Here is a 57,671-nt window from a genome sequence, read left to right on the forward strand (position 1 = left end):
GCGCAGCGGTGTTTTTCGGCAACAGGTTTGATTTGGGGAACGTGAGCCCCAGGTGAATCAGAATCGCCGCGCTCTCGGTGAGAACGCTGCCATCGGGCAATTGCAGCGTCGGGATCTGCTTGAGCGGATTGAGTTTCTCCAGCGCGTGGGTCGCCTCGGGAGAGGTTTCAACGTCGATGAAGCGGTAAGGGATTTCGCAAAGCTCCAGTGCCGCTTCTATCGCGGCAGCGCCGGAGTTCTGGTGTCCGTATAGCTGGTACATATCGCGCGCTCCTGGCGAAACGAACAGAGTCAGTAGACGAGTGAGCACGAGGCACGTTCCCGTCATCGGCCAGTCTAGTCGGTGAACAAGGGCGCGGCTGAGCCATGCTCGCGTGAGGTGCCTCGTCCTTCCTATAATTGCCGTCGATGTTCACCATCACGGCAATGAAGTTCTCATAAAAAATCCGCGGCGTAACATCAGCTCCAGCCCCAACAACTACACCCCCGGAGCACACCATCATGAAACGCCAAATCCTCCTCAGCATCGCTTTCTCGGTTTTTGCAGTTAACGCTTTCGCCGCTACCTCTGTTCACCCGGTTGTCGCCGAAGGCGGCTCGGATCGTCTGATTGAAAGTCGTGTGGCCGAAGGTGGTTCGGATCGTTTGATCGAAAACCGCGTTGCTGAGGGTGGTTCGGATCGCCTGATCGAAAGCCGCGCGGCATAAATGATTGGCTTTACCACGGTACTCAGTGAAAAACCCGGCCTCATCAGCCGGTTTTTTTTATGCCTGCGATTATCCGGAACTCATGCGGTGTCTGGGTTTGCGCCAAGATCGCAGCCTCGTTGCACTCGACAGCTCCTACAGGAGGAATGCAAAACCCTTGTAGGAGCTGTCGAGTGCAACGAGGCTCCGATCTTTTGATCTTCAACCACCCTTGGCCATGCAACGCTGATAACGCTCATCGACCCGCTTGGCAAACCACGCCGTGGTGAGTTTGCGGGTGATTTTCGGGCTTTGCAGCGCAATCCCCGGCAACACCGCGCGCGGTAATGGCCGACCTTCCGCCTCTTCGGCCAGGGCGAAAACCCGTGCATAGAGCTGGGTGTCCTCGAATTCGAAGTTTTTGCCCTCCTCCAATTGGTCCCGAATGGTCGGATTGCGCATGCCCAGTTGCTTGCCGAGCGTGCGCACCGCCAATTCCGTGGTGCCAGGCATGATCGAATCGTACCGGACCAGGTCACCATCCAGCGCCAGCGGTATGCCCGACGCGCGACTCACCGCGTTCTGAAACGCGGCATTGCGACTGGCGTACCAACCGGCATTGAAATCGGCAAAGCGATACAGCGGTTGTTTGTAGCTCACCGGATAACCGAGCAAGTGGGCGATACCGAAGTACAGGCCGCCGCGACGACTGAACACTTCATGACGGATCGAGCCTTCCACTGGGTACGGATACGCCTTCGCCTGTTGCTCGGCGAAATCGATGCTGACCTGCATCGGCCCACCGGTGTGCACCGGATTGAACCCACCGAACAGCGTCCGGCCCATGGGCACCATGCCGATGAAGTCATCGAAGATCGCGCTGAGTTCTTTTTCACTGCGCGCCGCATTGAGTCGGTCGCTGTAGCTTTTGCCGTTGGATGAACTCACCTGCAGCGCACCGCTCACCAGCAGGCCGGGAATGTGGGCTTTGTCGGCACGGCGGTCGATCTCCTCGCGGGCGATTTTGCCCAGGCCCGGTACCGGCGGGTCCACCTGAAAGGTCGACTCCTGCTCGGTGACCGCCAGTACCGAGCACAGGTTTTGGGTGGATGGATAAATATTCTGGGCAGCAAATGCTGCGTAAATATCGGTAGCCCAGCCCTGGCGATCGGTGGTTTTGGCCGGCAGCAGGCGCACGATCTCGGCCTTGACCTCGGCAGGCTTGCGCGCAGGAAGCTCTTGCGTGCGCTGAGTGCCGCAACCGGCCAGCACCAGCAGCGCGGCGACGCTCATCATCAATCGATTGGCTTGCATGTTGCTCCATCAAATCCGTTGAGCCGGGGTAACCATACGATCAATGGCCTGGCGCAGGCTATGACTCTCGCCGCCCACTGCTGTTCCCCATAGCAGCGCGGGGCCTTTTTCCGTTTGGCAGACAACCTGCCCGTCTGTCGCGGCTGAACCATACTTGAGCCACACACCGAGGAGGACAGTCTCATGAACCGTAGCGACGTTCTGATCATCGGCGCCGGCCCGACCGGGCTGGTGTTGGCGTTGTGGCTGAGCAAGCTTGGCGTGCAAGTGCGCATCATCGACAAGACGTCGGCACCCGGAACCACTTCGCGGGCGCTGGCCGTGCAGGCGCGGACGCTGGAGCTGTATCGCCAGCTCGACCTCAGCAATGCGGTGGTGCAGAACGGCCATCGTGTGGCCGCAGCGAACTTCTGGGTCAAGGGCGAACCCGTGGCGCGCTTGCCGCTGAGCCGCATCGGCGAAGGCCTGACACCCTATGCGTTTCTCGAAATCTTTCCTCAGGACGAACACGAACGGCTGCTGATAGACCGCCTCGAAACCTTTGGCATCAAAGTGGAGCGCAACACGGCGCTGGAGAGTTTCCTGGAAACCGGTGACGGCATCACCGCCTATCTGCGCTTGGCCGATGGTCAGGAGGAAACCTGCCAGGCCTGCTATCTGGCAGGTTGCGACGGTGCCCGGTCGATCGTGCGCAAGACCCTGGACACCGGATTTCCCGGCGGCACCTACCAGCACATTTTCTACGTCGCCGACGTGCAAGCCAGCGGGCCGACGTTCAATGGCGAACTGCATGTGGATCTCGATGAAGCGGATTTTCTCGCGGTGTTTCCCTTGGCCGGTGAAGGCCGCGCCCGTCTGATCGGCACCGTACGCGACGAACGTGCCGACCAGGCCGAAACCCTGCAATTTGAAGACGTCAGCAGCTGGGCCATCGAACATATGAAAGTAAAGATCGAGCAACTGAACTGGTTCTCGACCTACCGCGTGCATCATCGGGTGGCGGATCATTTTCGCACCGGGCGCGCGTTTCTATTGGGTGACGCCGCCCACGTCCACAGCCCCGCCGGTGGCCAGGGCATGAACACCGGCATTGGCGATGCCATCAACCTCGCATGGAAACTCGCGGCGGTGCTGAGTGGCGCCGCTGAGGCCAAACTCCTCGATACTTACGAAACTGAACGCATCGCCTTTGCCCGAAAACTGGTCGCCACCACCGATCGGGTGTTCAGTTTTGTCACGGCCGAAGGGCGCATGGCCGATTTGCTGCGCACGCGTCTGGCGCCGTTCGTGATTCCGAAAATGGCATCGTTTGAGGCGTCCCGCGAATTCCTGTTTCGCACGGTGTCGCAGATCACCTTGAATTATCGCGGGATGCCGCTGAGCACGGGCGTTGCCGGTCATGTTCACGGTGGCGACCGCCTGCCCTGGGCTCACGACGGAGAGGGGGACAATTTCGAATCGTTGAAGTGTTCGACCTGGCAGGTGCATGTGTATGGCGACACCAGCGACGAAATGATCGCCTGGTGCCACGAACATCATTTGCCGTTGCATGTTTTTGACTGGCGGCCGGCGTTTGAAGCGGCTGGCCTGGGGCGTAACGGGTTTTACCTGTTGCGGCCGGATACGTATGTGGCGATTGCCGATAACTCTGCCGATCCCAATGTGATCGAGCGGTACTTCCGGGACCACGGGATCAGGCCGTTTTTCGGCTCGCCCTGATTCCACACAGTTCAAATGTGGGAGCGAGCTTGCTCGCGATAGCAGTGTGTCAGTCAATTCAAGTGTCGACTGACATACCGCTATCGCGAGCAAGCTCGCTCCCACAGGGGGTTGTGGTGTTTGTCAGATCCCGGCCAGCGCCAGGTCCATCGCGAAGTAAGTGAAGATCAGATCCGCCCCGGCCCGCTTGATCGCGCCAAGACTCTCACGCACCACGCGATCCTCATCGATCGCCCCGGCCTGGGCGGCGAATTTGATCATCGCGTACTCGCCACTCACCTGATACGCCGACAGCGGCAAACGCGAGGCTTCACGGATGTCGCGGATGATGTCCAGATACGCGCCGGCCGGTTTGACCATCAGCGCGTCGGCGCCTTCCTGCTCGTCCAGCAGGGATTCGCGCACGGCTTCGCGGCGGTTCATCGGGTTCATCTGATAGCTTTTGCGGTCGCCCTTGAGCGCGCTGCCGCCGGCTTCACGGAATGGACCGTAGAGCGCCGAGGCAAACTTGGTCGAATAGGCCATGATCGCGGTCTGGTTGAAACCCGCTTCATCGAGCGCCCGGCGAATGGCCTGGACCTGCCCGTCCATCGCGGCCGACGGGGCGATCACATCGGCGCCGGCACGGGCCGCGGCCACCGCTTGTTTGCCGAGGTTGATCAGGGTCTGGTCGTTGTCGACCTCATGGTTGTGCAGCACGCCGCAATGGCCGTGGTCGGTGTATTCACAGAAGCAGGTGTCGGACATCACGATCATGTCCGGCACCGCATCCTTGGCAATGCGCGACATGCGCGACACCAGACCGTTTTCGCTCCAGGTGTCACTGCCGTTGCCGTCCAAATGGTGCGACACGCCGAACGTCATCACCGACTTGATCCCGGCCCGGGCATAACGCTCGATCTCGCCGGCCAGTTTCGACTCTGGAATACGCATCACGCCGGGCATGCTTTTGATCGGTACGAAGTCGTCGATCTCTTCCTCGACGAAAATCGGCAGCACCAGATCATTCAAGCTGAACTCGGTTTCCTGGAACAGGCTGCGCAGGCTCGCATTGCGGCGCAGACGGCGTGGACGTGCTTCGGGGAACTGACTGGACATGAGGGGTTCCTGAAAAACAGAGGACGAGACGAAAGTCGTAGGGGGCCAAAGCTTATGCCCTGCAAGGCGCAGGGCACAAACCTCAGACGCGGAATAAGCCCTTACCGGTTCGGCAATAATCACCGCGATACAAGCCTGTAGCAGCTGCCGAGCCCGCGAGCCCGCGAGGCTGCGTTCGGCCGCGAAGCGGTCGTAGTCCGGTGAACGCGATCTACTGAAAGAACACGGTTGCAGGTTTTACGACCGCTTCGCGGCCGAACGCAGCCTCGCGGGCTCGGCAGCTGCTACAGGGTTTTGCGGCAAGTTCTGCTAGAGAGTCAAGGTTCCGCTGATGCAGGTCACCACCGCGCCGCCGATCCAGATCTCGTCGCCCACTTGCTCGACCTGAATGCGTCCGGCGCGGCCCATGGTCAGGCCCTGGCTGACCACATAGGACGCCGGCGCCAGTCCTTCGCTGAGCAACCATTGGGCAATCCCGGCGTTCAGGCTTCCGGTGGCGGGGTCTTCCGGCATGCCGTCGCCGGAGATGAACGCGCGCACTTCGAATTGTGCGTCATCGCCATCGCGCTCGGGATGCCATGGCGCGATGACACCGACGGCCAGGCCAAGCATTTGCGAATGATCCGGTTGCAGGTCCAGCACCTGCTGACGATCCTCGACCATCACGGCCAACCATCCGGCACCGTTGTCGACCCACTGAGTGCGCACAATCGCGTCCGATTCCAGCCCTAGCCCCCGCCGCACCCGTTCCACCACATCCGCCTCCACCGGCCCGGTTTTGAGCAATGGCGGTGCGAGAAAGGCCAGCTCTGACCCTTGTCGACGAACCCGCACCAGCCCCACACCGCACTCCTGAATGATCTCTTCGCCCTTGGGCACGCCACCGGCCTCCAGCCACGCATGGCAGGTGCCCAGTGTCGGATGACCAGCGAACGGCAATTCGTGCAGGGTGGTGAAGATCCGCACGCGATAATCGGCGCGAGGGTCGCGCGGTTCGAGTATGAATGTGGTTTCGCTGAGATTGGTCCAGCTGGCGAACGCCGCCATGCGCTCATCGCTGAGCTCATCGGCGCCGAACACCACCGCCAACGGATTGCCCTTGAGCGCAACACGACTGAAGACATCTACTTGCTTGAAATCGAATGAGTGCATGGCCTGCCTTGGTCTTGATCAAATCGAGGCGTTTTGCTTGGGAATTTCCAGCCCGCGCATCACCGCCGGCCGCGCCAGAAAGCGCTCCAGCACCCGCGTGACGTTCGGGAAGTCGTTGATGCCCACCAGCTCGCCGGCCTCATAGAAGCCGATCAGGTTGCGCACCCAGGGGAAGGTCGCGATGTCCGCGATGGTGTAGCGCTCGCCCATGATCCAGTCGCGCCCTTCCAGGCGGTTATCGAGGACATTAAGCAGGCGTTTGCTTTCATCGACGTAGCGGTCGCGGGGACGTTTGTCCTCGTAGTCCTTGCCGGCAAATTTGTTGAAAAAACCGAGCTGGCCGAACATCGGCCCGATGCCGCCCATCTGAAACATCAGCCACTGGAGGGTCTCGTATCGCGCCGCCGATTCCTGGGCCAGCAGTTGCCCGCTCTTGTCGGCCAGGTAAATCAGAATCGCCCCGGACTCGAACAGCGCCAGGGGTTGGTCCCCCGGACCGTGGGGATCGAGGATTGCCGGGATCTTGTTGTTGGGGTTCAGCGAAAGAAATTCGGGGGACAACTGATCATGGGTGTCGAAGCCCACACGATGCGGTTCGTAGGGCAGTCCGATCTCTTCGAGCATGATCGACACCTTGACGCCGTTGGGTGTGGGCAAGGAGTAAAGCTGGATCCACTCGGGGTATTGAGCCGGCCATTTTTGGGTAATCGGGAACGCGGACAGATCGGTCATGGGAAAGGATCCACGAGAAAATTGAGAGTGACGATCATAATGTCAGCGGCCGAAGAACTGCGACCTTTTGGCGTGATTGATATCGCTGATGAACATGATCAAAAGATTGCTGCCTGCGTCTGCCCAGCTACGTGTAACGTGTCCACAAATTCGCAACATCCTGTCGATAACCTAAGCTCCAACCCGTTCAAGGTTACCGGTACATTGCTGCGCACTCGCCGGAATCGAACCAAATGAGTATCAGGGGACTCTGAGCACTACCCCTTTGAAACGAACCGGCTTAATGACATGGAAAACACCCGACGCAGGAATTTCGCGGTGTAAAGGTTTGTCAGCCTTAACCGAATGCGCTGAAGACCCCTTAACTCAATGATGAACCCTCTGAAATTCGCCAACCGCTTCAAACATCGCGCTTATCTGTTACTGCCCGCCCTGCTGGCGGCGGGCGCGTTGTTTCTGGCGCTGGACTCCCGCGAAAGCCGCGCCCAACCGGCAGACGGCACTCAGACGCTGGTGTTCCTGCGTCACGCGGAAAAACCAGAGGGTGGCCTCGGCCAGCTCAACTGCCAGGGCCTGAACCGCGCCATCGACCTGGCCACCTTGCTGCCGGAAAAATTCGGCAAGGCCAACTACGTGTTTGCCGCCAACCCGACGCGCAATGTCGAGGAAGGCGAACAGGACAATTCCTACAGTTACATCCGTCCCCTGATGACCATCAGCCCCAGCGCGATCAAGCTCGGTTTGCCGGTGAACATCAACTTCTCGGCCAACGACACCAGCGACCTCGCGGATGAGTTGCTTCAGGACAAGTATCACAACTCGGTCATCTACACCGCCTGGTCCCACGGCTATCTGCCCGAACTGATCAACAAGGTCGCTGGAGAAGCCGTCGGCAAGAAACAGACCATCGCCGATGACTGGGAATCCAACGATTACGACTCGCTGTACGTGCTCACCCTGACCTGGCACAACGGCAAGGCCAGTGTGGTGAGCCACAGCTACAAGCAAGGCCTGAATAACGGTTCGCAGACCTGTCCAACATAAATAGTGTCTGCAAGGGCCCCTTCGCGAGCAAGCCCGCTCCCACACTGAATCTTGGTAGTACACAAAAATCTGGGTTCACTGAAAATCAAATGTGGGAGCGGGCTTGCTCGCGAAGGGGCCGGCAAATACGACATTATCCTCGCTGGGAAACGCGCGCTCGCAGATACTCAAGGACCGCTGTCCGCTCCCCGGCAAACTCAATCCGCCCCCCCTTCTTCTCCCGCTGAAACGCATACATCGGGTCGTAATACTCGCGAAGCAACCCTTCGATCCAGCCCCGGTGCAAGTCCACCGCACCGCTGCTCGCCTGCTCCGCCAGCGCGTCTTCCATCAACATCAACATCCGCCGATGGCGCTCACCGCCCAGACGTTTCTGAACATTGTTCAGGCTCTCCAGCAAGCGCTCGGAAAACAGCGCGAAGCCTTCATCGCCATGCACGCCGATGAACTCCGCACACAAGTCCACCACGTAATCGCGCAAAATCCGTTCGACCCGCCCTTCCAGGCTGTCTTCCAGCCAGACCATCGGGAACTGTTGCATGCCCTGAAACAGCGGCAACGGCAGCGCACAACTGCCGATCGCGCGGCTCTCGTCTTCCAGTACAAACTGCTCGATGCCGTGGGCGCGCTTCTTCAGCACGTCCACTGCCAGGCGGTTTTCAAAATCGATGTTGGAGGGTTGGCCGGTGGCGCGTTTACCGAAGCTGGAGCCGCGATGATGGGCGTGACCTTCAAGGTCCAGCCCGTTGCGCAACTGCGTGAGCACTTCGGTTTTACCGGTGCCGGTCATGCCGCCCAGCAAGACAAAATCACACTGGGCAACCGCCTGATCGAGCGTGTCGAGCAAGAAGGTGCGCATCGCCTTGTAGCCGCCACCCACTCGTGGATAGTCGATGCCCGCCTCGTCCTTGAGCCATTGCTGGACGATCTGCGAACGCAAACCGCCGCGAAAACAATACAAATACCCATCAGGATGAGCCCGGGCAAAATCGGCCCAGGCCTGGATACGCTCGGCTTTTATCTCGCCGGACACCAACTGGTGCCCCAGCGTAATGGCCGCTTGCTGGCCGTGTTGCTTGTAACAAGTGCCGACCCGTTGCCGCTCATGGTCATTCATCAGCGGCAGGTTGATCACGCCGGGGAATGAGCCTTTGAGAAATTCGACCGGCGCACGGGCATCCATCATCGGTCGGTCGTTGAGGAAAATGTCGCGGTAATCGGTGAATTCGATGGACATCAAAACACCTCAACCGCGTTCGTCTGTCGCTCGATCAGTTCACCGATCGGCTCAAGGGTCAGGCCCAGCTCGGCGGCGACTTTGAGGAAGTGTTCGTTGCCTTCGGGGGCGACCGCAACCAGCAGACCACCGCTGGTCTGCGGATCGCAGAGCACGCGTTTGTGCATTTCCTGAAGACGCCCAAGCTTGCTGGCGTAGCTGTCGAAGTTGCGCAACGTCCCGCCCGGCACGCAGCCTTGGTCGAGGTAATACTCGACACCCGGCAGACGCGGCACACGGTCGTACTCGATACGAGCGGTCACGTTGCTGCCGTCGGCCATTTCCACCAAATGCCCCAGCAGGCCGAAACCGGTGACGTCGGTCATCGCGGTGACGCCTTCGAGTTTGCCGAAACGGCTGCCGGGTTTGTTCAGGGTGCACATCCAGTCGCGGGCCAGGCCGATGTCGGCGTCGCGCAATTTGCCCTTCTTCTCGGCGGTGGTGAGGATGCCAATGCCCAGCGGTTTGGTGAGGTAGAGCAGGCAACCGGCGGTGGCGGTGTCGTTGCGCTTCATGTGGCGCTTTTCCACCAGACCGGTCACGGCAAGGCCGAAGATCGGCTCCGGCGCGTCGATGGAGTGCCCACCGGCCAACGGAATACCGGCTTCATCGCAGACCGAACGCCCGCCGCGAATCACTTCCCGGGCAATTTCCGGGGCCAGTATGTTGACCGGCCAGCCAAGGATCGCAATCGCCATCAACGGATCGCCGCCCATGGCATAGATGTCGCTGATGGCATTGGTGGCGGCGATGCGACCGAAATCGAACGGGTCGTCGACGATCGGCATAAAGAAGTCGGTGGTCGACACCACGCCGCGTTCTTCATCAATGGCGTACACCGCCGCGTCATCGCGTGAGGCGTTGCCGACCCAGAGTTTCGGGTCAAGGTTCTGCGCCCCGCTGCCGGCCAGAATCACCTCCAGCACCTGGGGAGAAATCTTGCAGCCACATCCAGCACCGTGGCTGTATTGGGTCAGACGAATCGGTTCGGTCATGGGGGGCATACCTCGTGAAGTCAGTGCCGAAGAGTCTACATCAACGTCGTCTCCCCCGAGGTCCCACGAATCGTTGACCGAAAGGACAGTTAAGCCACCAATTCCCTAGCCTTTTCCGTGCCTTGAGCAAAACTGGTATGTCTTGTGCAAACGTTTGCTAGTCGCTGATGCAAGCGTTTTCGCTACATAACCGCGCAAGCCCGCAGAACCGGGCCTTCGATCCGCACGAAAAGGGACTTTTAATGCACCGCACGTCCAGCCGCGTGACTTGCTCGCGCACTTTTGCTGTTTCCTTGCTGCTGGCCAGCGTTACAGGACTACTCAGCAGCACCGTTTTGGCGCAACCCGATTACGCCGAAGAATCCGCCCAAGGCGAAACCCTCAGCCCCGAAGCGAGCCCACCGAAAAAAGGCGTGTACCTCTCGGACTGGTTCAACCAGGACCTGACCGTCATCGGCAGCAAAGACATCAGTTTCGGCCCGCAACCGGCCGACGACATTTATCTGGAATACGAGTACTTCGGGCGCAAGGGGCCGTTCGAGTTGTATGGCTACATCGACATCCCGAAGATTTTCGACATCGGCAACAGCCATGACAAAGGCGTATGGGACCACGGCTCGCCGGTGTTCATGGAGCACGAACCGCGGATCTCCATCGATTACCTCGCCGGCCGCAGCCTGGCCATCGGGCCGTTCAAGGAATGGTACGTCGCCTTCGACTGGATCTACGACCACGGCAGTAACAGCGCCAACCGCGCCAATACGCTGTACAGCGGTTTGGGCACCGACATCGACACCCATTCGCGGGTCAACCTGTCGGCCAACTTCTATGGGCGTTACCAGTGGGAAAACTACGGCGCCAGCAACGAGTATTCATGGGACGGCTATCGCGCCCAACTCAAATACATCGTGCCGATCAGCAGCTTCAGCAACGGCGCGTCACTGACCTACATCGGGTTCACCAACTTCGACTTCGGCTCGGACCTGCACAAGGACAACCCGGCTCGCACTGCCAACGCCACCGTCGCCACCAACGTCTTGCTGTACTCGTTCACCCACTTGCGTTTCACCCTGGTCGGCCGTTATTTCCACAACGGCGGCAACTGGGAGGATGGCAGCGAATTGAATTTTGGCGACGGTAACTTCCGCGCCCGTTCCGACGGCTGGGGTTACTACGCCGGCGTCGGTTATCAGTTTTAGTACTGCACGACGCAGCAGGAAGACAACTCCACTTATGAAGCGCTGCTGCGGGCGAGTCGTGAAGGTTTGGTGGATGTCCAGCGACTGGCGGTGGTGCGTGCCGGTTCCGATTTTGATCGGCCGGCCCCGGGCCAGAGTGAGGTGGATAACCTGCTCAAGTATGCGGATCAAGGAGGGTTTGTGCCGGCGCTGGAGAACCTGTACCGGACGGGTAATCCGTTGGTGCAGGAGATTTTGAAGAACTGGTCGGCGTGGGAGAACGGTGTTCCCGAGGTTTGATCTGACAATACAAAACCTTGTGGGAGCGAGCTTGCTCGCGATGGGGCCATCACATTCAACATTTCCATTGACTGTCATGCCCTCATCGCGAGCAAGCTCGCTCCCACATTGATTGGGGTTACGGCAACAAAATCACCTTGTCACTGCCGCCCTGACTCACCTCGGCATACCGCGCCAGCCCTTCCTCCAACGGCGATTCAAACAAACCCTCGGGCAACGGCAACAAGCCCTGATCGAAGAACGTGCCGAATTGCTCAAGCATCGCCGCACACGCCTGGACGCCGTACAACAACGAGTTGATCCCCTCCACCGAACCGCCCTTGCGATACAGCGCCAGGGCCGGCAATTGCACCATGCCGTCCACCGGCGCGGCGATGATCGCGATGCGACCGAACGCAGCCAGCGCCGGGACCGAGGCCGGCAGCCAGAAACCGGTGGTGTCGAAAATCACATCGGCGCCGCCGGCATACACGGCGTTCACCTGAGCACCGAGATCCTCGGGTTTATCCAGTTGCAGCGTCTGATACCCCTGGGCCTGCAAATCCTTGACCTGTTCCGGCCGCCGCGCCGCTGCCAGTACTTGAGCGCCACGCACTTTGGCCAGCGCCAGCGCCGCAGTGCCAACCGCCCCGCCACCGATCACCAGCAACCGGGTTTCGGCCGTCACGAGACTGCGCTCCAACGCATCCCACGCCGTGGTGTACGGCACGCCGAGGCTTGCAGCCTGGGCAAAACTCAGATGGGTCGGCTTTTTCGCCACGCCATTGGCCGGCAGTTTGACGAATTGTGCGTGCGAGCCATCGGCGAAAAATCCCAATTCACGGCCGGTGCCCCAGACTTCCTGACCGATCAGCGCCTGCGGGCCTTCAACGACTACACCGGCGAAATCACGACCGGGAATCCGCGGCAGTGTGGTGTAGGGAAAACGCCCGAGCACGTTCTTCACATCGCCGGGGTTGAGGCCGGCGGCCTTGATCTGGATCAGCACTTCATCGGCGCCGGGGACGGGGGTTGGAACCTCAACGTAGCGCAGGGCCGAGAGGTCACCGGTCTTGTCGAATTGCAGTGCTTTCATGAGCGTTTCTCTCGAATGAATAAACGGTTCAGGAGATCCAGCCAGTGACCAGCTGCCGGCCCATTGGCCACACCTTCTCACCCGCCAACATGCCGAGCAGCCCTACCAGCGCGATGGCCGGCGGTGCGGGGGAACGAAAATCAAGAGCGCCGTAAAGCAGACCGACGCCCAGACCGATGACCAATGAGATGAGGTAGCTCATGGCAGACTCCGTGGCTAATTAAGGTATGCCCGGAGTCTAAAGATCGGTAGCGACGAGCACCGGCCAAGTGCTTCTGAATATCGGCCAAAGCGCTAATGCCCGAGGCAAGGCAAACCTGTAGCAGCTGGCGCAGCCTGCGTTCGGTTCGGGCCGCGTTCGGACGCAGCAGTCGTAAAACCTGTGTGCACGATATTACTGAAGCACCGCGTTACCTGATTTCACGACTGCTGCGCAGCCGAACGCAGCCTTCGGCAGCTGCTACAGGTTTTGTTATGCCTCGGCCTGACGCTGGCCCGCCGAAAATTGCGAAGGCGCGACGCCCAATTCCCGTCGGAACATGTCGCTGAAGCTGCTCGGTGAATAACCCAGCTCCCGGGCAATCGCACTGACCGGCACGCCCTGGATCAACTCCGCCACCGCCGTCGCCAGTTGCACCTGGCGCCGCCATTCGGCGAAGCCCATGCCCAAACCGTCCTTGAACAACCGCGCCAGCGTACGCACGCTGGCACCGGCGTTTTCGGCGTGTTGTTCGAAGGCAATGTCCAGCGATGGCGCGGCCATGACCGCCTGGCACAGGTTCATCAGGCGTCGGTCGGAATCATCCGGCAAGGGGATTTTCAGCAGCGAGCGCCTGGCTCGCCTAAGCTCCAGCAGCGCCAGGCCGACCAGCGCTTCGCAATACTCGGGCGCGCCATCGTCGCCCTGCTCCACCAACCCGACGATCAGCTCACGCAGCAGTCCGCCGACTTCGATCACCTGAACCGTGTCGTCCAGCGTCGCCGCCAATGAGGGCCGCAAATAGATGTTGCGCATCTGTAAATCCGAAACCACCCGAATCCCGTGGGGCATACCTGGCGGCAGCCACACCGCTCGTTGCGGCGGCACCACCAGCGCTTCATGGGGCGTCTCGACCCACATCACCCCGCTCATCGCATACAGCAACTGCCCCCAGACATGCTCATGCGGCTCGATGTACAAGCCGCGCGGATAGGTGCGCGCCAGCGGTTGCACGGGCACATCGGTGTCACTCAGGTCTGGGGGCGCGGCAAGGGCCATGGGCAGCAATCATTGGGGAGTTTCAGATATTGCATGGTAACGAGCCACCGGCCTTGTCGCCACTGGCGGCCTCCATCTGACAATTCGAGTGAATTTTCCGTAACGCCAACGATCCTTGTATTACCACAGGGAGGAATATGGGCTTTATGAACAACGCAAAACTTTTCGTCATTGAATACACCCTTCATGGCGCGCCCAAGTCTTTCATCATCCGCCTGGACAAGATGGATAGTGCGGAGGCCTGGCATTGGGCAAGTTGCGACGCGGGAGTCGGACGAATCCCTCGCTTCGGCCGAGAGAAGGTGCAAAAAACCAGCAAGCCGATGGCGGAGAAGTTCGGCGTGGAAAACGTCAAGTGGCGGCCGGCAAATTGAAATGAAAGTGGAGCCCGATCAGGCTCCACCTTTTTTTGGATGAGTGGTCAGCGTTTGGCGCACTTGCAGCCCTTGCTGGCACATTCTTCGCCATGTTCGTGGTGCTTGGCGCAGGCTTCACAGCAATAGTGCTTGCCGTGGCGCGCGATCGGATGTTCGCCCAGTTTGCAGGAGCATTTTGGGCAGTCGCAGATACTTTCACTGTCGATCATGAGTCTGACTCCAGGGTTATGGTCGTCTGGTGCCGCCGATGTGCACCGTCTTACCAGTGTAGGAGCTGCCGCAGGCTGCGATCTTTTGATCTTGCTTTTGAAACAAAAAATCAAAAGATCGCAGCCTGCGGCAGCTCCTACATGAGGGTCAGCGTTATGCCTGCCGGGTACTGCTGCGATACATGAACAGCAACGCCAACGCGAGACACACCATCGCCAGCATCCGGCTACTCGACAACTCGATCGCCGGGTTGCCCAGCCAGCCGAAGTTATCGATCAGGATCCCCATCCCCAGTTGCCCGACGATCACCGCCACCGTCGCCACTGCCGCGCCGACCCGCAGCACCGCGCCAACCATCACCATCATGTACACCACTCCGAACAGTGCACCGCTGAGCTGCCATTTCGGCACGTCCAGCAAACTCACGGCATGTGCCGGTTCGAAAAACAGAATCAGCAACCCGGTGGTCACGGCACCGACCACGAAGGTCAACAAACTGCTGCGCAACACGCCCACCGTTTCGCCCAACCGCCCATTGATCGCCGCCTGAACACTCAATACCGCACCGGCCGCCACGACCACCGCCAACAAAATAATCAGATTCATCATCAACCCCGAGCGATCAGAACAAGTGCCGCGACAATCAGCAGCAAGGCCAGCCAGCGTTCACCGTTGACCTTCTTGCGGGTGGCGCCGAACCAGCCGAAGTGGTCGATCAACACGCTTTTGCCGACCTGCCCGGAGAGGATTGCGATCATGGTCATGGCAATGCCGATGTGCGGCGTGGCCAAGGTCAGCACGATCACGTACATCGGCCCCAAAAACCCGCCGATCAACTGCCAGCGCGGCAGCTCATTCAAGGCCGGTCCCTGTTGCCGACCGCTGAACAGCAACAATAAAAACAGAATCGCCGAGCCGACACCGAAGATGCTCAAGGTCGCCCACAAGTGCCCGACCTGAACCCCGAGCGGCCCGAGCAAACCGGCCTCCACGGACAGGCCCATGCCGGCCAGAATCACCAGCGGCAGCAGCAACAGCCGCAGCCCCGGTTGGGTGGTCGGCGTGGCGACAACGCCAACGTCGTCGATTGAAGAAGATTGCATAGAGAAACACCTGCCAGTCATCAGATAAAACACGGGACCTTGTGGGCGCGAGCTTGCTCGCGAAAGCGGTGTGTCAATCGATACAAATATTGGCTGGAAGACCGCTTTCGCGAGCAAGCTCGCTCCCACAGGGTTTTGTGTTCTCAGTGGAATAGGCGCGCATTATCGGCTGGCGATCCTTTGCGATAAATGGGAGCATCCTGACAACACTTTTGCGTAACTCGCACAGCAGGATTCGTCATGCATGGCCTCAACGAACTGGGATTCAAGGCACTTCGGCTGTTTGTAGCGGTGCTGGACCACGGCAGTTTCTCCGAAGTCGCCCGCCGCGAAGGCCTGGCACCCTCTTCGATTTCCCGGCAGATCCAATTGATGGAGCAAGCCCTGAGCCAGCAATTGCTGTATCGCCACACCCGCGCCGTCTCGCCCACCGAAGCCGGGCGCATGCTCGGTCATCACGCGCGGCTGGTGCTGGTGCAACTCGAAGAGGCCGAACAGGCCTTGCAGGAACAGCAAAGCGAACCGAGCGGACTGGTGCGGATCAATGCGCCAGTGGTGTTTGGCCAACGGCACCTGACGCCGTGGCTGGGACGGCTCTGCGAGCGCTACCCGAAACTGCAACTGGATATCCAGCAGACCGACAGCTACGTCGACCCGCTACAGGAAGGCGCCGACCTGCTGTTTCGCATCGGCCCGCTGCACGATTCGCGCATGCAGGCGCGGATTCTGGCGCCCCATCGTTTTCAAGTCGCCGCGAGCCCGGCCTATTTGGAACGTCACGGCACGCCGCAACATCCCGAAGAACTGGCCGCGCATCAGTGCCTGGCCTACAAGGGCGTGACCGGCCAGCAGCGCTGGTTTTTCCGCAAGGACCAGCAGGACTGGACGCCTTGGTCGGTGAAGGGGCCGATCACCGGCAACCACGCCGACACCCTGACCCAAGCCGCCGAAAAAGGCTTGGGGCTGGTGATGTTTCCGTCGTGGCTGATTGGTGAGGCGGTGCGCAATGGCACGCTGGTGCCGGTGCTGGGGGCGTATCAGGTGTCCAACAGCCTTGAGCCGCAGCAGATTGCGGTGCTGTGGCCCGGCAGCCGACGGTTGTCGGTGAAGGTGCGGACGGTGATTGATTTTTTTGTCGAGTGTTTTGGAACGGTGCCCTACTGGGACAGACCGTAATGTCTGTCGGCACCACAACCCCTGTGGGAGCGAGCTTGCTCCCACAGGTTCAGTGCTTGCCTCCAATATTCGGTGAATAAAGTCAGATACGGAACTGCCCCACCAGTTTGCCCAGGCGCTGACCGAGGTCGGCGAGGCTGCGGGAAGTCTGGGCGCCGAGTTGGGTTTCGTCGGCGACGCTGTCCACGGCCACGGCGATCTGATGCACGCTGCGATTGATCTCTTCGGCCACGGCGGTCTGTTCTTCGGCGGCGCTGGCGATCTGCGCGTTCATCGAGTTGATGGTGCCAATCAGCTGGGCCATGGTATCGAGCGAAGCGCCGGCCTCGTTGGCCTGAGCCGAAGTGCCGTCGCCGGCCTCGCTGGAACGGCGCATCGCTTCCACGGCCGATTGGGTGCCGGCCTGCAAGCGATCGATCATGCCCTGGATTTCCTGGGTGCTGATTTGTGTACGACTGGCCAGCGCTCGAACCTCATCGGCCACCACGGCAAAGCCACGCCCGGCCTCACCGGCACGAGCGGCTTCAATGGCGGCGTTGAGTGCCAACAGGTTGGTCTGCTCGGCAATCGAACGAATCACCCAAGCACGCTGACAATCGACGACACGTCTTTTTGCAGACTGTCCAGAGACACGCCACTGCTGCGAATGTCGTCCACCAATGCATGAATCTTCACAATGCTGCCGGCCACCACACGCTTGGCAGCCTGGCCTTCTTCGTCGGTCTGCTGGGCAGCCACCGCGGCGTTTTGAGCGCTTTTCGCCACTTCCTGAGCGGCGGCGGACATTTGGTTGATCGCCGTGGCGACCTGATCGGTCTCGTGACGCTGACGTTCCATGGCCTGATCCGAACGCTGGGCCTGATCGGAGACCTGATTCACCAGTCCGGTCAGTTGCAAGGTCATTTCGGTGATCTGGCGCACCAGGCCGTGGATCTTGTCGACGAAGCGGTTGAACGAGCCGGCCAGTTCGCCGAGTTCATCCTGGCTGGTGATGGTCAGGCGACGCGTCAGGTCGCCCTCACCCGCCGCGATGTCATCGAGGTTGGCTTTCATCAGGTTCAGCGGACGCAAGATGGTGTTGGCCAACAGCATCCCGGCGGCGGCAATCACCAAAAGCACCACGGCGGCAATCCCGACGATGCTTAGCACCACGCCTTGCATGCGCTCCTGGACCTTGATTTCGACCAGTGCCACTTGGGCTTCGATGCCGTCGAGGTTGACCGACGTACCGACCGCCATGTCCCACTTCGGCAGGTATTCGGTGTAGCCCAGTTTCGGCACCAGCACTTGGGTGTTGCCGGGCAGCGGTGAGCTGTATTGCAGATAGTGGGTCCCGTCCTTCGCGACCTTCACCAGGTCGCGGTTGACGTAGACGCCGTTCGGATCGCGGTTGTCCTTGAAGCTCTGGCCCACGCCTTCAGGGCTGTTGGCCTTGAACAGGCGCACGGTGTTGGAGTCGTAGCCGAAGAAGTAGCCGTCCTTGCCGTAGGTGATGCTCGACAGCAACTTGACCACTTGGGCCCGCGCCGCGTCATCACCGGGGGCGGCCGCATCGTACAGCGGTTTGATCGTGGTCATGGCCACGGCGACGTAGCTTTGCAGCGTCGCCTTGGCATCGCTGAGCAGGCGCTGGCGAGTTTCCTCGACTTCCTTGCGGGCCTGCTCCTGCAGAATGAACAACGTGGTCAGGCTGATGACCAGCGCAAAGAGCAACACCGGGAGGACGGCAAGGGACAGGACTTTAGCCTTCAGGCTCATGCGCATGACGGTTCACTCTTTTGATTTTATTGGCGTGGTTAAAGGCTTTAACGGCACGCCAGGCCAAAAGTTGAGTGAAGGGTCACCCGAATCAAATGTGGGAGCGGGCTTGCTCGCGAAAGCGGTATGTCAGTCACATCAATGCTGGATGTGCCGCCGTCTTCGCGAGCAAGCCCGCTCCCACATTTGTTCCGGGTTGACCAGTGAGCAATGGGTTACAAGACCATCGCCGCCACCCAGCCGAACGCCAGCAGCGGCAGGTTGTAGTGCAGGAAGGTCGGGACCACGGTGTCCCAGATGTGGTGATGCTGGCCGTCGATGTTCAGGCCCGAGGTCGGGCCGAGGGTCGAGTCCGAGGCTGGCGAACCGGCGTCACCCAAGGCGCCGGCAGTCCCAACGATACAAACAATGGCAATCGGGCTAAAGCCCAGTTGCACGCACAACGGCACAAAAATCGCTGCCAGGATCGGCACTGTGGAAAACGACGAACCGATGCCCATGGTCACCAACAGTCCGACCAGCAACATCAGCAACGCGCCAATGCCTTTGCTGTGATCGATCCACGAGGCCGAGGCCTCGACCAGGGTCTGCACCTGACCAGTGGCTTTCATCACCTCGGCAAAACCGGACGCGGCGATCATGATGAAACCGATCATCGCCATCATCTTCATGCCTTCGGTGAACAGATCGTCGGTTTCACGCCACTTCACGATCCCCGACACCGAAAAAATCAGAAAGCCAGCCAACGCACCGATGATCATCGAATCCAGCAACAGCTGAATGATGAACGCCACCGCAATGGCCAGACCGGCGACCATCAGGCTCAGCGGGTTGTACTGCACCGCGACCTGTTCGACTTGCTCGATCTTTTCCAGATCGTAGACGCGCTTCTTGCGGTAGCTGACAAACGCTGCCGCGAGCCCGACGAACATGCCCAATGCCGGAATCCCCATGGCATGGGTGACGTTGATGCCGCTGATGTCCACACCACTACGGGCGACGTTGGCCAGCAGGATTTCATTAAGGAAGATGTTGCCGAAGCCCACGGGCAAGAACATGTACGGCGTAATCAAGCCGAAGGTCATGACACAGGCAATCAACCGGCGGTCCAGTTGCAGCTTGGTCAGCACATATAACAGTGGCGGCACCAGCAGGGGAATAAAGGCGATATGTATCGGCAGAATGTTCTGCGAAGCGATAGCCACCACCCACAGCAAACCGATCAACAGCCATTTGACCTGACGCCCACCGCTGACGTGCTGACGGTCGACCATCAGCAAGGCTTTGTCTGCCAGGGCATGCGCCAGGCCGGACTTGGCAATGGCCACGGCGAAAGCGCCGAGCAATGCGTAGGACAACGCGACCGTCGCGCCGCCACCAAGGCCGCTGTTGAAGGCTTTCAATGTTGCCTCGATGCCCAGGCCACCGGTCAAACCACCCACCAGGGCGCCCACGATCAGCGCGATTACAACGTGCACGCGGGACAGGCTGAGGATCAGCATGACGCCGACCGCGGCAATTACAGCATTAATCATCGTTACCTCAAGGCAAACGGAAAGAGTCCGGCCGGCAGTCTGCAAAGAGCCGCCAGCGGATTGAATGAGAGGGTTTTATTAGAGGGCGCGCACTGTGCCGGACCATTAACGCGTTGTCAAAGCGACCACGATCCCTTGTAGCAGCTGGCGAAGCCTGCGTTCGGCTGCGAAGCAGTCGTAAAACCTGCTTGCACGTTCCGCCAGATACACCGCGCCAGCTGGATTACGACTGCTGCGCAGCCGAACGCAGGCTTCGCCAGCTGCTACAGGTTTTGTGTGATGGCTTATTTAATTGAGCGGATAAAGAAAGCCGAATCGCGGCCGCTACAGTGCAAAGTCTCAGATATTTATCGAATAAAGGACGTCTCCATGTCGCTCAGAGAACTTTCCATTCAATGGAAAATCACCCTGCTGGCCGGGCTGTGCCTGGCCGGCATCGTGACCCTGCTGGTGGGTCTTTCGCTGTATCGCATGGAGCACAGCTCCGAAATGGTGAAAGCATCCAGCATGGAGATGCTCACCGAAGCGGCCCAGGCCCGGATCGAATCCCAGGGTGAAAACCAGGCGCTGGGGATTCGCCAGCAGTTCATGGACGCCTATCAATATGGCCACGGCTTTTCGCGCCAGGTGCTGTTCCTGCGCGACCAGGCCGAGAAGCGCTTTCTCGATGCCTTTGACCTGCGTGAAGACCTGACACGTCAGGTCAAGTCGGCCCTGCAAGCCAACCCGGACCTGCTCGGCCTCTCGCTGGTGTTCGAAGCCAACGCGCTGGACGGCAAGGACGATCTGTTCGCCGGCCAGGCCGAGTTGGGCAGCAACGACAAGGGCCGTTTCGCGCTCTATTGGTCGCAGCCGACACCGGGTAAGGTGACGTCGATGGCACTACCGGAAAGCGACATGGCCGACACCAGCACCGGCCCCAGCGGCGAACCGGCCAACGCCTGGTTCACCTGCCCGCGCACGACCCTCAAGCCCTGCGTGATCGAACCCTACTTCTACGTGATCGACGGCCAGAACGTGCTGATGACTAGTATCGTTTTCCCGCTGATGGTCAACGGCAAGGTCATCGCTTCGCTGTCGGTGGACATCAACCTCAACAGCCTGCAAGCCGTAAGCCAGGGTGCGAGCAAGAAGCTCTATGATGGCCAGACCAACGTCAGCATCATCAGCCCGGTCGGCTTGCTGGCCGGTTACAGCCCGGACGCCAGCAAGCTCAGCCAGCGCCTGGACACCGTGGACAAGACCAACGGTGCCGAGCTGATCCGCATGCTCGCCGCCAGCAGCAAGACCGAAAGCCTGCACAACAATCAACAACTCAAAGTGCTGTCGCCGTTCCAGCCGATTCCCGGTGGCAAGTCCTGGGGCGTGTTGCTTGAGGTGCCGGAGAAAGTCCTGGTCGGCCCCGCTGAAGCGCTGAAAAAACAACTCGATGAAAGCAACACCGCCGGCACCCTGGTCGAACTCGGCCTGGGTGTGCTGGCCGCGTTGATTGGCCTGTTGCTGGTGTGGCTGATGGCCCGCAGCGTGACCAGGCCGATCCTGGGTGTGGCGCACATGCTCGAAGACATTGCCAGCGGTGAAGGCGATCTGACCCGCCGCCTGGCCTACGACAAGCAGGACGAACTCGGCCAATTGGCCGGGTGGTTCAACCGCTTCCTCGACAAGCTGCAACCGATCATCGCCGAGGTCAAACGCTCGGTGCAGGACGCGCGCAGCACGGCGGATCAGTCGTCCGCCATCGCCACCCAGACCAGCGCCGGCATGGAACAGCAATACCGTCAGGTGGATCAGGTCGCTACCGCTTCCCACGAAATGAGCGCCACCGCTCAAGACGTTGCTCGCAGTGCAGCGCAAGCGGCACAGGCGGCGCGGGATGCGGATCAGGCCACCCGTCGCGGTCTGACCGTGATCGACCGCACCACCGCCAGCATCGACAACCTCGCCGCCGACATGAGCGCGGCGATGGTCCAAGTCGAAGGCCTGGCGGCCAACAGCGAGAAGATCGGTTCTGTGCTGGAAGTGATTCGGGCCATCGCCGAACAGACCAACCTGCTTGCGCTTAACGCCGCCATCGAGGCCGCTCGCGCCGGTGAGGCCGGACGCGGTTTTGCCGTCGTGGCCGATGAAGTGCGCAACCTGGCACGCCGGACCCAGGAGTCTGTCGAAGAAACCCGTCTGGTGATCGAGCAGTTGCAGACTGGCACTCAGGACGTGGTCGGCTCGATGAACAACAGCCATCGTCAGGCTCAGGGCAGTGTCGAACAGGTGGGTCAGGCGGTGACGGCGCTACGCCAGATTGGTGAGGCGGTGACGGTGATCAGCGACATGAACTTGCAGATCGCCAGCGCCGCGGAAGAGCAAAGCGCGGTGGCTGAGGAGATCAACAACAACGTGGCGACGATTCGGGATGTGACGGAGTCGTTGTCGGGGCAGGCCAATGAATCGGCGCGGGTGAGTCAGTCGCTCAATAGCCTGGCGAATCAGCAGCAGAGTTTGATGGATCAGTTCCGCGTTTAACGCAGTTATTGCGTCCTCTGAAGATCAAAATGTGGGAGCGGGCTTGCTCGCGAATGCGGTGTGTCAGCAACAGCGATGTCGACTGACACACCGCATTCGCGAGCAAGCCCGCTCCCACAGGGTACTCAGCGTTTGGGTAATTGGATGACTACCTTCAGGCCGCCCCACTCGCTTTCCTGCAGCTTCAATACCCCGCCCCACGTATCAACGATATCGCGCACAATCCCCAATCCCAACCCATGCCCGTCCGTTTGTTCATCAAGCCGCGTACCCCGGCTGAACACCTGATCGCGCTTGTCTTCGGGAATCCCCGGCCCATCGTCTTCCACGCTTAACTCAAACCCATCGGCGGACTCGACCACGCTCAACCGAACCTCGGCATCCGCCCATTTGCTGGCGTTGTCCAGCAAGTTACCGAGCAGTTCGAGCAAGTCCTCGCGATCCCAAGGCAGTTGCAAACCGGCCGGTGCACGGTAGCTAAGATCAAGATGCTCACCATGAATCATGTTCAACGTCGCCAGTAACCCAGGCAATTCCGCATCGCAATCAAACAACGCCCCCGGCAACGCATCGCCGGATAACCGGGCGCGATTGAGTTCGCGATTGAGTCGCTGCTGGACCTGTTCCAGTTGCGCCTTAATCACCTTGCGCAGTTCCGGCTGCGCATCGAGCTTCTCGCTTGAGGCCAGGCTCAACAATACCGCCATCGGGGTTTTCAAGGCGTGGCCGAGGTTGCCCAGCGCATTGCGCGAACGCTTGAGGCTGTCTTCGGTGTGCGCCAGCAAATGGTTGATCTGCGCCACCAGCGGTTCAAGCTCTACCGGCACCTGATCATCGAGCTGTGAGCGCTGGCCCTGCTGCAACTGGGCGATCTGCTCACGAGCCTTTTCCAGCGGGCGCAAGGCGCGGCGCACGGTAATGCGTTGCAGCAGCAGAATCAGCAGCAGTCCCGTCAGTCCAAGGCCCAATCCGACTTGACGCATGCGCTGGAAACTCTCGCGCACCGGCGTGTAATCCTGGGCCACGCTGATGGAAATCGATTGGCCGAGCCGTCGATAGTCTGAACGCAGCACCAGCAGTTGCTGCCCTTCCGGCCCCAATTCCAGGTTGCTGTGCAGGCCGGCATGGTCGAGGTGCGGCAGTTCCTGATCCCACAGCGAACGGGAGCGCCAATGGCTGTCGGCAAAATCGATGCGGAAGTAATGCCCGGAAAACGGTCGCTGATAGGCCGGCGACAGGTGTCGCTCATCCAGCTGCAAACCCTGCGGCCCGCGCACCAGCGCCACCAGCAGGTTTTCGCTGTCGTTGCGCAGCCCGGCTTCAAGGTAGCTCTGCAAGCCCAGCTCGAAACACCATAGGCTGATTTGCGCCAGCGCCAGGCCGACGATCACCATCACGCTGATCAACCCCAGACTCAAACGGCGCTGGATCGACCTCACCGGGCTTGTCCGCCGAACAGGTAACCCTGGCCGCGACGGGTTTCGATGACGCTGCGCCCGAGTTTGCGCCGCAGGTGGTTGACGTGGACTTCGAGCACGTTGGAGTCGCGCTCGGTTTCACCGTCGTAGAGGTGTTCGGCGAGGTGGCTTTTGGAAAGAATCTGCTCGGGGTGCAGCATGAAATAACGCAGCAGGCGGAATTCAGCGGCGGTGAGCTGGATGTCGGCGCCGTCGCGGGTCACGCATTGGCGGCCTTCGTCCAGGTGCAACCCGGCAGCCTTGAGCGTCGGCTGGTTGGCATGGCCGTGGGAACGGCGCAACAGCGCCTGGACGCGCAACTGCAGCTCTTCGGGGTGGAAGGGCTTGGTCAGGTAATCGTCGGCGCCGGCCTTGAGACCTTCGATCCGTTCGGCCCAGGAATCACGGGCGGTGAGGATCAGCACGGGCGTGGACAGACCACCGGCCCGCCATTGAGTCAGCACCTCGAGCCCTGGCAAACCCGGCAGGCCGAGGTCGAGGATGATCAGGTCGTAAGGCTCGCTGCTGCCCTGATACACCGCGTCGCGACCGTCGGCCAGCCAGTCCACGGCGTAACCCTGCCGATTGAGGCCGGCCGTCAGTTCGTCGGCCAGCGGCACATGGTCTTCCACCAGAAGCAAACGCATCGATCAATTTTCCTTGTCTTTCAGTAACTGGCCGGTGGTGGCGTCAAGGTCCAGTTCGCGGACAGCACCTTCGGTGGTCAGCAACTCGACTTCATACACGTAGACCTCGTGTTTCTCTTCAAGCTCGGCTTCCAGCAATTTGGCCCCGGGATAGCGGTCCAGAGCTTGCTGCAACAGCTGCTCCAGCGGCAGGATCACCCCCTGTTGACGCAGGCGCAGGGCTTCGTCCTGATCCAGGTCGCGGGCCATGACCACCGAGCAAAAAACCAGAAGCGCCAGAGCCATTCGACCGCTCACGCGCCGCTTTGAAACAGAAAGCACCTTCATTACGTATCCTGATGATCCTTGAGAATCTGCCCGCTGACAGCGTCCAATTCCAGATCCCACTCAATGCCCTGAGGGTCGCGCAATTCCACCTGATAGATGTACTTGCCGTACTCTTCTTCCAGCTCGGTTTCGGTGATCCTGGCGCCGGGATGTTTGGTCAGAGCGGTGGCGTTGAGCTTCTCGAAAGACACAATGGTACCAGCGTCGCGCAGTCTCAGGGCTTCATCGGGACCGAGGTCGCGAGCGTGGGCGATGCTGGCGGTCATGCCGATGATGGACGCGGTGAACAGGGCAGTCAGGGTTCTCATGGGGTGTCTCCGTATTTTTTTATGTGTTGCCTACGGGGTGCACCTTAACGGGGCGAACTTAACTGAAACTGAATTGCCATCATCAGGAGTGGCACCTCGATATCGCAGAGCTGCGCAAAACCTGTGGGAGCTAGCTTGCTCGCGATGGCGGCTTAACTTTCAACAAATATGTCGACTGTCACACAGCTATCGCGAGCAAGCTCGCTCCCACAGGGGATTCATGCACTTATAATCCCCCGCTTGCCAGACATCGAGACCGGTATGACCGCTATCCACATCAAGTTCCCCTCACTGACCCTCAAGGCCGGCCCTCGCGCCTTGGCGCGCATCCGTGAAAACGGTTTGAGCTCCGCCGATGTGGGCACGCTGCCGGGTGCCGCCGGTGGCCCCAAGGCGTTGGGGATTCAAGGTCTGGACCTGGCGTTGTTCGGTGAATGGCTGCCGGCGGCACCGCGCGAGCGTTCGTTGATCGGTGCGTCGGTGGGGTCCTGGCGCTTCGCCAGCGCGTGTCTGCCGGATGCCGCCGAAGGTATCCGCCGCCTCGGTCACCTCTACACCGAGCAAAACTTCGCCAAGGGCGTGACCATGGCGCAGATCAGCCAGAGCTCCCGGCGCATGCTCGATGAGCTGCTTGACGGCCGCGATGCTTCGATTCTGGACAACGCCCATTACCGACTGAACATCATGGTGGTCAAAAGCCACGGCCTGCTGGCGGACGATCATCGCGGCCGACTGGGGCTGGGCCTGTCATCGGTGATCGCCGACAACCTGCGTGGCCGGGCGCGCCTGTCGCGGCATTTCGAGCGGCTAATCATTCACGATCCGCGTCTGGCACCGCCGGTCAATGCATTGAACGATTTCCCCTCGCGCTTCGTTGCGCTGAATGCCGACAACCTGCGCCAGGCCTTGCTCGCGTCAGGCTCGATCCCGATGGTGATGGAAGGCGTGCGTGATCTGCCGGGTGCCGGTGCCGGGACGTTTCGCGATGGCGGTCTGCTGGACTATCACCTCGACCTGCCCTACAGCGGCAACGACATCGTGCTCTATCCGCATTTCACCGACCGGGTCATTCCCGGCTGGTTCGACAAGGCCCTGCCGTGGCGCCGCGCATGTCCCGCGCGTTTGCAGGATGTCCTGTTGCTGGCGCCGTCGAAGGATTACCTGGCGCGCCTGCCCTACGGCAAACTCCCGGACCGCAACGACTTCAAACGCTTCATGGGCGATGCCCCGAGCCGGCAGAAATACTGGCGCACGACGATGGATGAAAGCCGTCGCATGGGCGATGAGTTCCTCGAACTGGCTGCCAGCGGTCGCCTCGGGGAGCGCTTGCTGACCCTTTAGTCAGTGTTTTCCCGCAACGCCAAACGCAAACTGTTAAACTCGCCGCCTGCCCACATCGCCGCGGCGATCGCCACCTGACAGAGCTGAAATCACTGTGGAAATTTTCAAAGAGTTCACCTTCGAATCCGCCCACCGCCTGCCCCACGTACCGGACGGCCACAAGTGCGGCCGCCTGCACGGTCACTCGTTCAAAGTGGCGATCCACCTGAGCGGCGACCTCGATCCGCACACGGGCTGGATCCGCGATTTCTCGGAAATCAAGGCGATCTTCAAGCCGCTCTACGAACGCCTGGACCATAACTACCTGAACGACATTCCCGGTCTGGAAAACCCGACCAGCGAAGTCCTGGCCAAATTCATCTGGAAGGAATTGAAGCCTCTGCTGCCGGAACTCAGCGCGATCCGCATCCACGAGACGTGCACCAGTGGCTGCATCTATCGCGGTGAGTAAAAACACCCGATTGAAAAGAACCACCGGCGACGGTGGTTTTTTTATGCCTGTCGTTTCGCCGTCCTCCCCGGTACAGTCGGGCCTCATCCTTGGCCCAAAGGAACCCGTCCGATGTCGCTGCTTATTCGTCCCGCTACCCTTGAGGATATCGCGCAGATCGAGGCCATCGTCGAGGCGGCTTACTCGCCCTACATCGAGCGTATTGGCCGCAAACCCGCACCGATGCTGGATGACTACGCCAGTCAAGTGCTGGCCAGGCGCGTCCATGTGCTCGCCCACGAGCAGACACTCAGCGGCTTTGTGGTGTTGATCGACACGGAAGAGTACTTGCTGCTGGACAACATCGCGGTCAGCCCGGCGGTCAAGGGGCAAGGTTATGGCCGTCAGTTGCTGGACTTCGCCGAACGCCACGCACTCGACGCGGGTTACCCATCGATCCGGCTGTACACCAACGAAGCCATGAGCGAAAACATTGCGCTGTACACCCGCCGAGGGTATGTCGAAACCCACCGGGTCGAAGAGAACGGCCTGCGCCGTGTGCACATGAGCAAATCGCTGGGTTGAGCGCACTAAAAACCTGTGGGAGCGAGCTTGCGCCGGGCGGCGTTCAGACGATGGCGTCTGTACATTCAAGGCCGCCATCGTCGGAACGCCGCCCGGAGTAAGCTCGCTCCCACAGGGGATTTGCGCCGTGTGCTAATTCTGCGTTCATCGAAGACTCACTGTGGGAGCGAGCTTGCTCCGGGCGGCGCTCCGACGATGGCGGCCTGGCAGTCACATTGATGTTGAATGTGCAGACGCCATCACGAGCAGGCTCGCCCCCACAGGGACAGGCGTTTCGTCAGTGAATATAAAAACAGCCTTCAATGGCTGTTTTTTTATGCCTATGCTTTTTTGGCTCCCCCACGCCAAGAGGACACCCGCAATGACTGACTGGCCGCTGCCTCAGACCTATCGCTTCAACGGGCACTCCGTTCGCTACGCCGTACGGGGCGACGGTCCGCCGTTGGTGTTCGTGCATGGCACGCCCTTCTCTTCTTATGTGTGGCACCGGATTGCGCCGCACTTCATCACCACGCATCGGGTGCATTACTTTGACCTGCTGGGTTATGGGCTATCGGAGAAAATCGACGGCGATGTGTCGTTGGGTGTGCAGAACGACCTGTTGGCTCACTTGCTGGATCACTGGGGCCTGGAGCGACCAGACCTCGTCGCTCACGACTTCGGCGGCGCCACCGCCCTGCGTGCTCACCTGCTGAACGGCAAGGACTACCGCAGCCTGACGCTGATCGATCCCGTGGCGCTGACACCCTGGGGTTCGCCGTTTGTGCAGCATGTGCGTCAGCATGAGGCGGCATTCGGTGGCCTGCCCGATTACATTCAGCGGGCGATTGTGCCGACCTATATTCGCGGGGCGATCAAGCGCGAAATTCCCGATGCTGAACTGGCGCCGTATGTGCAGCCGTGGCTCGGCGATCCGGGGCAAGCGGCGTTCTATCGGCAGATTGCTCAGATGGATGAGCGTTACACCCGTGAGGCCGAAGGGCTGTACCCGACGATTCGTTGTCCGGTGCAGATTCTGTGGGGGGAAGATGATCAGTGGATTCCCATTGAACGTGGGCAGGCGTTGCATCAGATGATTCCGGGGTCGCGGTTTCAGGCGATTCCGAATGCCGGGCATCTGGTTCAGGAAGATGCGCCGGAAGCGATCGTCGCGGCGTTGCTGCGGTTTCTGCCGCAACACAAATCCCCCTGAAAAAACCGAATCAAATGTGGGAGCGGCGGTGCGGCGATCCGACTTGCTCGCGAAGGCGCTGGGGCAGTCGACCTCAGTGTTGAATGCTCAACCGCTTTCGCGAGCAAGTCGGATCGCCGCACCGCCGCTCCCACATGGGTTCTGTGTTCCTTCAGGTGCACCGCTTTCGTGCCCCTTTCCGCGCCAAGTCTCCCCGCTCGGCTATAAATAACTACACCACCCCACGCTTGGCACGACCACTGCAACACTCCCCGCGTCACTCATTCAGCAAGGAACGCCCCATGACGCAGAACGATCCCGGCAACGATTACCCCCTCAGCGAAGTCCCGATGCATGCCCGCAAAGGCCTGGCCTCAACGGCCATGGTGCTGCTGGGTTTCACCTTTTTTACCGCGACCATGTTTGCCGGCGGCAAGCTCGGTGTGGCGTTCAGTTTCGGCGAGATGATGGCGGTGATTATCGTCGGCAATCTGCTGCTGGGGATCTACGCCGCAGGCCTTGGCTACATCGCCTTCAAGAGCGGCCTGAATTCGGTGCTGATGGGACGCTTTTGCTTCGGTGAAGTGGGCAGCAAGCTCAGCGACCTGATCCTCGGTTTTACCCAGATCGGCTGGTACGCCTGGGGCACGGCCACTGCCGCCGTGGTGCTGGGCAAGTATTTCGAATTGAGCGAGGGCACCGTTCTCGGGCTGATGGTGCTGTTCGGCCTGGTGTTTTGCGCGACCGCGTATGTCGGTTATCGCGGCTTGGAGATTCTGTCGTACATCGCCGTACCGGCGATGATGTTGCTGCTGATGCTGTCGATGTGGGTGGCCACGGTGAAGGTTGGCGGGCTCGACGGTTTGCTCGCTGTAGTCCCGACGGGAACACTGGACTGGTCGACCGCCATTACTTTGGTGTTCGGCACCTTTGTCAGCGGCGCAACCCAGGCGACCAACTGGACGCGTTTCTCCCGTTCAGCACGCGTCGCGGTGCTGGCGAGCCTGATCGGCTTCTTCATCGGCAACGGCCTGATGGTGTTGATCGGTGCTTACGGTGCCATCGTCTACCAGCAACCGGATGTGGTCGAAGTGTTGCTGTTACAAGGCTTCGCCATGGCGGCGATGGCGATGTTGCTGCTCAATATCTGGAGCACCCAGGACAACACCATCTACAACTTCGCCGTCGCCGGTTGCAACCTGCTGCGCACCGGCCGTCGCAAAACCGTGACCCTGGCGGGCGCGGTGATCGGCACGTTGCTGGCACTGCTGGGCATGTACGACATGCTGGTGCCCTACCTGATTCTGCTGGGCACCGTGATTCCGCCGATTGGCGGCGTGATCATGGCGGACTTCTTCTACCGCTATCGTGGTCAATACCCACGTCTGGCCGATGCCCGGTTGCCGGCGTTTAACTGGTCCGGTTTGGCCGCCTACGCAGTCGGCACGGTCGCCGCGTTCAGCTCACCGTGGGTCGCGCCGCTGGTAGGGATTGCCGCTGCCGCGCTAACGTATGTGTTACTGACCGGCGTGCTGGGTGCCCGTACTGCCAACGCACCATTACAAGATCTATAAAAGGATTCGCCTGATGCACATCATCAACGCCCGCCTGCGCAACCAAGATGGCCTGCATGAGTTGCACCTGGAAAACGGCCAGATCAGCAACATCGCCCGACAGACCGAAGCGCCGACCCTGGGCCCCGATGATCTGGACGCCGGCGGCAACCTGGTAGTGCCACCCTTCGTCGAGCCGCACATTCACCTCGACGCCACGCTCACCGCCGGCGAGCCGCGCTGGAACATGAGCGGCACGCTGTTCGAAGGCATCGAATGCTGGGGCGAGCGCAAAGTGACCATCACCGAAGAGGACACCAAAACCCGCGCCAAGAAAACCATCCAGACCCTCGCCGCCCACGGCATCCAGCACGTGCGCACCCACGTCGATGTCACCGACCCGCAGCTCACCGCGCTCAAGGCGATGCTCGAAGTGCGCGAGGAAAGCCGTCACCTGATCGATATGCAGATCGTTGCGTTCCCGCAGGAAGGCATCGAGTCGTACCGCAACGGTCGCGAGCTGATGGAAGAAGCGATCCGCATGGGGGCCGATGTGGTCGGCGGTATTCCGCATTTCGAGTACACCCGCGATCAAGGCGTGAGTTCAGTGAAATTCCTGATGGACCTCGCCGAGCGCACCGGTTGCCTGGTGGACGTGCATTGCGATGAAACCGACGACCCGCACTCACGCTTTCTAGAGGTGCTGGCCGAAGAAGCCCGCAGCCGCGACATGGGCTCACGGGTCACCGCCAGCCACACCACGGCCATGGGCTCTTACGACAACGCTTACTGCGCCAAACTGTTTCGCCTGCTCGGGCATTCAGGGATCAGTTTTGTCTCCTGCCCCACCGAAAGCATTCACCTGCAAGGGCGCTTCGACAACTTTCCGAAACGCCGTGGCGTGACCCGTGTCAACGAGCTGCTCGAAGCCGGGATGAACGTGTGTTTCGGCCAGGATTCGATCGTCGACCCGTGGTATCCGCTGGGCAACGGCAACATCTTGAGGGTGCTCGAAGCCGGCCTGCACATCTGCCACATGCTCGGGTACCGCAACCTGCAAAGCGCGCTGGACCTGGTCACCGACAACAGCGCCAAGGCCATGAACCTGGGTGATCGTTATGGACTGGAACGCGGGCGGCCAGCGAATTTGCTGATTCTGTCGGCGGACAGTGATTACGAGGTGATCCGCAGCCAGGGCCTGCCGCTGTATTCGGTGCGCGATGGCAAGGTGTTGATGACGCGGCAGATGCCGGTGGTGGAATGGGCGGTTCAGCCCTAAATTCTCGCTGATTATGCGGGCCTCTTCGCGAGCAAGTCGAATCGTCGCACCGCCGCTCCCACATTGGATCTGTGTCGTCCACAAATCCCCTGTGGGAGCGGCGGTGCGACGATTCGACTTGCTCGCGAAGGCGATGTTGAATTCACCCCATCAACCGCGCCGTGCCGAACAACCTGACCCGACTCAACTCACCCTGCTCTTCTTCCAGAAGAATCGGCGCCGTACCGCCTGGCATGACGACTTTCACTTCGCCAGCCGTGACCCAACCCACCCGCCACGCCGCGCAAGCCACCGCACTGGCGCTGGTGCCCGACGACGCCGTCGGCCCTTCTCCGCGTTCAAATACTCGCGCGACGACTCGCCCTTCTGACTCAAGCATCGCCCATTGCAGATTCACGCCAGCAGCACACGGCTCCCCTGCCCCGGTCGGCATGGCGTAGGCGATACGCGTCAGCCCTTCGGACAACCCCGGCTCGCGCATCTGCTCATTGCTCGGCAATGCATCGGCTTTCTCTAAAAGCGTCACACAATGTGGATTGCCAATGCGCACGAGCTGGCTTCGAGACCAGGCGGGATCGAGCGCCGACAACGGCTGCACATGGCTGACGTCGCGACCGTTCAACAGCACGCTTTCAACCCCTTTTGCCCCCACCGCGTCAGGCCCGAACGAGGGTTTGCCCAAATCCAGCCAGAACCCTTTTACACCCTCGATCTCGGCCGGTTTCACCGAAGTGTCCACCGGTGAAACCGCATCAGCCTTGTCATGATGAACCCTGAGCAAACAAACCTCGTCCCTCGGCAGCAGCCCTTGCTCACTCAGGGCCTGAGAGAAAATCGTCAGCCCGTTGCCACTGCGCTCGGCGAGCGTGCCGTCAGTGTTAACGATCAGCAGGTCAAACGGTGGCGAGTCTTGAAACGGCCCGATCAGCAAGCCATCGCAACGATGGTCCTTGCTGCCGGACGGTTGTGTACCAGGCGCCCAGCCACAGAACGCCTCGATGGCCGACAGCGCCCATGCCTCGCGGGTTTGCGCTGCCGGACCGGCCAGCTCAGGTAAATCGATACCCGCGCAGCGCACGGCCTCGGGCGCTGCAACCGCATAGATATTGCCTCGAGCATCGTAGAACGGCGCCATGGATCGGTCCTGAAATCAGCCAGAAAAGAACCTGTACTTTAGGGGCTCCCGGAAGAAAACCGCAAACGATCCGGTTATTTAACCCCCGCCTCTTATCGCAAAAAAATCGCTGCAACCTGTCAGTTGTGACAGCAGACAGCCCATCCAACTCGCCCCAAAGTAGAACCTCGCCTCTATCGTGTGGTAACGATCATGAAAAGGACGTTCCTATTACACCTGCTGATTGCCCTCACGTTGGGCGGTGCGGTCATCGCCGGTCAAAACGGCGCCGGCGTAAAGGTGATCGACGACGTCATGCCCAACCACATGACCGACAACAATAACCCCGAACCGCTGTTCCTCAGAGGCCGAAACGAATGGCGTCACGATTGTGAACCCTGTGATAAAGGCGATGTTTTCCTTGATGGCAAAGCCAATCTAAACACTGACAATCCGCGCGTGTTCGAAACCTTCAACTCTGAATTCATCAACCTGCGCGACCATTAAGACGCCCAGGGGGCGTGGGATCCTATGATCCGTCTAGCGGCATGCGCTGGCACCCGGGTCCCAACGTGAGCTTGACCAGCGAGATGGGCAGGACAACGGGAGGGGCGTTTTAACGTTGCGATTGACGATTAGGAGAAACCCTCAGGGTCGCGACACGCTGTCTGATATGCAAGGATGCTCCTCGGTCTATTGTCAGCAACCCGCAACGCCAAGGATTTTTCATGACTGCCCTCAACACGTCTGCGCCCGTCATCCCCGGACGCCTGGAACAGATGTCCACGCGGATCGCCTTTTTCATTGCCGGTTTCGGCATCGCCGCGTGGGCGCCGCTGGTGCCCTACGCCAAGGCTCGGGCCGGGCTGGATGAAGGGACGCTCGGTTTGCTGCTGTTGTGCCTGGGGGTGGGGTCGATTCTGGCGATGCCGATGGCGGGGCTTCTGGCCACGCGTTTCGGCTGTCGCCGGGTGGTGAGCGCCGGGGTGTTGCTGATCTGTACGGCCCTGCCGCTGCTGGCGACGGTGTCGTCGATTCCGGCGTTGATTGCCGCGTTGTTCATGTTCGGCGCGGGCCTTGGCACGGTGGATTCGACGGTGAACCTGCAAGCGGTGATCGTTGAACGGGCCAGCGGCAAGACCATGATGTCGGGTTTCCATGGGCTGTTCAGCCTCGGCGGGATTGTCGGGGCGGCGGGCGTCAGCGCCCTGCTCGGCTTTGGGGTTTCACCGCTGGGGGCAACGCTAGTGGTGATCGTGATGCTGCTGATCGCCCTGGCCAAGGCCGCGCCGCACCTATTGCCTTACGGCAGCGAAAGTTCGGGGCCGGCGTTTGCCGTTCCCCATGGCATTGTGCTGTTCATCGGCGGGATGTGTTTCATCGTGTTCCTCGCCGAAGGCGCGGCGCTCGACTGGAGCGCAGTGTTCCTGGCGCAGGAACGCGGGATCGACACCGCTTATGCGGGACTGGGTTACGCGGCGTTTGCGTTGACCATGACCGTCGGACGATTGACCGGTGATTCGATCGTCCGTCGTCTCGGCGCTACGCGGGTGATTGTGTTCGGTGGGTTGACGGCCGCAGCGGGCCTGTTTGTGGCGACCTTCGCCCCGAGTTGGGAAGCGGCGCTGGTGGGTTATGCATTGTTGGGGGCGGGTTGTTCGAACATTGTGCCGGTGCTGTACACCGCCGTGGGCAAACAGACGGTGATGCCCGAAAGCGTCGCCGTGCCGGCCATTACCACACTCGGTTATGCCGGGATTCTTGCGGGGCCTGCGTTGATCGGGTTTATCGCCCATGGCAGCAGTTTGAGTTTTGCCTTCGGGTTGATGGCGGTGTTGCTGGTGGCGGTGGCCATTGGCGGGAAGGTGTTGAAGGTCTGAAAGCGAAAAGATCGCAGCCTACACAGCAGCTCCTACAGGATGTACGCCATCCAAATGTAGGAGCTGCCGGAGGCTGCGATCTTTTGATCTTCAGCCGTTAAAACCCGACGCTAGCCTGCACAAAGAACGTGCGCGGTGCGCCAACGTACATCCCCGAGTTGTTGTCGCTGGAGCGGATGAAGTACTGCTTGTCGAAAATGTTCTTCACCCCGGCGCCGACTTTCAGGTTCGAAAGCGTCGCGCCGAAGTCATAACCGCCGCGCACGTTCCAGGTGACGTAGCCCGGGATATCGCCGTACTGGCCGTCCGCGGTGCCTTCGGTGATGTAGTTGTTGGTGAAGCTGCCGTCAGCGTTGACGGCAACGCCCGGCGAACGCTGCTTGGACTGGGCAAACGCATCGAGGTTGTAGGTCCAGCGGTTGATGTCGTAACGCAAGCCGGCAGTCGCGACCTGACGCGAATAGAACGGCAGGTCACGACCCTTGAAGCCCGGGATCTCGCCTTCATAAACGGCGCGCGTGTAGGTGAAACCGGCGTTGGCGGTCAGGCCGTCGAAGCGTGGGTCCAGTGCCGCCATGTCGTAGTGCACCGAGGCTTCGAGGCCCTGGTGCGTGGTCGCGCCGAGGTTGGTCCAGCCCGCATCGTTGCTGATGTATTGCAGCTCTTTATCGAAGTCGATGTAGAACAGCGTCACTTCCCCGCCCCACACATCATTGTTGTAGCGTGTGCCGACCTCGTAGGTCTTGGCCTTTTCCGGTTCCAGGCCGTTAGCGGTGTTGTCACCCGCACCACCCTGGCCGAGCTGGAAATATTGCAGGCTGCCGAACGAGGTTTCGTAGTTGGCGAACAGCTTCCACTCTTCCGACACGTGATACATCACGCTCAGGGCCGGCAGCGGCTCGTTGCTTTCGATGCTGCGGTTCTTTTCCAGCACCGGTTTGCCGGCGGTGTCGAGCACCGGGCGGTCGTGCCAGTCAGTGCTGATGTGTTCAAAGCGGATGCCGGGGGTGATGGTCCAGTTACCGACGTCGATTTTGTTATCGACGTACACCGAGTTGGCTTCAGTGCCACCGGTGCGGTCCTGATAGACATGGCCGTCGGAGTTCTTGGTCACGACCGGCTCGTTATTGACCAGCGCCAGGCGGCTCGCCTCTTCGTGCATGCCTTCCTTGAGGTAGCGATAACCGACACTGACTTCCTGGGTGGTCGGGCCGACGTCGAACACACGGGACACCCGCGGTTCAATCCCGAAGGTGTAGTAAGTACGCGGGAACGAGCCGAGAGTCTTCTGATCGCGAGCGGCGATGTTGCTGCCACGGAAGCTGTCGGAATAGTAGGTCAGCACTTCGGCCTGGGTGCGGTCGTCGATCTGCCGTGCCCACTTGAACGAGACGTCCTTGCGGCGGCCGCTGAAGTTGTCGTTGTTGCGGTCGGACTGGAACGGATTGGCGTCGTACTGCGCCTGGGTCAGGCCGCCGGGCATGTCGGCGCTGGCGTCGTAGTAGTGAAAGTTGAGGCTGAAATCGTCCACATCGGTGGGTGCCCAGTGGGTCTTGAGGATCACGTCGTCGATGTCGTTGCCGTTGTTGCGTTCACGGTAACCGTTGCCATTCACGCCCGAGTACAGCAGCGCCATGCCGATGCCGTTGTCCGCGGTGCCGCCGAGAAACGCCGTGTCGATATGCTTCCAGCCACCGTGCTGGGAGGTTTCCAGGGTCGAACCGATTTCACCGGTGGCTTTCTCCGGGATTGCGCGAGTGACGAAGTTGATCACGCCACCAACGTTCTGCGGTCCGTAACGCACGGAGCCGGCGCCGCGAACCACGTCGATGCTGTCGAGGTTGCCGGAAGAAATCGGGGCCATGGACAACTGCGGCTGGCCGTACGGGGCGAACGCTGCCGGCACGCCGTCAATCAGCACGGTGGAGCGTGGCGACAGGCGTGAAGTCAGGCCGCGCACGCCGACGTTCAGGGAGATGTCGCTGCCGCCGGTGCCGTTGGCATCTTGAACTTGCACACCGGGCACACGCTTCAACACGTCGCCGACGTTCATTGCGCCCTGCTCGACCATCGCCTCGCGGCGAATCACCGTACGCGCGCCGGGGTGGTTCTGCACCACGGCGGCATCGGCGTCACCGAGCCAGTCACCGACCACCTTGATGTCGGTCACGCCCAGTTCCAAAGGGCCGTTTGCAGCCGAAGTCGGTGCCGGCATCAACGTGACCGAACCTTCGTCGATCTGGTATTGCAGACCGCTGCCTTGCAGCAGCTGGCGCAGCGCGTCTTCTGGCGAAAGGTTGCCGTCCACCGCCGGGGCCTGTTTGCCGGCGACCAGCTCAGGGCTGAAAAACACCTGCAGCGAGGTTTGCTGGCCCAGTTCACTCAGGGCCTGCCCCAGGGGTTGCGCCGGGATGTGAATCGCGTCGGCGGCAAAAGCCTGGGGCAGCGCCGCGGTGACAGCCAGGGTGAGAGCGAGGCGCAACCAAGGTGATTTGTTGTTTTTAGCGGTGGATTTTTTCACGTCGAACGTAGTCCTGTGGATCGCAAGAGTGTGCGCTTGTTAATGCAAACCAGTTGCAGTTGGACAGGAAGACGATCAACTCGAAAAAAACCTGAATTTATTTTGAAATTATTTCCTGACTGCCGTCATCGAGGGTGCGCACGGCCACCGGCAGAATGCTCGGCAAGGCCTTGAGCAGTGCGTCGGTGTTGTCGGATTTGAACACGCTGGTCAGGCGCAGATTGCCCACTTTGTCGTTGCCGACGGTGAGCGGTTTCTCCCGATAGCGCGAGACTTCTTCGGCAACGTCGCTGAGTCTGGCGTTGGTGAACACCAGTTTGCCGCTGCGCCAGGCGGTCAGCTCGGCAGGATTGACCGCGTAAGCAGCGGCCACTTTGCCTTGGGCATCGATGTGCGTGCCGAGGCCGGCCGTGAGGCTGATGAAATCGCTGTCCGCCGCTGTGCGACCCTGAACCTTGACGGTGCCCTGCTCCACCACGACCCGGGTTTGGGCGGTGTCGCGGCGCACATCAAAACGGGTGCCGGTAACCGTGACCTTGCCGCTGCCCGCCTCGACCACGAAAGGCCGACGGGTGTCGTGCTCGACGCTGAACATCGCTTCGCCCTGCGTCAGCTCGATGCTGCGGCGGTCGTTTTCATAGTGCACCTGAACGCGGCTGCGGCTGTTCAGGTCGATCACCGAACCGTCCGGCAACGCCACATGACGTCGCTCGCCCAGAGCCGTGGAAAATTCGGCGGTGTAGATCGCCGGGTGATTCAAACCGCTGAACAGCCCCAACCCGAGCGCGACGGCCAACACACTGGCGGCCACCGCATAACGCACCAGCGGGCGGCGTTTGCTGCGCGCAGGCGCGGTTTCACACAAGGCTTGCAGTCGCGCCGCCGGCAGCAAATCAGCCGCCGACCATAAGCCCTGGAGCAACTGGAATTCATCGCGATGCTGAGGGTGTTCGTCCAGCCAGGCTTCGAAATGCCGGTACTCTTCGACATTGATCGCAGGTTCCTGCAAACGCACAAACCACCGCGCCGCCTCGTCGCGAACCGTTGTTCGCCCGCACGCACAATCACGAGTATCCATCATGGAAGTTCCTGTTTGGCTGGGGATGAGAAGACACGGAAGATCTGCCTTACGTAGGAGCTGCCGCAGGCTGCGATCTTTTGATCTTGATCTCCAGCGATTTCAATGCCGCCAAAAGATCGCAGGCTTCGCCAGCTCCTACAAAAGCCACGGCACATCATGATTGCAATCCGTCAAGGCGGTCGCGCAGATGCCGCAGCGTGCGGATCATATATTTTTCCACCATGTTCTTGGACAGCCCCAGGCGTTCGGCGATTTCGGCCTGGGTCAGGCCTTCGATCTTCTGCCAGACAAACACCTTGCGGCAGTTGACCGGCAACTCGGTGAGCGCCCGTTCGATGGAGTCAGCCAACTGGATCGCCTGCATGAAATGCTCCGGGTCGCCGGACGACGACACACTGTGATCAACCGCCTCCGACTCCATGGCGCCCCGCCGATCCTCCCGCCGATAACCATCCACCGCAATGTTGCGCGCGGTCTGGTGCAAGTACGCCCGAGGTTGTGCAACCGTCGCCGAATCCGACTCAAGCACCCTCACGAAGGTGTCGTGGGCCAGGTCCTCAGCCTGCTGACGATTTCTCAGGCGACGGGTCCAGGTCCCGACCAACTCTTCGTAATGCTCGAAAAAGCCGTGTCTGCGGGGCAGCTTGGGGGTCATTGCGGTGTGCTGTGAAGACGGGGCGTGAATAGTAATGCTTCCTATTAACCGGAAGCAATGGGATTAAGAACCCGTAGGAGCTGTAGGCTTTCAAAAAAAATGACAAAAATGGCAAATAGATGATCCAGACAGACTCACTAACAAATTGTTTTCTTTGAAAAATCTCAATGACTGCCAAAAAAAACATGCGAAAGCATGCTCTCGCACCTTGCTTGAAAGGGGTGCCAACTCTACCGAAGGCCCACGAAAACTCCCCGCCTACGCTAAAAGACCATACTTGAATAAGTAGAGATGTGTATGTGTAATGTGCAATGCACACTGCGCATCCACCTATCGATAAATACTTAATCAAAATCTTCCCGGCAGTTACTGATAAAAGTTGGCTTCCTTGGAGGTCGCATCAAAGTCACTCAACCTTAACGTTCCATTGCTAAAAAGATTGATCGCCGAAGGCGAGCTTCACGGATACAGAGGCATCTCTGCATGCGGCAACAAGACGATTGCCGTCGATCTGATACAAGCTAGGCACCTCGCCGCTACCCTGCCTCGTTATATTGCGCAAGCAGCCAATCAACTAAAGCTGCCAGTCAATACCATCAAAGTGCTATGCAAAAACGGCTGTTTTACTTGCCGAGGCGGTCGGCCCGCAGCGGGACAATCGTGGTGGATCGATACAAACTCGTTCGACATCTCCAACGCATGCATCAAACATCGACGATCAAGCTCGAGCCCCCTCTCCTTGAGTGATGCACTCCGTCACCCCTTCATTTCAGGGGAAGGGGTAGCTCACCTTTTCAAAGCAATTCAGGAAGGCACCTTATCCGTTTCATTCAAAGCTAAATCAGACGCCGGTGTGATTGGGGAATGGCGACTGGAAAGTGATGAATGGCAGGCCTGGCTCAGCGCGCATATGAGGCAAATAACTGCCTCTCAATCGCTAAGCGTTGCACAAGCTGCCGAAATTCTAGGTATTACGAACGACGTCGCCTACACCCTCATTCGTCACGGGCTGCTGAATTCGACCGTTGAACTCAAAAACGGTGTTACATCACAACGGATCAATTTGGGGCTTGGCCTACTTGGTAGCAGGACAGCCTCTTGCGTTTGCTTCGCAAAAAAAGGGTTCGACTTTGATTGGCTTTCCGCAAGATGTGTCTACCAGACGCTTACTCCTGAGCGACGGCCAGCAATCGACTGAAACGGAGTCATTGGTCGCAGCACACTTATTCAACCTGTCGACGCATGGTCAGAATGGCGGTTCCGAAAAATATAAATGTTGAACCCACCACTCGGCTGATCCACCGTGACAGCTCGGGCCGTGTCAACGCCCCTTTTGCCCTGGAGGCAAGCGCGGAATATAAGCTCAAGGACACCACCGACAACGCCATGTAGATAGAGGTGAGGATCAGGAACTGCGGTAGCAACGTTGCATTCTGGTCAATGAATTGAGGAAACAGTGCGGTGAAGAACATCGTCGCCTTAGGGTTGGTTACAGCCGTCAGGAAGGCCGGCTTGAACAATCTGGAACGAGTGGGCCGACTCTTCTTGAAGTTGTCCTGAATACCGTCAGCGAGCATCGAACTCTTTCTAAACAACTGCCTGGCACCCAAGTAGAATAAATAACCAGCACCGATGACTTTCACCGCATTGAACAACCATTCGGAACTGGCAAGCAATGCTCCAAGCCCCAACATGGCAGCTGCTGACAGGCAGAAGAGTCCACTCGCATTGCCAAGGGAAGACCACACTGCGCTGCGTTGTCCATGGGCCAGAGTGTTGTTGATCGCCATCAAAGTCGCGGGCCCTGGGCTGGCAATGGAGACGGCGGCGACTAGCGTAAACGCAAGAATCGAATGAAGCACCATTTTCTAGGCTCCTAGAGGATAAGTTTTTGCACATTACTCAAGGGGGGCGGGCCAACAGGCTACATGTCGCTCGGCGACATCCGAGTTCGCCTTAACAATTGCGACCGACATAAGCGAAACATTTTGCATGAGTACACCCGCCGCGATTTCCCGTAACGATTGAATCGAGAGTCTCTAATTCTGGTAGCGCTACGCATCCCCTATGTTGATCTTTTGAATCCGCAAGTACATGGAGAGGACTACATCTCTCCCCGCATATAAAATCGAGTAACCTTGCACTTTCTCATCGAGCATCTTTGAAAACTTCCAAAGATACAAACTGCATTACTTCACCGAGAAAGCGGCTTGCCAATACTGAAACAAGCACAGCGTCACCGGATGTTAGCAACTTTAATTTAGGCTTGGGAGTTTGGTTGCCTTGAAGCTGCGGATGCTGATGTAGATAGTTCTTGAGAGACAGTGAGGCTATCCTTGCCTGAGATAGTAACACGCAATCAGATGGCACCACCGCCAGGAACGCATGCTCGACTAACGCGTAGTGAGTACATCCTAAAATTATCTTTTCTAGAGTGACTCCGTTTAACATATCCATCATCGACTTTACGTTAGCTTCTACTTCACGTTCTATGGCGCTAAATTCTGCGCCATTTTCAATCAGTCCTGCTAACTGTGGGCATGCTTGCTGAATTAGCTGGATTGAAGCGTCCCGCTTGGCAACCTCAATGGGAAAGTACTGACTAGCAACAGTTGCAGATGTGGCGAAAATTCCAATCGTGCGGACTTTAGAATCAAAATCTGTTTTTCTCAGTTCTTTTTCTGAATGCCAAGGACGACCAGCAATTTCTTCGATGGTTGGAACGACAATACCAAGTATTCGCCTACCCTCCCAATGTAAAGGCAACCACTCCTGCTGAAGCCTCCGTAGCGCAACTGTAGAGGCGGTATTACAAGCCAGAACTACAAGATCGCAACCCATTATGAAAAGCTTTTCCACACACTCACGAGTGTATTCATATATTTGTTCTGCAGTTCGAGCCCCATACGGGGCACGAGCGTGGTCGCCAAAATAAATGAATTCAGAATTCCTGAATTGCTTGGACAGTTCGGAGAGAATTGTCAATCCGCCCAGCCCTGAGTCGAACACACCGATCATATGAATTATCTTTAAAGTAATTTTTTTAAGATGGATTGCTAAAAGACGCGTTTAATCCCTCATCTAAATTCAGCACCAACACATGACGGCCACCTCGGAGTTTATTTATTTTTACCCTTACAACGCATTACCTGCGAGTATTCATATCCACTCAGAATGACAGCATCATCCAAACAGAGCGCCGTCACTGCAGTGCACCTGGTCATTTAACATATCCAAATGCACATACATACTCACACACCGAAAATCACTTATTTCCACCGTCAACAACCGAACAGCAACAGCATAGTCCAGCACTTCTCCATGCTCGACTTTACATTACATTTCTTTTCGGTGCTGTACGATAGCTAGCGATTTAAAGCATAGAGAACTCAGTCGTTCCCACTGTTACCAATTTGTTCGAACTCAAAATCCCGACGACTCTTCGTATGCATCTGAGACCATGGGGACGCCCCCATATCAAGCAGCGCAGGTTTCAGGTCATCGACCCAGCAGGCGTCGGCATCATATTGAGCTAGAAATGGTCTGTTCACATAGGACGGGTCTCGGCATTGGAGGAAGCGGAGCGCCATATATTGCTCTCCGTTGATCTCCATCAAGCCATCAAAGGCGACTTTTCCAGGTGTTGCCGACATTACCGGGCCGCGAACAGTTCGGCATAGTCCAGAAACATTTCTATATGCCTCAGTGAAAATTTCATATGCGCGAACCAATGGGACTTCGAAATAGCTTCGCGGGCCAGTATCTCGCTCAATAAACATATAGTAAGGAAGCATCCCCAAGCGTACTTGCTTGCGCCACATGGAGGTCCAAACGTCGGCGGAGTCATTAACCGCCCGTATGATAGGACTCTGAGTTCTAATGGTCGCTCCTGTTGCAAGAACACGCTGAATCGCCTGCTCAACTGCCTTGGTCTCAAGTTCCCTAGGATGCGTAAAGTGCGCCATAAACGCTAAGTTCCTTCCGCTATTAACCACTCGCTCGAAAAGCTCAAGCATTTCATCAGCATCGGAGTCAGTCAAGAACTTGTAAGGCCAGTAGGATAGAACCTTCGTACCAATTCGAATAGACTCAATATGACTAAGCTCAGGATCATTAATGATTGGGTCAATATATTTTGAAAGTTTTTCCGCGCTCATCACCATCGGATCCCCCCCGGTTATGAGAACACTTGTAACCTCGCGGTGCTGGCGTAGATACTCACAGAGACTTTCAATTTCTCGCGATGATATCTTGTAGTCTGGCTCCTGCACAAATTGCGCCCAACGAAAGCAATAGGTGCAGTACGAATGACATGTTTGACCTTGGCTCGGAAAGAATAGGACAGTTTCTGGATATTTATGCTGAATCCCGTCGAATCGTTCGCCATTCAATAATGGGACATTAAGATCCAGTTGACCACCTGGGTGCGGATTTAGCTTCTTTCTAACATTTGATGCTGCCTTCTGAATTTCGCTGGTAGGCGCTCCACGAGTAAGAAGCTCCACAATGGGCTTAATATCTTCAAAGGGGAGCATATCCGGCTGCGGAAAGACGAGCCTATATATCGGGTCGTCTGGAGCGGCACTCCAGTCAATCAGCTCATCAATTACATAATCATTAACGCGAAACGGAAGAACAGCGGCTACCGCGCGTACAAGGATACGATCCTGATCGGACAGTCCGGCACGTTTGGTCAGGGCATCCAGATGCGAAGCGTTGTAAAAACGTAGCTTCTTGGGCTCGTTTTCAACAGCGGCCTGAATGAGATTAAGCATCGACAAAATCCTTTTGTTCAAGTTAGGTCATGCGAAAAAAACAGGGGGTTTGCTGTCAGCCCACGGCGCGACTTGCTCAAGCTGAGCAGCAATGCCAAGCAGCCGGGCCAGATTGTTTGGTCGAGAAGCTAGCTGCACGCCAATTGGCATACCCTCCTCTGTCCAACCAAGGGGCACGGACACGGCGCATAAGCCCGCAAGATTCACAAAGGCGGTGAAGGGTGCAAACTCGGCAGATCGCCTAAAGACGTCGTATGGATCTGTCGGTTCGGTGATCCAGCCGTGCGGTACCGAATGGCGTGCCAGTACGGGAGTCAGCAGAATCTCATTCTCGCCAAAAAGGCGCAAAATTCGCTCGGCATAGCTGTTCAGTCGTACAAACGCACGGTGGAACTCGAGGGCCGAGACGCTCTCCGACAGGGTGATCGCGTCACGCGTAGTACGGTCAAGTAGTTCGGAAGATGGGTCGCCATAAGCTACCGGAATCGTACTGCGCAGTAGCATCATATCGCCCAGGACGCGCTCATCCGACCAGTCTAATTTACGCTCCGAGATCCGATAGCCAGAAGCGCCTAGTAACTCGGCCGCACGGTATACCGCCGCTTCGCAAACCGAATCTACCGTACACTCAATAGGCGGCGCGCAAGTTAGAATTATTGATACCGGTGGAGACGTAGGCGCTTCGTTTACAGCCAATGCCAACTCTTCGCCAGTAATAGCATTCATACCAGCCAAATAATAAAGTGAGTCCGCGACTGTTCTGCTGATCACCCCATCCAGCGGACCTCGACCCAGAGCCGGTCGCGCAGGTGCCGGAAGTCTTCCATGGGGTAATGCAACCGCAAAAACACCGCAGCAAGATGCCGGGATCCGCAGCGAGCCAGCCCCGTCGCTTCCATGTGCAACCGAAGTCAGTCCTGCAGCTACACTTGCGGCCGCCCCGCCACTGGAGCCTCCCACGCTGGACTCGAGAGACCACGGGTTACGACAGACACCGTTAAGCTCCGATTCGGTGACGGGCAAAATACCAAACTCGGGGGTGTTTGTTTTTCCTACTATCGTCATGCCTGCAGCTTTCATCGCAGCCACCAACGGGGCGTCCTTTTCAGGAACATAATCGGCGAAGGCCTTGCATGAAAAAGTCGTGATCAGTCCTTGGGTAGGAGTAAGATCCTTAACCGATACAGGCACACCCCAGAGGAGCGGAGTTACCTCGCTAACCTCGCCTCCGAGCGACTTGGCATGTGCCTCAGCTTGCTCCCGTCCAACCGTCACAAAGCAATTTAAACTTTCATTTGCTTGCTCAATTCGATCCAGACTTTGTTGGGTCGCTTCCAAGGGCGACATCTCTCCAGTGTGAAGGCGATGTGTTGTTTCGAGTAGGCTACCCTTTGCTTGCGGAAACTTTCTACGTAGAAGTTTCTGAACCTCGATGGCAGATTCCTTGATTTCTTCTTTCATCACACCAGTTACTTCCTATATTCGCCATTAGAAACACTTAAGCGGCGAGCTTGTATCGCATCATAAAAAGCAATGAGCTTGCGTGCATCGAAAAGGATGACGTTCTGCTCCTCGCCATAGGCGTGGATGGTGTCGGAAAGAACAGTAAGTGGAACACCTGCCTTTTTGAGGGCCGTCCAGAACGGAGCGATGGTCATACCATATATAAATGGCCTCTCAAGCTCGACACATATTCGACTGGCGGAAACGACAAGTTCATGAAGGATGCGTTTACCATCTTTTTGGAAGTGTGCAACTCCCAAGCGGCCAAACTCTACTCCCCTCTCCTTATCCAGGGCTCCACTATATCGGTCTTCTATTGGCCAATGCCCGGCTAATGCCATTCGCAGGGATGCGATTGGCTCGCCCTCCGAATCTCTCACGAGCACGTGACGGCATTGCGAGTCATAGGCGTCGGTATACCATGCATCGGCTGACCTCTGATCACGACGGCTACCCGCAAATGCCACGCGACGAAGATCCAATACTACTTTTAGACGTTCAATATCGCTTCCTTCGAAAGTTTCTATCATGACGCACTCCTAAGTTGCCCCATACGCAGGAGAATCCGGCGCTCGACATCATCAAAGTGCCTGCGCCCATGCATAAAACGAGAGTTGTCGATAACCACGATCTCTCCTGGATTCCAGGAAACATTGAGAGAAACACGCTCAGCAACATCTCTAATTTCAGCCAGAATGTCGCTCGGAAATGGGCTCCCATCAGCTAGATGCACGCGAAAGTCGTCTCGAGCGTAGAAATCGCTCTTGGGCCGATAGGCATGAATCATCAAGGAGTTACAAAATGACGGCACTCCCGAAGTTAATGAAGGCACTACCGCCCGCGTACGGAACCGCCCATGCAAGTCTTCACCTTCAAAGTGATATTCGAGTTTCTCATAAGGTTTAAGCTTATTGTCAAGATAGCCAAGCGCTTTTTGGGCTTCTTCAATAGTACGAGCACCTAATGTTTGTTGCCAGCGAACCGGGCGAGCTTCCCAACTCCAGTACAATTCCAAATCTTCAACGAACTCACGAGTTGAAGTTTGAAGTTCATCCAAAAGCCGTGCTCCGTCACAAATGACCGTTTCCCCTCCTGAAGCGGCGGGTCTCTCGCAGAAAAAAATAAGGAGATCGGGACAACCAGGCGCGTAAGAGGCCTCCCGGTGAAGGGGAATTGAATCTATTCCCTTATTCACTGTTGATGTGCTCGGGTCTTTGCTTACCGGGTCACGTTCAATTGTATTTGTAGCGTGATGAACAATGGGGACCATAAGGGCATCGCTAAGTTCTATGAACTCACTCATCCCCGCCCCCTTGGCCCGAACCATCACAGCACCGTGACTTGTGAGAGCACTACGTACTGCCGTTACATTCGTGCTCTCAAGGATAGGTAAACGCTCGTCAACAACCATATAAACTTCCTTTTATTAATGGTAAGTGCAACTCAATATTCACGTTATATTTTATTTTTAGCTCAGCACAAGTGCGACACCTCCTAACCTCATCAAACAGTTTCAATCTTGAAAATGCAAAAAAAACACACAGAAAATTGACGCACTCATAAAAATGAGTACTTCTTCCCTAATCCGCCCAGGAGACTTTATCCTAGCTCGCCAACTTTAATAACGGTCAAGCACGAAAAAATTAAATATATTTAATGTTGAACCAACCAATCAATAGCTCACCGGAGAAACCGAGCACTCATGCGTCAATGACTAGTACTACAGACCAAATAGTACTAATCTATGAAACACTTGCGGCTAGCTTTTGACTCCACGCCAGAAACTAGCGTAGAGCCAGAAGCTTAATATTAAATTGCCTTCAGCCGACCAATACTTCATACCCTAACGCGCAGTGCTATAAAATGGGGACAGCACAATACTGGCAAGCAGCATAAGGCACGCCATGAGCACTACGCAGATATAGGTATATCGTTAGATACTTACCGCCATACGACATCTAACAGCAGGCGGTAGCAGATACTTACCCCGGTATTTAGGGAAGGTGGTCTCGCGAATTGGAGACCAAGTGATGGTTTTAATTTTTTGACTGCCATGTCCACGATAACTCTTCCATGTTGATCTGAGCAGATTGTTACATTTGGTAATATTTGCGCAGATTGGTTTTCTTGTCAACCCCAAACCAGTAACAACCCATTGAGAATTCATGTTGCCCGGACGCGCATCAGTTCGCTCTCGAATTAGATGTATTAAGCGTTAAGCAGCATTCAGCGCATCTGAGATGGCACAACGACATTAAAAATAAATTATTGATTTTTATAGTAATTTCAAACGATAGAATTTTTCGCCCGCAGTGTTTGCACTATCTGGACCGTTTCTTCCCCCCCTATCTGTATTGCATGCGATTAACCAAACGGTGAGCGTATCTGTGGTCTTAATCATCAAACGAGATGCACTGAGTACGGAAACGCACATGCACTCAGTCAGAGATCTGTTAGACACCGATGCCCTGCGTAAGGCCAAAGACTCGTTGATTGATCGTCTAGTGGGGGGAGGTTTTTTGCCAATCGAATGATCAGTGATCGTTCCAGAAGACGTTCCGACTTTGCGAGCGTTAATGGAAAAAATCGTAACGGATTGATCGCAGACCATGGCGTATCAAGTCAGATCCAGGGGATCGAATTCATCGAGATGGTAGGGAGTCGATGGCCCTCAATAGCGGCAATCTTGACCTCAGGATATCTGATAGCCCCTGAGGCTATTGCTGCACCTAGCTGTAGCGGCTCGCGTTTGAAATCAGTCCGGCTCGCATTTAACGACATTCCTGGCTCACATTATCTGCAACCAACCAAGGCCACCGGCTCACATTAATTGCAACTGAGCTTGCATTCCACGGCGTCGGCTTGCATTTCATCGCGCCTGGCTCACGCTATCTGCAAATGACCGGGGCGGTTTTAGGTTCACAGGGGAATGCCGGCCGCGAGCATCTTGTCGCGCAACTCGCCCGCCCGTTCGGGGTCCAGCGTGTTGTTGAACAGTGCTTTGAACTCGTGTGCTTTGGCGTTTAACTGTTCCACGAGGTCTTTCATGCGATAGCCATTGCGCGTCAACGTAGGCTCCAGGTCGTCGATGTGCCGTGATAGCACCGACTCGACGACAGCCACCGACACTGGGTGCTCACCGGTCTGATACCCGGCTTCTAAGGCCAGCGTCAAGTGCAGTTGCACTTGCAGCGGCGTCCGTAACTTACTCGCGAGCAGGTCAATGGCATCGTCCGTTAGGATCGACTCGCAGGCGTCTTCATTTCCAGTGCAGGTACGTAGCAGCCATTCGATATAATCGCGCTGCGCGCCAGTAATGCCATCCAACGAGAACACGTCGGTACGGGCGCCGATTTCCTCCATGTTGTCTTTGCGCAGGTCGTTGCGCAGCTTAGGGTGACCAGCAAGCACTATGGACAGCAGCCCATCCACGTCTTCGGCCAACATAAAAAACCGCTGATGCTGGTTCATTTATTTCGAAGATTTCAAAGGTTTTTATCAACAAAACTGAAAAACCCATGACGCGGTCATGTCAAAAAAGTTGCATAACTTACTGATTTTACAGGCCACAAAAAATCATCTTTTTTGAATGCCCACAGCCACTGTCGTCCTTCAGAAGAAATGACGAATCCTGCAAATAGATGATTCACCGGGTCTGGCGTTGAGGGCTCCGGGGCCACAAAGGGGGACTCATGAGGCCATGACCGGTCTCGAACGAGACGGTCGAAGGCCCGCGATAACCATCGCGGGCCGTGTTACCGGGTTAACGTGAAGTTACGTCCAGTTGGCCGCCAGCACAGGCTGCAATACCTGTTGTTCGGCAGCACCGAAGGTCATGGTTGCAGGTGCCGCCGGCGCGAACGACGCCATGGCCTGGACCAGGTGCTCGACATCACTGCCCAACAACCGATGGCGATCTCCAGTCATGATGTCGCGTGGACGTTCTGGGGTATCGGCATACCAGTTATGCAGCGTGACCTCCTGCATGCTGCCAATGACCGAGATCTGCAGGTCCTGCCCTTCGTGCTGGAACCACAGACGATCGGGGCTGATGTCCTTACCGAACACCAACTGCCCCATCCCCCCGTTGAACTCAAGGTCGTTGACCCCATGCCCGACTTCCACCGTCGGCATGTTGCCGCTCACCAGGACCTTGTTATTGCCATCCCCCAGTTTCACCGCCGTGAAGGACCCGGTGTCGGTAATGGTGTTGTTGCCATGGCCGACCGTGAGTTTGCTGACGTCGCCTGCAATCACGTTGTTGCCATTACCCAGCGTGATCTCGGCCCGACTGCCCGTCACATTCACCTTATTGTCACCGTTGCCGGCAACCACCTTGGCACTGGACGCCTCCACGTTGATGGTCTTGCTCTCGTCCCCCACGGTGACATTGGCGAAGAACCCTTTGACCGTCATGACGTTGGGGTCGGTGGCGACCGGCATAGGGTCCGCTGCCGAAGGTGTTGAACCGCCACGGATTCTGTCTCGAATTGACGCAAACGTGGTGTCTGCCGTTGCTGCGGCCCCGCCGAACGTGTCATCAAACTTCAGCCGAGGATCTTGCGCACCGATGACGTCAGGAACGGTGACCGGTCGACGAGTCGGGAGATCAAGGTCTCGATGAGCGATATCGATCGTCGGGATATTCGGGATGACAATCGGCCGTGGGCTCGGAATATCAATCGGCGTGCGCCCACCCACATCACGTCCGACCGGGCCGATGTCTGGCACTTTCGACGGTTCGAGGGAACCGACACCGCGCTCGGCGAGAATCTGTTCGATGGTTTTGCGTTCAGGGAGCGTCGTCCCCCCCCGATTCGCGTCGCGCTCAGCCAGGATCTGTTCAACGGTTTTGTGCTCCGGCACTTTCGGGTTCAGGTCGACACCCCGTTCTGCCAGGATCTGCTCGATCGTCTTGGTCTCCGGCACCTTGATGTCCGGAATCGTGACCGAAGGTCGTAGTACCGGGTCAGGAACGACGATGGTCGGATGCAGATCAATCGGCGGCAGCGGCCCGACTACCACAGGTTTGTCGATGCCAGGGCGATCGATAATCGGCGTCAATGTACCCGGCACGGTGACAGTTGGCGGCACGACCACTGGCGGCACCGGTCCGACGGGCTGCACCACAGCCGGGGCATGATCGGCGAAGAGGAAGTCCGAGGCACTGACCTGTGCCACATCCAATGCATCCAGATACAACAGCTTGGTGTTCGAAGCGCTGCGCGTCACGTACACACCATGAATCTGCGTCAGGCCATTGAAGGTGGCGCGGTTCTGGTGTTCGACGGTCAACTGGCTGAAATCGGTGACGCCGGTCTGACGCAGATCGATCTTGTCGACGCCATGCCGGAACCCGCGCAAGGCGTTGCTGTAATCCTTGGCGCCGGGTTGAGCCGCCACCACAAACACATCCGAAGTTGCGCTGTCATGGCTGTAGATCGTGCCGTTCAGCGAGGCCACGGTTTTGCCCTGAGCGTCGCTGCTGTACATCACGCCTTTACCGCCACCGTTGAGCACCACGGTGCCCAGGCCTTCTTGCGGTTTGACCGCCGAAGCATCGCTGTTGACGTAAGCCGTCGGCGCCACAAAGCTGTCCTGGAACTTGAAGTTCGCTGCGGTGATGCCAGCGAGTGCCTGATTTTTCAGGACGATGCTCTGGCCCTTGCCCAGGTCAACCTTGACGTCCGCGCCCTGCTGCGTCAGCTGCAGATCAGCGAATTTTTTCCCGGCAAACCCCACCAGATCGACGATTTCGCCACGGGCAGCTTCGAAGTTGCTGATGGTATCGCTGCCCGCGTCACGGCGATGGACCACAAAGAAGTCCTTGCCCGCACCGCCCGTCAACGTGTTGTTGCCGCGCCCGCCGTCGAGCAAGGCATCGGCCTTGCCGGCCACCAGCGTGTCATTGCCATCGCCGGTGACAATGTTCTGAATGCCCGACGGATTTTTCACCGTCAACGCCGCGCCGCCGATGCTGGCGACACCGGTCAGCAAATTGACCGAGGTATCCCCCGAAACGGCTGCCGCATTGAGGGTATTACGCCCGCCCGCCACGCCATTGACCGCGTCATCCAGCACCGCACGGTTGGCCTGCCCGACCACCGATTTGAGGTATTCGTCGGTGTAGAAATAGGTGTCGTCCGGGGTGGTCTTGCTGCCGTACAAACGCAGCGACCAGGTGTTGAGTGTGACCGGTAGACCGGAAGCCGAATCGGTCACCTGCAACGTCCAGTTACCCGCCGAGCGCTCACCGAAATCATGGGTCGACATGAAGGTGTACTTGAACGATCCGGACTGCATGCTGCCGACGTCGGTTGCACTGGCGCCCGGCATGCCGTCCGGGACCTTGCCCTGACGGTTGAGCAGGATGCTCTGCGTGCCATCGGGAGAAATCAGCTTGAGCGTCAGATCGCCAAGCCGCCCGACCTGGGCATCAAAGTCGATTTCGACGTGTTCAACGTTCAGACCGGCATTCATCGCGATGGACGACGTCAGCGTCGCACCCGCCGCCAACGGTTTCCCGAGGGCGCCGCTGGAGGCGCTGTAGACGTACTCGTTGGCGCCGGTGCTTTGGGTCATCCAGGCTTCGGACAAGCGCACGGCAGCGCGTGCATCAACTTCACCAAAACCGTAGTCGTTGCTGGTGTGCATGCCGCCACCGTTCCAGCCATGGGCGGCGTTATCGCTCCATTGGCTGGACGGGTCGTTGATCTTGCGTGCCGACAGCGCGAGGATTTGCTGCACATCGCGATAACCCAGGTTCGGGTTGGCTTCGAGCATCAGCGCGACGATACCGGAAACGATCGGCGCGGCAAAACTGGTGCCTTGCATGCTGGTGTAGTCGTTGCCGAAGGTGGAACCGCGTTCGGTTTCCAGCATGTGGCTGGTGGACACGACATTGCTGCCCGGCGCCGAGACCAGAAGGCTCGCGCCCGGGTTGGAGAACGGTGAAGAGCCGATCTGCAAGGTCGACAAATCGCCCTGTGCGTTGATCGCGCCGACTTCCACCGAAAAGCGATTGTTGTTGGTCAGCGAACCCTGGGCATTGCCGCCGGTTGCACGGCTGTTGCCGCCCGCTGCGACGATGATCGTACCCAGGCCACCGCGGCCGTTACTCGCCGCGTACTGCGCATTCATGCTCAGGGCCGTGGCGGTTGTGAACGTGCCGTCCTGAAAACTGCTGAGGGCGAAGTCATTGGTGAAACCCCAGCTGTTGTTGGCAATGTCAAAACTGACCATATGCCCCAACCCCGCCAAGTCATCGCCCTTACCGGCCAGGTAGTAACCGCCCAGCGTCGCGCCGTAGGCCACACCTACTCCGCCGATGCCATTCTTGGCCCCGACCATGACACCCGCCACCATCGTCGCGTGGTTGGACACCAGACCCGGCAAGGTCCCGTTGGTCTGTTGAGTCTGCAGCCAGGCTTTGTCGACATTCGCGGCAAGGTCGGGGTGAGCGATATCAAAGATTTCCGGCGCGGTGGCGAACTGGCCACCCGGCTCGAACTGGCCAATGCGTACCCCCTTGCCGGTGTAGTCCTTCCAGACCGGCAGTACGTTGGTATCGCTCAGGTACCACTCCTGGGCCGCCAGCGGATCGAGCGGCACTTCCGGCGTCAGCAACGTGACACCGGCCCGCATCGGTGCGGTCTGCCCGCTACTGAGGTCCACCACCGACGCCGAAAGATTGCCGAATGCATCGGCCACACCGTATTTGAAGCTGATCAGACCGGTGTAACGCGCATCCGGGGTAAACAACACATCACCCTGGGCGGTGAGGCTGACCGTACCGCCGACCGCGTCACCCACGTTGGCAATATGCAGCGTGCCCTGGCTGTTGAGGCGCTGATCGTTGGCCAGCAGACTTTCGGCGCTGATCATATGCACCTGCGTGCGATCGAAGGCCTTGCCGGCCTTGTCGAGCGTGAGCACATCCGCCACTGGCATGGCGTTCGGGGTCAGCAGATCTACAGCCGAAATGTCCGAGAAGTTGAGCTTCTGGATATTGCTCAGCGTCACCGTACCGTCACGCCCGGCGACCTTGTCGGCCACTTCATAACCGGTCGCGGTGCGAGTGATGCGGTAATCGCCATGGTTGCCATGCAGCGTGACCAGGTTGATCCCGCCGTCACCGTCGATGGTCGCGTTACCGTGACCGACTTCGATGATGTCGTTGCCGGCGCCGCCGTAGATTTTATCGGCGCCGCCACCGGCATGAATGATGCTGCCGGCTTCGGAGGCGTAAATGGTGTCGCCCTGCGGCCCGGCATAAATCACCGCTTTGCCGCTGCCGCCGATGATGGTGTTGTGGCCGGTGCCGCCGACCAGTACGTCGTTGCCCGCCCCGCCCACCAGGGTCGAATTGCCCGAACCGCCCTTGATGAAGGCGCTGCCGGTGCCGCCGCTCATGATCGTGTCGTTGCCGCCACCACCCTCGGCGATGGTCAGACCGGCGCGGGTCATGTTCAGCACCACGCCTTTGTCACCGACGATAATCGCCGTGTCATGGCCACCATTGCCGTGGATGTTCACCGGATTGTCCGAGGCACTGATGACAAACACGTCATCGCCCACGCCGCCGTTATAGGTGTTGCTGCCTGCGCCACCCACCAGCCAACCGCCGGCCGGCGCTGCGATCAAGGTGTCGTCGCCGCTGCCGCCATACAGATTGTTCACGCCCAGTTTTGCCGCATCCAGGGTTTCACCCGTGCTGCTCTGGCTGGCATAGGCGCTAGTGGTTCTGCTGTTGATGCCACTGGTGGTCGAAGTCACTCGCGTACCGGTGCCCTGACTGGTCAGGGTATTGCTGACCGGATCGCCAAGGAAATCCACCGCCAGCGCTTCCTGGCTTTTGCCATTGATGGTGAACGAACCGGTGGCAAGCACCCGGTTGCCGTCACGCACTTCGGTTTGAGAAGACGCTGCCGCGCGCACGTTGATCTGGGTGATGCCCAGCTCGGCCAGCGTCTTGAGTTCACCGGCATCGACTTTCGCGTCATGCGTGCCGTCAACCCAGACCCGCAACTTGCTCCAGATCGGATCGCGTTGATCGATCACGCCATCCTTGTTCGCGTCCTCGCTGGCCAACGCCGCGAAACCGTCCTTGAACTTGGTCTCGCCCGCAGCGCCGTTGACGCCAGCCTTGCCACCGTAATACTCGGAGAACATCTGGCTGACGTCTTTGATCTGGCCACTGCCATCGTCGATCACCAGCATGCCGGTGCTGCGATCCGCCCAGCCGCTGCGCTTGACCGTACCGCTGTGGTCGGTATCAAACAGCACACCGTCGCGGATGTCGGTCATGTGCACGCCATTGCCGGTCAGATCCAGCAACAGCGGGTCAACGTAAGTGTTGAACGTCGACATCGCCGACAAACCGTTCAGGGTCACGGCACTGCGCAGACTGAAATCCGGTTTGGTGCTGTTTGGGGCTTGGTAGAAATTCGACAGGTAGGTGTTGGGCCGAGCGTTGGGATCAAGTTGCATTTCACCGGGACGAATACCACCCGAGGCTAGGCTGGCCATTTGGGTGGAGGTGAAATCGGTTTTGTTGAGCATTCCGCCGAGGGCGAAGATGTTGTGCGTCGCCGAGTTTTGAATGAAGCCGTTGGCGACGTCTTGCTGGGTTTTGCTTTCGCCCTGGATATGTTGTTGGGGTACAGGACTGGCGGTTATGTCAATTTTTATTAAATCTTGTACCGCAGGTTCACTACCTGGGGGATGGATTTGACTTCCTTTAGAACTATTGAAAATGGCATCGTATTGCGCAGTCAGGGATTGAACAGCTTCGTTGGCGGGCACGAAAACACAGTCTGCGGTGAACGCGACAGAATTGTCAAAAGCCTTAAATGCCGGATCAAACAACCTCTTTTCATCAATCCACGCATTCAACTCTTTCACCGGGCCAAACTCTGAAGGCAGATAAGCCACCGTCATCAGTGCATGAGAGGCTCCGGCCATGACTGCGGCAAATTCGACCGACCCAGTTTTGTCCAAAAAATAATCCCCCACTTGCATGGAAGAATCACCTATTCGTGCATCAATTGCCGGCCCCCACGTGGTTTGAATATAGCCTCCTATCTTCACACCTACAGCAAAAGAAAGCGCAAGTCGCCCCAGTGCAGGATTACTTGTTTTCAACGCGATCAGAGACGCAATATCTGCGTAGTTATCCAACCCCGCAGTACCTTTTGAAAACTTATAAATTGCGGACGCGAGAACTAATGGAGCAGTAATCGAACTTGTAACAGTGCGCCCCGGAGTGTCCAAAAACGACGCCAACCCATTAGCAATAGTGCCGTAATCCCCTGCAACCTCCAGCGGATTGCTCTTTTCCTTTTTTGCATCGTCACGAATGCTTTTTACCGCAAAAGAGTTATCTATCAACTCCGCAATTCGCTCCAACTGACTGACTGACAACGTCATTACTACTCCTTATTTACTCATCACAGAAAGATATCGCACCACACATCCCGTAAAAAACCCGAATAACGAAAAATTCGCCAAAACAAACATTCGAGAAAAGTATACGAGAAACCTACTCTTTCTTTCCGAAAGAAAAAGCCCTATAAAAATATTCAAACAGATTAGAACCTTTACATCAGGATATATATTTATGAAATAGCCATCAGAAACACAAAAAACAAACTTCATCACTAGAAATATAGCCACACCAAAAGCTATAGCGCAGATAAAATATCTACTATAGAACGTCCGCTGCTCCAAACTTAGCAACTCCATACAACCCTCATCAACTGACAGTTTTATTTTATAGCACGGGACAGATTTATTTTCTGAAGACAACTATTCCAAAAATAAACCTATCCCCCTCTTTATTATATTTACGGTATTCATTTACCCTCATCCGCTCCATACATAATTCGCTTAAGAAAGCTCAACGCAAAGCTATCCATTTTCTTTAAATCATTACCAATACCTTGATATTGATAAGAAACCCTTGAATCATCAAATAGCCGCTTAGCTATAAAATTGCTGCTCATTTCACTAACAGCCACCTCCACTCCATCATCACCTGTAAACCTGAACGTAACGCCGCTACCAATCTCATAAACCTTCATTCCATTGGTCGTTCCAATCGCACCACGCCCTTCAAAAATCGCCATAGTGTCATAGGGGGGGGGGTTTGAAACATGGAACATTCTAAATGTTATTATTGAATCCCCTACTTGAGAGCCAACTAATTTCATACTGGGATATTCAACAGACATAGTGAGAACCCCCCCACCATCATAAACAACCAACCGACAATCTTCAGGAACCATATGAAAGCGAAATACTCCCCCTGACTTCTTGCCATCTGAAAACTCACAACCCGAAAAATCATCGCCATCCGACATTGAATAAATCCTCATGTATGGATTATCTTTCGGCTCAGGAATCAGGAAAAACAGAAACAGCAAAACAGCTATCCCCACGCCTAACCAATATAAAAACCGCTTTGCTAATTTATTCATTGCTCTCCCTTAATCAACAAATAATTAACGCCCCCAAAGAGACCGGCGAACAAATTACTTACTTAACGATAACCAGCAAACATAACCAGCACATCCCTAGGTGCACTAAAAGGGGACCACTAAAAGGGGACAAATTTATTTTCTGAAGCCAGAACCATACTGAAAAATAAATCTGTCCCCTTTTTCCTAGCCCCCTTTTTCCTATAGTCATATGCTGCTGGATAGTCCTTCTTATCCGACAGCCGTTGCAATTCTTTTAACTGATCATCATTAAACACTACCAATGCCACCCATCTTATTATTCAACCACTCTCTTACGTAAAACATCAAGAGCGAAGTCATCCATCGCCCTGATATCTGTAAGCTCCTTTGGGTACTGATAAAAAACCAACAACCCCGATTTGTACAACCTACTTGCCCGAATCGTCTCTATGTAGTCCGAAGCATATACAGGAACCCCATCTTTCCCAGCGAACTTCCTTTCTTCAGAACCGCTAAACTCATAGACTTCAATTCCGTCCCTAACTGAAATTGGTTTTTTTCCTGCCAAATGCCTATCTGCATCAAACTCGTCCATGGAAACGCGCTCCATATAAAACAAAACAGGAAATTCTTTCTCACCACCAGCACGGACAACTTTTAAGCTTGGATAGTCGATGTAAAACCGAACACCAGCCCCTCCCTGATAAATTATAAACCTGCACTCTTCGGGAGTAATATCAAACCGAAACCTCACTCCTGATCGCTCTTCGCTTGAGAACTCACAACCTAAAAAGTCACTACCATTCAACGAAGAATAAATCTTCATGTATGGATTATCTCTCGGCTTTGGAATCAAGAAAAACAGGAATAACGAAAAAGCCATTCCAGCGCCTAGCCAATACAAAAACTTCCTCATCAGGCTGCTCATAACTCATCCTTCATTAAACTCATAATAAAAAAAACATAAAAGCGGCAGATTCATTTTCTAAACCCACAGCCGACCTAAAAATAAATCCGTCCTCTTTCCCACTCACCCATAAACCCTTAATCAACTAACACTTGCTTAAAAAAGTGTATAACA

The 57,671-nt window shown here is 57.7% G+C and carries 48 protein-coding genes and 4 pseudogenes (1 of these 52 running past the window's edge); 18 read left to right on the forward strand and 34 right to left on the reverse strand.

Features of this window, described 5'->3' with window-relative positions:
- A protein-coding gene (locus CUN63_RS02780) for a glutathione S-transferase (protein ID WP_129437058.1) crosses the window boundary here: on the reverse strand, positions 1-262 show its beginning. The gene continues 362 nt to the left of window position 1, outside the view; only the first 262 of its 624 coding nucleotides appear in the window; it begins with the start codon at positions 260-262; the stop codon falls past the left edge of the window.
- 239 nt (positions 263-501) lie between these two features.
- Between CUN63_RS02780 and CUN63_RS02790 the strand changes: the two are divergent.
- A pseudogene (locus tag CUN63_RS02790) lies at positions 502-705 on the forward strand (hypothetical protein); the annotation flags it as partial.
- Between the two features lie 204 nt (positions 706-909).
- On the opposite strand, the gene CUN63_RS02795 reads toward CUN63_RS02790, so the two are convergent.
- Complete coding sequence (locus tag CUN63_RS02795) at positions 910-2,001, reverse strand: DUF1615 domain-containing protein (RefSeq protein WP_129437060.1); 1,092 nt, start codon at positions 1,999-2,001, stop codon at positions 910-912.
- 183 nt (positions 2,002-2,184) lie between these two features.
- Between CUN63_RS02795 and CUN63_RS02800 the strand changes: the two genes are divergently transcribed.
- The gene (locus CUN63_RS02800; protein WP_129437061.1) at positions 2,185-3,720 is read left to right on the forward strand and encodes an FAD-dependent oxidoreductase; all 1,536 of its coding nucleotides are present in this window, start codon (positions 2,185-2,187) and stop codon (positions 3,718-3,720) included.
- Positions 3,721-3,843: 123 nt separating this feature from the next.
- Here CUN63_RS02800 and hemB read toward each other — a convergent pair whose 3' ends face one another.
- The 3 genes from hemB to CUN63_RS02815 form a co-directional block, all read right to left on the reverse strand.
- Positions 3,844-4,818, reverse strand: coding sequence for a porphobilinogen synthase (gene hemB, locus CUN63_RS02805; protein WP_129437062.1), 975 nt, complete (start codon positions 4,816-4,818; stop codon positions 3,844-3,846).
- Between the two features lie 309 nt (positions 4,819-5,127).
- Entirely contained in the window at positions 5,128-5,970 is an 843-nt protein-coding gene (locus CUN63_RS02810; RefSeq protein ID WP_129437063.1) for a PhzF family phenazine biosynthesis protein, read from the reverse strand.
- A gap of 18 nt (positions 5,971-5,988) precedes the next feature.
- Complete coding sequence (locus CUN63_RS02815) at positions 5,989-6,702, reverse strand: glutathione binding-like protein (RefSeq protein ID WP_129437064.1); 714 nt, start codon at positions 6,700-6,702, stop codon at positions 5,989-5,991.
- Positions 6,703-7,071: 369 nt separating this feature from the next.
- Between CUN63_RS02815 and CUN63_RS02820 the strand changes: the two genes are divergently transcribed.
- Positions 7,072-7,746: a histidine phosphatase family protein gene (locus CUN63_RS02820; protein ID WP_129437065.1), complete on the forward strand. Its 675-nt coding sequence runs from the start codon at positions 7,072-7,074 to the stop codon at positions 7,744-7,746.
- A gap of 133 nt (positions 7,747-7,879) precedes the next feature.
- Here the strand turns inward: CUN63_RS02820 and mnmH are convergent, their stop codons facing one another.
- The gene (gene mnmH / locus CUN63_RS02825) at positions 7,880-8,983 is read right to left on the reverse strand and encodes a tRNA 2-selenouridine(34) synthase MnmH (RefSeq protein WP_129437066.1); all 1,104 of its coding nucleotides are present in this window, start codon (positions 8,981-8,983) and stop codon (positions 7,880-7,882) included.
- On the reverse strand, positions 8,983-10,017 hold the full coding sequence (gene selD, locus CUN63_RS02830) for a selenide, water dikinase SelD (RefSeq protein WP_129437067.1): 1,035 nt from the start codon (positions 10,015-10,017) through the stop codon (positions 8,983-8,985). Before selD ends, mnmH begins: the two co-directional genes overlap by 1 nt.
- 242 nt (positions 10,018-10,259) lie before the next feature.
- Here selD and CUN63_RS02835 point away from each other — a divergent pair, with 242 nt between their 5' ends.
- Positions 10,260-11,216, forward strand: a complete 957-nt coding sequence (locus tag CUN63_RS02835; protein ID WP_129437068.1) for a nucleoside-specific channel-forming protein Tsx — start codon at positions 10,260-10,262, stop codon at positions 11,214-11,216.
- Positions 11,217-11,495: pseudogene (locus CUN63_RS02840) on the forward strand (purine nucleoside permease); the annotation flags it as partial. It lies immediately after the preceding gene.
- A gap of 118 nt (positions 11,496-11,613) precedes the next feature.
- Here CUN63_RS02840 and CUN63_RS02850 read toward each other — a convergent pair.
- From CUN63_RS02850 to CUN63_RS02860, 3 genes are all read right to left on the reverse strand, one after another.
- Entirely contained in the window at positions 11,614-12,570 is a 957-nt protein-coding gene (locus tag CUN63_RS02850) for a zinc-binding alcohol dehydrogenase family protein (protein ID WP_129437069.1), read from the reverse strand.
- A gap of 28 nt (positions 12,571-12,598) precedes the next feature.
- Positions 12,599-12,772: a DUF1427 family protein gene (locus CUN63_RS02855; RefSeq protein WP_080932063.1), complete on the reverse strand. Its 174-nt coding sequence runs from the start codon at positions 12,770-12,772 to the stop codon at positions 12,599-12,601.
- 270 nt (positions 12,773-13,042) lie between these two features.
- On the reverse strand, positions 13,043-13,828 hold the full coding sequence (locus CUN63_RS02860) for a helix-turn-helix domain-containing protein (protein ID WP_129437070.1): 786 nt from the start codon (positions 13,826-13,828) through the stop codon (positions 13,043-13,045).
- Positions 13,829-13,974: 146 nt separating this feature from the next.
- On the opposite strand from CUN63_RS02860, the gene CUN63_RS02865 reads away from it, so the two are divergent.
- Positions 13,975-14,202, forward strand: a complete 228-nt coding sequence (locus CUN63_RS02865) for a DUF6555 family protein (protein ID WP_129437071.1) — start codon at positions 13,975-13,977, stop codon at positions 14,200-14,202.
- A gap of 47 nt (positions 14,203-14,249) precedes the next feature.
- Here the strand turns inward: CUN63_RS02865 and CUN63_RS02870 are convergent, their stop codons facing one another.
- The 3 genes from CUN63_RS02870 to CUN63_RS02880 form a co-directional block, all read right to left on the reverse strand.
- Positions 14,250-14,414 carry a metallothionein gene (locus CUN63_RS02870; protein WP_129437072.1) on the reverse strand — a complete coding sequence of 55 codons (165 nt, stop codon included), beginning with the start codon at positions 14,412-14,414 and terminating at the stop codon, positions 14,250-14,252.
- Between the two features lie 154 nt (positions 14,415-14,568).
- Entirely contained in the window at positions 14,569-15,024 is a 456-nt protein-coding gene (locus CUN63_RS02875) for a DMT family transporter (RefSeq protein WP_129437073.1), read from the reverse strand.
- Positions 15,024-15,518, reverse strand: coding sequence for a DMT family transporter (locus CUN63_RS02880; RefSeq protein WP_129437074.1), 495 nt, complete (start codon positions 15,516-15,518; stop codon positions 15,024-15,026). The genes CUN63_RS02875 and CUN63_RS02880 overlap by 1 nt, the downstream gene beginning before the upstream one ends.
- Positions 15,519-15,758: 240 nt before the next feature.
- On the opposite strand from CUN63_RS02880, the gene CUN63_RS02890 reads away from it, so the two are divergent.
- Positions 15,759-16,694, forward strand: coding sequence for a LysR family transcriptional regulator (locus CUN63_RS02890; RefSeq protein WP_129437075.1), 936 nt, complete (start codon positions 15,759-15,761; stop codon positions 16,692-16,694).
- An 82-nt stretch (positions 16,695-16,776) separates the two neighbouring features.
- On the opposite strand, the pseudogene CUN63_RS32610 reads toward CUN63_RS02890, so the two are convergent.
- The 3 genes and pseudogenes from CUN63_RS32610 to CUN63_RS02900 form a co-directional block, all read right to left on the reverse strand.
- Positions 16,777-17,262: pseudogene (locus CUN63_RS32610) on the reverse strand (methyl-accepting chemotaxis protein); the annotation flags it as partial.
- Between the two features lie 8 nt (positions 17,263-17,270).
- The gene (locus CUN63_RS02895) at positions 17,271-18,458 is read right to left on the reverse strand and encodes a cache domain-containing protein (protein WP_371928207.1); all 1,188 of its coding nucleotides are present in this window, start codon (positions 18,456-18,458) and stop codon (positions 17,271-17,273) included.
- A 209-nt stretch (positions 18,459-18,667) separates the two neighbouring features.
- The gene (locus tag CUN63_RS02900) at positions 18,668-19,984 is read right to left on the reverse strand and encodes a Na+/H+ antiporter family protein (protein ID WP_165353304.1); all 1,317 of its coding nucleotides are present in this window, start codon (positions 19,982-19,984) and stop codon (positions 18,668-18,670) included.
- Positions 19,985-20,575: 591 nt separating this feature from the next.
- On the opposite strand from CUN63_RS02900, the pseudogene CUN63_RS32615 reads away from it, so the two are divergent.
- Positions 20,576-21,646: pseudogene (locus CUN63_RS32615) on the forward strand (HAMP domain-containing protein); the annotation flags it as partial.
- Positions 21,647-21,748: 102 nt separating this feature from the next.
- Positions 21,749-22,504 carry a methyl-accepting chemotaxis protein gene (locus CUN63_RS32620; RefSeq protein WP_371928225.1) on the forward strand — a complete coding sequence of 252 codons (756 nt, stop codon included), beginning with the start codon at positions 21,749-21,751 and terminating at the stop codon, positions 22,502-22,504.
- Between the two features lie 125 nt (positions 22,505-22,629).
- Here the strand turns inward: CUN63_RS32620 and CUN63_RS02910 are convergent, their stop codons facing one another.
- The 4 genes from CUN63_RS02910 to CUN63_RS02925 are packed head-to-tail and all read right to left on the reverse strand — an operon-like array spanning position 22,630 to position 25,243.
- The gene (locus CUN63_RS02910; protein ID WP_129437078.1) at positions 22,630-23,943 is read right to left on the reverse strand and encodes a sensor histidine kinase; all 1,314 of its coding nucleotides are present in this window, start codon (positions 23,941-23,943) and stop codon (positions 22,630-22,632) included.
- Positions 23,940-24,608 (reverse strand): response regulator transcription factor, encoded by a 669-nt coding sequence (locus CUN63_RS02915; protein WP_129437079.1) that lies wholly within the window; start codon positions 24,606-24,608, stop codon positions 23,940-23,942. The genes CUN63_RS02910 and CUN63_RS02915 overlap by 4 nt, the downstream gene beginning before the upstream one ends.
- Before the next feature lie 3 nt (positions 24,609-24,611).
- Positions 24,612-24,935 (reverse strand): PepSY domain-containing protein, encoded by a 324-nt coding sequence (locus tag CUN63_RS02920; RefSeq protein ID WP_129437080.1) that lies wholly within the window; start codon positions 24,933-24,935, stop codon positions 24,612-24,614.
- Entirely contained in the window at positions 24,935-25,243 is a 309-nt protein-coding gene (locus tag CUN63_RS02925; RefSeq protein ID WP_129437081.1) for a PepSY domain-containing protein, read from the reverse strand. Before CUN63_RS02925 ends, CUN63_RS02920 begins: the two co-directional genes overlap by 1 nt.
- A gap of 261 nt (positions 25,244-25,504) precedes the next feature.
- On the opposite strand from CUN63_RS02925, the gene CUN63_RS02935 reads away from it, so the two are divergent.
- The 6 genes from CUN63_RS02935 (at position 25,505) to codA (ending at position 31,602) form a co-directional block, all read left to right on the forward strand.
- Positions 25,505-26,584: a patatin-like phospholipase family protein gene (locus CUN63_RS02935; protein WP_129437083.1), complete on the forward strand. Its 1,080-nt coding sequence runs from the start codon at positions 25,505-25,507 to the stop codon at positions 26,582-26,584.
- A gap of 94 nt (positions 26,585-26,678) precedes the next feature.
- Complete coding sequence (queD, locus tag CUN63_RS02940) at positions 26,679-27,035, forward strand: 6-carboxytetrahydropterin synthase QueD (RefSeq protein WP_123451058.1); 357 nt, start codon at positions 26,679-26,681, stop codon at positions 27,033-27,035.
- Between the two features lie 111 nt (positions 27,036-27,146).
- On the forward strand, positions 27,147-27,599 hold the full coding sequence (locus CUN63_RS02945; protein WP_129437084.1) for a GNAT family N-acetyltransferase: 453 nt from the start codon (positions 27,147-27,149) through the stop codon (positions 27,597-27,599).
- 361 nt (positions 27,600-27,960) lie between these two features.
- On the forward strand, positions 27,961-28,791 hold the full coding sequence (locus CUN63_RS02950; RefSeq protein WP_129437085.1) for an alpha/beta fold hydrolase: 831 nt from the start codon (positions 27,961-27,963) through the stop codon (positions 28,789-28,791).
- 281 nt (positions 28,792-29,072) lie between these two features.
- Positions 29,073-30,344: a cytosine permease gene (gene codB / locus CUN63_RS02960; RefSeq protein WP_129437087.1), complete on the forward strand. Its 1,272-nt coding sequence runs from the start codon at positions 29,073-29,075 to the stop codon at positions 30,342-30,344.
- A gap of 13 nt (positions 30,345-30,357) precedes the next feature.
- The gene (gene codA, locus CUN63_RS02965; protein WP_129437088.1) at positions 30,358-31,602 is read left to right on the forward strand and encodes a cytosine deaminase; all 1,245 of its coding nucleotides are present in this window, start codon (positions 30,358-30,360) and stop codon (positions 31,600-31,602) included.
- 142 nt (positions 31,603-31,744) lie between these two features.
- On the opposite strand, the gene CUN63_RS02970 is transcribed toward codA, so the two are convergent.
- Positions 31,745-32,737, reverse strand: coding sequence for a diaminopimelate epimerase (locus CUN63_RS02970; RefSeq protein ID WP_129437089.1), 993 nt, complete (start codon positions 32,735-32,737; stop codon positions 31,745-31,747).
- Between the two features lie 192 nt (positions 32,738-32,929).
- On the opposite strand from CUN63_RS02970, the gene CUN63_RS02975 reads away from it, so the two are divergent.
- Together CUN63_RS02975 and CUN63_RS02980 are read left to right on the forward strand one after the other, a co-directional pair.
- Positions 32,930-33,223, forward strand: a complete 294-nt coding sequence (locus CUN63_RS02975; RefSeq protein ID WP_129437090.1) for a hypothetical protein — start codon at positions 32,930-32,932, stop codon at positions 33,221-33,223.
- Positions 33,224-33,444: 221 nt separating this feature from the next.
- Positions 33,445-34,596 (forward strand): MFS transporter, encoded by a 1,152-nt coding sequence (locus tag CUN63_RS02980; RefSeq protein WP_129437091.1) that lies wholly within the window; start codon positions 33,445-33,447, stop codon positions 34,594-34,596.
- Positions 34,597-34,693: 97 nt separating this feature from the next.
- Here the strand turns inward: CUN63_RS02980 and CUN63_RS02985 are convergent, their stop codons facing one another.
- The 3 genes from CUN63_RS02985 to CUN63_RS02995 all read right to left on the reverse strand — a co-directional run bounded on the left by CUN63_RS02985 (position 34,694) and on the right by CUN63_RS02995 (position 38,853).
- Complete coding sequence (locus CUN63_RS02985; RefSeq protein ID WP_129437092.1) at positions 34,694-37,117, reverse strand: TonB-dependent receptor; 2,424 nt, start codon at positions 37,115-37,117, stop codon at positions 34,694-34,696.
- Between the two features lie 97 nt (positions 37,118-37,214).
- On the reverse strand, positions 37,215-38,198 hold the full coding sequence (locus tag CUN63_RS02990) for a FecR family protein (RefSeq protein ID WP_129437093.1): 984 nt from the start codon (positions 38,196-38,198) through the stop codon (positions 37,215-37,217).
- A gap of 154 nt (positions 38,199-38,352) precedes the next feature.
- A complete protein-coding gene (locus CUN63_RS02995; RefSeq protein WP_129437094.1) occupies positions 38,353-38,853 on the reverse strand; it encodes a sigma-70 family RNA polymerase sigma factor in 501 nt (166 codons plus the stop codon).
- A 388-nt stretch (positions 38,854-39,241) separates the two neighbouring features.
- On the opposite strand from CUN63_RS02995, the gene CUN63_RS03000 reads away from it, so the two are divergent.
- Positions 39,242-40,051, forward strand: a complete 810-nt coding sequence (locus CUN63_RS03000) for a hypothetical protein (protein WP_129437095.1) — start codon at positions 39,242-39,244, stop codon at positions 40,049-40,051.
- Positions 40,052-40,076: 25 nt separating this feature from the next.
- Here CUN63_RS03000 and CUN63_RS03005 read toward each other — a convergent pair whose 3' ends face one another.
- The 10 genes from CUN63_RS03005 to CUN63_RS03050 form a co-directional block, all read right to left on the reverse strand.
- A complete protein-coding gene (locus CUN63_RS03005; protein ID WP_129437096.1) occupies positions 40,077-40,718 on the reverse strand; it encodes a LysE family translocator in 642 nt (213 codons plus the stop codon).
- A gap of 283 nt (positions 40,719-41,001) precedes the next feature.
- On the reverse strand, positions 41,002-41,871 hold the full coding sequence (gene murI / locus CUN63_RS03010) for a glutamate racemase (protein ID WP_129437097.1): 870 nt from the start codon (positions 41,869-41,871) through the stop codon (positions 41,002-41,004).
- Positions 41,872-42,242: 371 nt separating this feature from the next.
- Complete coding sequence (locus CUN63_RS03015; protein ID WP_129437098.1) at positions 42,243-43,628, reverse strand: KamA family radical SAM protein; 1,386 nt, start codon at positions 43,626-43,628, stop codon at positions 42,243-42,245.
- Between the two features lie 27 nt (positions 43,629-43,655).
- The gene (locus tag CUN63_RS03020) at positions 43,656-45,089 is read right to left on the reverse strand and encodes an amidase (RefSeq protein ID WP_129437099.1); all 1,434 of its coding nucleotides are present in this window, start codon (positions 45,087-45,089) and stop codon (positions 43,656-43,658) included.
- Between the two features lie 8 nt (positions 45,090-45,097).
- A complete protein-coding gene (locus CUN63_RS03025) occupies positions 45,098-45,661 on the reverse strand; it encodes a hypothetical protein (protein ID WP_129437100.1) in 564 nt (187 codons plus the stop codon).
- Positions 45,658-46,542 (reverse strand): TauD/TfdA family dioxygenase, encoded by an 885-nt coding sequence (locus tag CUN63_RS03030; RefSeq protein WP_129437101.1) that lies wholly within the window; start codon positions 46,540-46,542, stop codon positions 45,658-45,660. Before CUN63_RS03030 ends, CUN63_RS03025 begins: the two co-directional genes overlap by 4 nt.
- Positions 46,543-48,050: 1,508 nt before the next feature.
- Positions 48,051-48,602, reverse strand: a complete 552-nt coding sequence (locus CUN63_RS32030) for a hypothetical protein (protein WP_256657655.1) — start codon at positions 48,600-48,602, stop codon at positions 48,051-48,053.
- Positions 48,603-48,905: 303 nt separating this feature from the next.
- Positions 48,906-54,692 (reverse strand): S8 family serine peptidase, encoded by a 5,787-nt coding sequence (locus CUN63_RS03040; protein ID WP_256657656.1) that lies wholly within the window; start codon positions 54,690-54,692, stop codon positions 48,906-48,908.
- A 1,292-nt stretch (positions 54,693-55,984) separates the two neighbouring features.
- Complete coding sequence (locus CUN63_RS03045) at positions 55,985-56,608, reverse strand: hypothetical protein (protein ID WP_129437102.1); 624 nt, start codon at positions 56,606-56,608, stop codon at positions 55,985-55,987.
- A 298-nt stretch (positions 56,609-56,906) separates the two neighbouring features.
- On the reverse strand, positions 56,907-57,518 hold the full coding sequence (locus tag CUN63_RS03050; RefSeq protein WP_129437103.1) for a hypothetical protein: 612 nt from the start codon (positions 57,516-57,518) through the stop codon (positions 56,907-56,909).
- Positions 57,519-57,671 lie beyond the last annotated feature (153 nt).

Origin of the sequence: Pseudomonas sp. ACM7, from assembly GCF_004136015.1 — a bacterium.
In the GTDB taxonomy this organism is placed as follows: Bacteria; Pseudomonadota; Gammaproteobacteria; order Pseudomonadales; family Pseudomonadaceae; genus Aquipseudomonas; species Aquipseudomonas frigoris.

Bases quoted from the DNA above. Each gene is read 5' to 3' on its own strand.
- CUN63_RS03030 (WP_129437101.1), bottom strand. From the start codon at position 46,542: ATGGTTGTTGACGAGCGTTTACCTATCCTTGAGAGCACGAATGTAACG.
- CUN63_RS02865 (WP_129437071.1), top strand. From the start codon at position 13,975: ATGAACAACGCAAAACTTTTCGTCATTGAATACACCCTTCATGGCGCG.
- CUN63_RS32030 (WP_256657655.1), bottom strand. From the start codon at position 48,602: ATGAACCAGCATCAGCGGTTTTTTATGTTGGCCGAAGACGTGGATGGG.
- CUN63_RS02890 (WP_129437075.1), top strand. From the start codon at position 15,759: ATGCATGGCCTCAACGAACTGGGATTCAAGGCACTTCGGCTGTTTGTA.
- CUN63_RS02870 (WP_129437072.1), bottom strand. From the start codon at position 14,414: ATGATCGACAGTGAAAGTATCTGCGACTGCCCAAAATGCTCCTGCAAA.
- codB (WP_129437087.1), top strand. From the start codon at position 29,073: ATGACGCAGAACGATCCCGGCAACGATTACCCCCTCAGCGAAGTCCCG.
- CUN63_RS03025 (WP_129437100.1), bottom strand. From the start codon at position 45,661: ATGATAGAAACTTTCGAAGGAAGCGATATTGAACGTCTAAAAGTAGTA.
- CUN63_RS02990 (WP_129437093.1), bottom strand. From the start codon at position 38,198: ATGATGGATACTCGTGATTGTGCGTGCGGGCGAACAACGGTTCGCGAC.
- CUN63_RS02815 (WP_129437064.1), bottom strand. From the start codon at position 6,702: ATGACCGATCTGTCCGCGTTCCCGATTACCCAAAAATGGCCGGCTCAA.
- CUN63_RS32620 (WP_371928225.1), top strand. From the start codon at position 21,749: ATGGAACAGCAATACCGTCAGGTGGATCAGGTCGCTACCGCTTCCCAC.
- CUN63_RS02945 (WP_129437084.1), top strand. From the start codon at position 27,147: ATGTCGCTGCTTATTCGTCCCGCTACCCTTGAGGATATCGCGCAGATC.
- codA (WP_129437088.1), top strand. From the start codon at position 30,358: ATGCACATCATCAACGCCCGCCTGCGCAACCAAGATGGCCTGCATGAG.
- CUN63_RS02975 (WP_129437090.1), top strand. From the start codon at position 32,930: ATGAAAAGGACGTTCCTATTACACCTGCTGATTGCCCTCACGTTGGGC.
- CUN63_RS02860 (WP_129437070.1), bottom strand. From the start codon at position 13,828: ATGGCCCTTGCCGCGCCCCCAGACCTGAGTGACACCGATGTGCCCGTG.
- mnmH (WP_129437066.1), bottom strand. From the start codon at position 8,983: ATGTCCATCGAATTCACCGATTACCGCGACATTTTCCTCAACGACCGA.
- CUN63_RS02880 (WP_129437074.1), bottom strand. From the start codon at position 15,518: ATGCAATCTTCTTCAATCGACGACGTTGGCGTTGTCGCCACGCCGACC.
- CUN63_RS02855 (WP_080932063.1), bottom strand. From the start codon at position 12,772: ATGAGCTACCTCATCTCATTGGTCATCGGTCTGGGCGTCGGTCTGCTT.
- CUN63_RS03015 (WP_129437098.1), bottom strand. From the start codon at position 43,628: ATGCTTAATCTCATTCAGGCCGCTGTTGAAAACGAGCCCAAGAAGCTA.
- CUN63_RS02915 (WP_129437079.1), bottom strand. From the start codon at position 24,608: ATGCGTTTGCTTCTGGTGGAAGACCATGTGCCGCTGGCCGACGAACTG.
- CUN63_RS02920 (WP_129437080.1), bottom strand. From the start codon at position 24,935: ATGAAGGTGCTTTCTGTTTCAAAGCGGCGCGTGAGCGGTCGAATGGCT.
- CUN63_RS02895 (WP_371928207.1), bottom strand. From the start codon at position 18,458: ATGCGCATGAGCCTGAAGGCTAAAGTCCTGTCCCTTGCCGTCCTCCCG.
- CUN63_RS03045 (WP_129437102.1), bottom strand. From the start codon at position 56,608: ATGAATAAATTAGCAAAGCGGTTTTTATATTGGTTAGGCGTGGGGATA.
- selD (WP_129437067.1), bottom strand. From the start codon at position 10,017: ATGACCGAACCGATTCGTCTGACCCAATACAGCCACGGTGCTGGATGT.
- CUN63_RS02810 (WP_129437063.1), bottom strand. From the start codon at position 5,970: ATGCACTCATTCGATTTCAAGCAAGTAGATGTCTTCAGTCGTGTTGCG.
- hemB (WP_129437062.1), bottom strand. From the start codon at position 4,818: ATGTCCAGTCAGTTCCCCGAAGCACGTCCACGCCGTCTGCGCCGCAAT.
- CUN63_RS02800 (WP_129437061.1), top strand. From the start codon at position 2,185: ATGAACCGTAGCGACGTTCTGATCATCGGCGCCGGCCCGACCGGGCTG.
- CUN63_RS02980 (WP_129437091.1), top strand. From the start codon at position 33,445: ATGACTGCCCTCAACACGTCTGCGCCCGTCATCCCCGGACGCCTGGAA.
- CUN63_RS02850 (WP_129437069.1), bottom strand. From the start codon at position 12,570: ATGAAAGCACTGCAATTCGACAAGACCGGTGACCTCTCGGCCCTGCGC.
- CUN63_RS03020 (WP_129437099.1), bottom strand. From the start codon at position 45,089: ATGAAAGAAGAAATCAAGGAATCTGCCATCGAGGTTCAGAAACTTCTA.
- CUN63_RS02795 (WP_129437060.1), bottom strand. From the start codon at position 2,001: ATGCAAGCCAATCGATTGATGATGAGCGTCGCCGCGCTGCTGGTGCTG.
- CUN63_RS02995 (WP_129437094.1), bottom strand. From the start codon at position 38,853: ATGACCCCCAAGCTGCCCCGCAGACACGGCTTTTTCGAGCATTACGAA.
- CUN63_RS03050 (WP_129437103.1), bottom strand. From the start codon at position 57,518: ATGAGCAGCCTGATGAGGAAGTTTTTGTATTGGCTAGGCGCTGGAATG.
- CUN63_RS02820 (WP_129437065.1), top strand. From the start codon at position 7,072: ATGATGAACCCTCTGAAATTCGCCAACCGCTTCAAACATCGCGCTTAT.
- CUN63_RS02935 (WP_129437083.1), top strand. From the start codon at position 25,505: ATGACCGCTATCCACATCAAGTTCCCCTCACTGACCCTCAAGGCCGGC.
- CUN63_RS03005 (WP_129437096.1), bottom strand. From the start codon at position 40,718: ATGGTGCTTCATTCGATTCTTGCGTTTACGCTAGTCGCCGCCGTCTCC.
- CUN63_RS02950 (WP_129437085.1), top strand. From the start codon at position 27,961: ATGACTGACTGGCCGCTGCCTCAGACCTATCGCTTCAACGGGCACTCC.
- CUN63_RS03040 (WP_256657656.1), bottom strand. From the start codon at position 54,692: ATGCTCAACAAAACCGATTTCACCTCCACCCAAATGGCCAGCCTAGCC.
- CUN63_RS02835 (WP_129437068.1), top strand. From the start codon at position 10,260: ATGCACCGCACGTCCAGCCGCGTGACTTGCTCGCGCACTTTTGCTGTT.
- CUN63_RS02925 (WP_129437081.1), bottom strand. From the start codon at position 25,243: ATGAGAACCCTGACTGCCCTGTTCACCGCGTCCATCATCGGCATGACC.
- murI (WP_129437097.1), bottom strand. From the start codon at position 41,871: ATGATCGGTGTGTTCGACTCAGGGCTGGGCGGATTGACAATTCTCTCC.
- CUN63_RS02875 (WP_129437073.1), bottom strand. From the start codon at position 15,024: ATGATGAATCTGATTATTTTGTTGGCGGTGGTCGTGGCGGCCGGTGCG.
- CUN63_RS02970 (WP_129437089.1), bottom strand. From the start codon at position 32,737: ATGGCGCCGTTCTACGATGCTCGAGGCAATATCTATGCGGTTGCAGCG.